This window comes from Nocardioides sp., from assembly GCA_037045645.1.
Taxonomy (GTDB): domain Bacteria; phylum Actinomycetota; class Actinomycetes; order Propionibacteriales; family Nocardioidaceae; genus Nocardioides.
In genome coordinates this window covers 282,757-339,510 of record JBAOIH010000004.1, presented here as the reverse complement: position 1 = coordinate 339,510, position 56,754 = coordinate 282,757, and the positions used below count along the sequence as shown (strand labels likewise).

The following is a 56,754-nucleotide window of genomic DNA, read 5'->3' as shown; positions in this document are numbered from 1 at the left end:
TGAAGAGCAGGACCCACCGATCTTCGACCTGCTGCACGGAAATGACCTCGGCCTGCTCGAAGGGGCCAGCTCCCGACGTCAACGGCGGCGCCACCTGCCATCGGCCCTCGTCGTCTTGCACCAGATGCCCGACCGCGCCGCGCCCAGGGCCGGTGCCGGCATGGCGCGCCGTGACATACAGGTGCCAGGTGCCCTTGGCGTCCTGCACCGCGAACGGGTCGCGGAAGTGCTCCTCGGGCGTCGTCGCGTGGTCGTGCCATCGCCAGGCCCGGTGCGCCGCAGAGTCCTTCTCATACCAACGCGGATCTGCCTCGAGCGGCCAACCCTCTTCGCGTGCCCACACGGACAGATCCGAGGAGACGGCCGCACCGATCCGCTGGACCGCGCCCCCGTCGGCATGCGTACGCCCGGTGTAGAACATCCGCCACGCACCAGGTCGGCCAGCAACCGAGCCGGTCCAGATCGTGCGGTCGTCGAAGCCCGTCTCCGGCGGCGACAACGCGAGCCCCACCTCTGTCCACGTCGTCAGGTCGGGCGACACCGCGTGCCCGACACTCGCGTGATCGTGGCGCAGATCGGGGTCACCCAAGGAGCGCGGCGCCTGCAGGAAGAACAGGTGGAACATCGAGCCGTCGTCGGCGATCCAGAAGTCCCAGACCCAACGATCGTCGAGGTCGAACATCCGCGCAGCCTCTCAGGTCGCGATCGAATCACCGAAGGCGACCGTCGCCGCCACCTTCCGGATCTCCCCCGGCGCCAGGTCGGTCTCGGCGAGCAGCAAGCGCACCGCCTCGGCTCCCATGGCCGCATACGGTACGGCCACCGAGGTCAACGACGGCCGCAGCCATTGGGCGAGGTCGGAGGCGTCGAACGAGACAACGTCGCAGTCGTGCGGCGGCGCGAGCCCGAAATCCCACAGCGTCTGGTACGTGCCCATCGCGATCCGATCGTTGAGGCACAGATAGCCCGTTGCGCGCCCGCCGGCGCCCAGCCAGCGTGCGACCGCACCGCGGGCGTCGGCGACCGTCCAGTCACAGTCGATGATCTCCGGCACCTCTCGGCCCTCGGCGACCAGCACCTCACAGGCCCCACGCGTACGGTCGAGGCCGGCGGTCGCGATCGGGTTCGGGTCACGGCCCACGATCACGATCGGTCCGGTGCGAGGACTCGCGGCGAGGAGCCTTGCCGCCACCCGCCCGGCCTCGACCTCGTCGGGCACCACGCACGGCAACCTGCCCTCGCGGTCGACACTGTTGAGCAGGATCGCGCGCTGCTGACGCAGCAGGGTCGGCACCTGCACGATCGCGGTGACGAGACGGGCGAAGACGATCCCGTCGACCTCACGGTCGACCATCTCTTGCAACAACGCGGTCTCGGCCGCCGAATAGCCCTCACTCTCCCCGATGACCATGAGGTGCTCAAGTTCTCGAGCGGCAGTCCCAGCTCCCGAGAGCATTCGGCTGGCGAAAGAGCCGCTGGCGATGTGGTCCGACACCAGGCCGATCGTCCGCGTCTCTCGCGTACGCAGGGATCGCGCGGACCTGTTGGGGCGGTAGGCCAGGGCCTGGGCAACACTCTCGACCCGCTCCTGAGTCGGTGGCCGGATCCGCATCTCGGCTGCTCGGCCGTTGAGAATGTAGGACGCGGTCGTGACGGAGACGCCAGCCTCACGAGCGACATCGGCCAAGGTGGTGCGTCGTTTCGGCGGTGACATCTGACTCCTTTCGCCCCCTGGTAACGCCCGGCTTTTGTTTCGATCCGGTCACAGTCTCTTGACAGTGACCCGGGTCACTGACATCTTCATGCTGATTCGATTCAGCAGGTGTTGTCAACAGCCCTTTAGGTCGAATCATCTGCTCACTCAACGAAGGAGATCACTGGGATGCGAAACCCCAGCATGCGCCGTACGTTCGCAGGTGCTGCGATCCTCGCCCTCACGACCATGGGCCTCGCGGCCTGCGGTGGCGACGGCGGTAGCGGAGCCGACGACAAGACGGTCACCATCCTGTCCAGTGTCGACCAGCCCGTTCAGGACGGACTCGAGGAGACGCTCACCGCGAAGCTGAAGGCCGACGGCTACACCGTCGACTGGCAGAAGGTCGACGCGATCGACCAGCTCATCATGACCCGCATTCAGGGCAATCAGCTTCCTGACATCGCGCTGATCCCGCAGCCCGGTGTCGTACGCAACGTCGTCAACCGTGCCGGCGGCAAGGCCGTCGACCTCTCCACGCTGGTCGACAAGGCCACGCTGGAGAAGACCATGGTTCCTGGCACCCTCGACGCGGGCACCATCGACGGCAAGCTCTACGGCCTGCTGGTGTCGATGAACGTCAAGGGCCTGGTGTTCTATCCCAAGAAGGCCTTCGAGAAGGCCGGTTATGAGGTCCCCGAGACCATCGGCGACCTCGAGGCGCTCACCGAGCAGATCAAGAGTGACGGCGGCACCCCGTGGTGTGCAGGCATCGAGTCCGAGGCCGCGACCGGCTGGCCCGCGACCGACTGGTTCGAGATCCTGGTGGCCAAGTACGGCGGCGTCGACACCTACAACTCGTGGGTGGCAGGCGAGACCAAGTTCGACTCCGAGGTCGTGCGTCAGGCCGCTGGCGAGTTCGAGAAGCTTGCTGTTCACCGACGGGAACGTGCCCGGTGGTCGCAAGGCCATCGCCACCACGAGCTTCCAGACCGCTGGTACGCCGATGTTCGACGCCAAGCCGGGCTGCTGGATGTACAACCAGGGCTCGTTCATCACCGGCTTCTTCCCCAAGGCCGTGCAGAGCAACCTGGACGAAGAGGTCGGCGTCTTCGGCTTCCCGCCTGCTTCCGCCGGTGGCGAGAACCCCTCGCTCGGCGGTGGCGACCTGCTGATGGCCTTCAACGACAGCGCCGCCACCAAGGCTGCTGTGACGGCGCTCAGCGAGCCTGACGCCGGCGAGAAGGCCGCAGGCATGAGCAGCTTCATCTCCCCGCACAAGACGTTCAACATGGACGCCTACCCCAACGAGTTCACCAAGCAGGTTGCCGGGGTGGCCTACGACTCCACCGCCTTCTTGTTCGATGGCTCGGACCAGATGCCCGGTGAGGTTGGTGCCGGTGCCTTCTGGAAGGACATCACCGCGTGGGTGGCCGGTCAGCAGGACCTCGACACCTCCTTGAAGAACATCGACGCGGCCTGGCCCGCCTCCTGACCCAAGCGTCGATCGGGCAACGTCACCGGGGGGCGGGAGCGCTCCGCTCCCGCCCCCCGTGTTGCTCGACTTCTGACCATGACCACCACACAAAGAAAGGCGGTGTGAACATCCCATGGTGGCCAAACTGTTGACCGCAATCATCACGGTCGTGATCGGCATAGGCGCAGCCCTGGCGCTCTACTGGCTCCTCAACAAGCTCGCCGAACTCCTCCCGGACCACATCGAGGCCCGGATCAAGCCCTACTTCTACATCCTCCCCGCATACCTCGCGATCTCGGTCTTCCTGCTCTATCCCGCAGTCCTCACGATCATCAACAGTTTCCGAGACGCGGCCTCGACGAGTTTCGTGGGCTTGCAGAACTACTCGGACCTGTTCTCCACACCCGCGTTCCGCGACACGCTGTTCACCACCTTGCTGTGGATGCTGGTGGTCCCAGCCGTCACCGTGGCTCTAGGCTTGGCGGTCGCCGTGCTGGCAGACCGGCTCCCCGCCAAGTGGGAGAACCTGAGCAAAACGATCATCTTCATGCCGATGGCGATCTCGATGGTGGGCGCCTCCATCGTGTGGCGACTGATCTACATGGCGCCGCAACCGGGCGCCCCGCGAGTCGGCATGCTGAACGCGATGGGTGGGCTTGTAGGCCTCGACCCGGTGGCGTGGCTGGCCGAGAACAGCTTCAAGCTGAACAGCTTCCTGCTGATGATCATCCTGCTCTGGGCGCAGGTGGGCTTCTCGATGGTGCTGCTGTCCGCCGCCGTCAAAGGCGTACCAGAAGACACCCTCGAGGCGGCTCGCATCGACGGCGCTTCCGAGCGACAGGCCTTCTTCCGCGTCGTCGTACCGCAGATCAAGGGCACGATCATCACCGTCTTCGTGACCGTGCTGATCAGCGTCATGAAGATCTTCGACATCGTGTTCGCGACGACCAACGGCCAGTTCGGCACCAACGTCATCGGAAACGAGTTCTACAACCAGATCACGACCTACGCCAACTACGGCCGCGCGTCGGCGATCGTGGTGTTGCTGATGATCGCAACCATCCCGGTGATGTGGTACCAGGTGCGCAACTTCAAGCGTGAGGAGGCTGGGCTGTGAGTGTTCAGACACCGGTCGCTGCGACCCCGACCGCAGCCAAGCGCAAGAAGCGCGCCACCCACTTCGACCCCAACCCGGCCAAGGCCGGCTGGGCGACCAAGTTGGTCCTGGCTGTCATCTGCTTCCTCTGGATTGTGCCCACCCTCGGCACGGTGATCACCTCCTTCCGTCCGTTCGAGGACGCCCAGCGCACCGGCTGGTGGACGGTCTTCACCAACCCCGACGCGTGGGGCCGAATGACCCTGGACAACTACGACAACGCCATCCAGGGCGCCAACATGGGGCAGGCGTTCATCAACACCTTCGCCATCACCCTTCCCGCCACGTTCATCCCGATCCTGGTGGCGGCATTCGCGGCGTACGCGTTCACGTTCATGGAGTTCTGGGGACGCGACTTCCTGTTCCTGCTCGTGGTGAGCCTGTTGGTGATCCCGAACTTCGTGGCGTTGGGTCCGATCCTGAAGCTCTACAGCCAACTTGGGATGTACGGCACCTTTCCGGCCGTGTGGCTGGCCCACGTCGGCTTCGGCATGTCGCTGGCCATCTACATCCTGCGCAACTACATGGCCACGCTGCCCAAGACGGTCATCGAGTCGGCCAAGATCGACGGCGCCAGTCACTTCCAGACCTTCTTCCGACTGGTATTGCCGATGTCGGTGCCCGCGCTCGCGTCCTTCGCGATCTTCCAGTTCCTGTGGGTCTGGAACGACCTGCTGGTCGCGCTGATGTTCATCGGCCCCGGTGACAACGAGCCGGTGACGGTGGCGATGACCAAGCTCACCGGCCAGATGGGCAGCGGTCAGGAACTCGTCACCGCCGGTGGCGTGTTCTCGATGATCGTGCCGATCTTGGTGTTCTTGGCCTTGCAGCGGTTCTTCGTCCGCGGCATGACGGCCGGAGCCGTCAAGGGCTAGGTGCTGCCTTTCCAGAGGCGTCGGCCCGGCTCGTCCGTGCCGGCGCCTCTTCCATTTCGACCCGACTCTCTGAAAGTCTGCGACATGTTGTTTCCTGCCCACGCCGACACCGCCACGACAAGCCTGGTCTGGTCCGAGCACGACGACCGTCTGGCCACGATCCACTGGGTTGGCGCGGCGCAGAGCGGGACCTCGGGAGCCTGCCCCACTCCCCTGGCCATCAACGGACCGGGACTTCCGCTCCTGGGCGAACACGCGCACGAGAGGTTCGTACGCCCGCACCTGAGGGGGCATCGACTGACCACGGCCGGACCCGGCCGCAGTTGGACGCCGTGGTTCCGGCCTACTAGCACCGAGTCGAGCGAGGTCTCTCTCACGTTCACCGGCCGCGACGAGGCTGCCGGGCTCGAGGTGACGGTGACGTACGAGTCTCTGGCCGGCGGCGCCCTGCGCGGGCGCGCGAGTGTCACCAACTTGAGCGCTGATCCCTACGTCGTCGAGGGTCTCGAGGTCGTGATCCCGGTCGAGGATCGCTGCACCGAACTGCTCGACTTCACCGGCCGCCACGAGGGCGAACGTTCCCCTCAGCGCCACCACATCACCGACGGCCTTTGGCTGCGCGAGGGGCGCGGCGGGCGCCCCGGGCTCGACGCCGCGACACTGGTCGCCGTCGGCACGCCCGGATTCGGGACCACCCACGGCACCGTTTTGGCCTGCCACGTCGCGTGGAGCGGCAACAGCGTGCTGCGGGTGGAGCGAGGCGCGGCCACCGGGACGACCCTGGGCGGCGGTGAACACTTGTTGCCCGGCGAGATGTGTCTGGCCCAAGGCGAGTCGTACGCCTCCCCGTGGGTGATGTTCGCCGCTGCCACCGACGGTCTCGACCAGATCGCGGCGCAGTGGCACGCCTGGCAACGCTCGTTGCCGGTGCATCCCGGCGTACAACCGGTCATCCTCAACGTGTGGGAGGCGGTCTACTTCGACCACGACCTGGAGCGGCTCAAGGCGATCGCCGAGCGTGCTGCGCGAGTCGGTGTCGAGCGATTCGTACTCGACGACGGGTGGTTTCGCCACCGGCGCGACGATCACGCGGGGTTGGGCGACTGGTATGTCGACGAGGACGTCTGGCCCGACGGCTTGGAGCCGATCATCCAGCACGCCAAACGGCTGGGCATGGAGTTCGGATTGTGGTTCGAACCCGAGATGATCAACGTCGATTCCGACCTCTATCGCGAGCACCCGGACTGGCTGCTGTCCAGTGGTGACCGGCTGCCGCTGGAGCACCGCCAGCAGCAGGTATTGGACCTGACGCGCCCCGAGGTCGTCGACTATCTTTTCGAGCGGGTCTCAGCCGTGCTGGGGCGTTACGACATCTCCTACGTCAAGTGGGACCACAACCGCGACCTGCTCGACGCCGGGCGCGGCGCTGCGGACGGCGCTCCTGCGCCACACCTGCAGACCCTCGCCTACTACGACCTGTTGGACCGGCTGCGTGCTGCCCATCCGGCGGTCGCGTGGGAGTCCTGTGCCTCGGGTGGGGGTCGTATCGACCTCGGCGTCGCGGAGCGGGTGGAGCGCTTCTGGACCAGTGACCTCACCGACGCACTGGCCCGTCAGCAGATCCAGCGCTGGACCACTCAACTGATCGCGCCCGAACTGGCCGGTGCGCACGTCTCGGCGCCGGTTCAGCACGGCACGTGGCGCACATTCTCGCTGGACTTTCGGGCCGCGACCGCGATGTTCGGTGCCTTCGGCATCGAATGGGATCTGACCCAGGCCAGTGACGAGGACCTGGACACGCTGGCCTCGTGGATCACCCGGTTCAAGCGGTTGCGCCCCCTGCTGCACTCAGGCCGCATGGTGCGACCGGAGTCCGCCGACCCGACCGTGCTGTTGCACGGCGTGGTGGCCACGGATGCAGCGCAGGCGCTGATCGCGCACGTCCAACTCGACGAACCCAACTCCAACCGCGGGGTCTGGGTGCGAGTGCCGGGCCTGACTCCCGACGCGGCCTACGACCTGGCTTGGGAAGGCCCGGTCTGCCCGTACGAGGCCAGCAAGTCGGTCAAGCCGTTCGAGGTCGGGCCGACCGGCGCAGTGCCGATGACGGGTGCGGATCTTGCCGGACGCGGCTTCTGGATGCCACGGATCAGGCCGCAGAGCATCCACCTGGTGCACCTGACCAGGCGGTGACGAGTCAGAAGGTGCCGAGGAACTTCCGGGGCGTACCTCGCGGAGGCTGCCGGATGGACTTGACCGAACCCAGCAACGCCAAGCCCTTGATCCGGACCAGCGGACTGTTGGCGTCGAACTGAGCAGGGAGGTGTTCCTTGCCCTGTTTGAACTCCCCCAGGATCGGCGTGCCGTCGAGTTCGACGCGCGTGTGGGCGTCCACGATCACCTTGACGTCGGACATGATCGCGGTGACGGTGATCGTCACCTCGTCACTCTCCAGAGTCGCTTCGCGCAGGTCGAGCGTGACATCACCCATGAACGCGAACGCAGTGCTGAACTCCGGCACCAGCCAGGCCCCCTCGCGCTTGACCTCGCTCAGCACCGCTGTGGTGGCGCTGTGCGTGGCGCCGGGCACGGGCAGGTGGTCACCGCGGGCATGCGCGGCCGGCACCTGGGGGGTTGCCGCCTGTGACGGCAGGTCCGCAGTGATGGGGATGAGATCGGCGTACGTCTTGGCGGCGTACGCCTTCTCGAGCCGCTCGTCCAATTCGTCCAGGTCCAAGCGTCCGGCGCCCGCCGCCTCGCGCAGCAGCTCGGCCACCTTGTGCCGGTCGTCGTCGGACACCCGGAACTTGGAGGGGTCGGGGCGCTGCATGTCTCCCATGGGCGGCAAGGCTATCGGGGAAGTCCCGCAACCGGGGTGTCGAATGCCGCGCCCGGGGAAGGAGTGACCACGCTCGGACCCCTGGAGGACACCATGCGGACACTGACACTCGCCACAGCTCTCGTGCTTGCCACGGCCACGCTGTCGGCGTGCGATTCCGAGGACGTGGACACGCTTGAGCCACGCAAGACAATCACACGCACCATCCCTGAGGGCCCGGCCGACAAGGACACCGCGGAGGTGGACGTGACGACCGCTGCCCTGGCCCCGTGCGACCTCCTCCCCCGTCTGGACGGCATGCCCAGCGTTCGTCGGCTGGGCGCGCCGCATTCGTGCCGCCTGGAGGCGGACAACGACGTCCGGGTCACGACATTCGAAGCGTTCGGCCCCGACGCCCGGTGGAGCAGGGAGCGCTTCGACCTCAACGGAGTCGTGGCCTATCGGGAGAGCCCCCTGCTCGGTCTCTGCTCGGTCTGGCTTCCCGTCAGCCAGACGCACGCAATCGAGTTCTGGGGTCGCCCCGAAGGCGACAAGCCCGACCCCGGAGATGGTGCGCTGACGCTGGAGGAGGCCGAGAAGTACGCGGCCCAGGTGGATTGCTCGACGGTGGAGGCATACGCCGCTGCCGCCGCGACCGAACTGCTCGACGACACCGAGTCGCTGATGCGGCCGGAGGGGCGAGCGCGGTTGACCGCCTGCGGGATCCTGGAGTCCGCTTTCGGACCTGCGGACGACGACCGGTCGTACGAACGGCCGGACGGCGGTCAGCAAAGTTGCGCGCTGGCGTCGGGAACCGCTGACGAGCCCGCCGTCACGTTGGAGATCAGCGCGGGCCCGCCCCTACGACGCTGGGTGGACGAGGGCGGCTGGGACGGCAGATACGTCGACGTCGCGGGCACCCAGACCCGACTCACCACGTGGGACGACGAGGACGAATGTCTCACGCATTTCGACTACGGCGCGTACGACGGCCCCGCTGCTGGCGGTGGTCGTCTCATCGCGCGCGTCATCTCTCCTTGCGAATCGTGGCGCGAGAACACCCGCAAGGTGATCGAGGCCATCCCAGCCGCTCCCCTCGCCGCGGCGTCCAAGGCCGAACTGGTTTATGCCTGGGACGACCAAGACGTGCCGGGTGTGGGCGCTTGCGTGGACGTCGATCCCGATGCCGGCCTGGAGTGTGCCCCGGCTCGCGAGGTCGACGTGCCCGACGATCCGGCCGACCTGATCGCGCAGGGCGAGGTGGAGCCGGACGTGCTGTGTGCCGCCTCGGCCTCGCTTGTCGAGCAGCACTTCGGCGCCGGATTCGCCGCTACCACCGTCGATCTCAACCCGGGGCTCTCGAGTCCGGAGTCGAGTGGACGCACTCTCGATTGCCTGTGGGTGCGGCCCGATCACGCTGTGACGGTCAGGCTGCACGCGTCGACCCAGCCGATGCGCGGTGCGGCAGAGACCGAGATCGCCGGTCATCCGGCACTGGTGAATCCCAGCAGAGACCGCCATGTGCATACGGCCGAGATCGCTCTCGGCAACGCGGGCGACCCGGGCGCCCTGACGATCCGGGTCGAGGTGCAGCCACCGCGTGGCTGGGGCAGTTACTCCACGGCGCCTCGTGATCGCGCCCCCATCAAGGCCGCGCCGGAGTTCGTCGAGGCGCTGACCAAGGCGTTGCTCGGCGTACGCACGTCCCCCTCCTGAGCCGGGCTCACACTGAGTAGCCTGAGCCTGTGAGCAGCCCCGAGTTCCGCTATTCAGATCTCCTTCCCACCCACGGCTCCAACGGTGCCGACGAGACGCCGTGGCGACTCATCACGACCGAGGGCGTGTCGACGTTCGAAGCCGACGGGCAGACTTTCCTGCGCGTCTCACCCGAGGCGATCCAAGCGCTCACGGCCGAGGCGATGCACGACATCTCGCACTATCTGCGGCCTGGTCACCTGGCGCAACTGCGCAAGATCATCGACGACCCCGAGGCGTCCGGCAACGACCGTTTCGTGGCGCTGGACCTGCTCAAGAACGTCAACATCTCGGCGGGTGGCGTGCTCCCGATGTGTCAGGACACCGGCACCGCGATCGTGATGGGCAAGAAGTCCGAGCGGGTGCTCACCGGCACCGACGACGGTGAGGCGATCTCGCGCGGGGTGTACGACGCGTACACCAAGCTCAACCTGCGCTATTCGCAGATGGCGCCGCTGACGACGTACGAGGAGAAGAACACCGGCACCAACCTGCCGGCGCAGATCGAGATCTATTCGACGCCCGCAAGCGACCAGCCCGAGTACAAGTTCCTCTTCATGGCCAAGGGCGGCGGGTCGGCCAACAAGTCGTTCCTCTTCCAGGAGACCAAGGCGGTGCTCAACCCGACGCGGATCCTGGAGTTCCTGGACGAGAAGATCCGCTCGTTGGGCACGGCTGCCTGCCCGCCGTACCACCTCGCGATCGTGATCGGCGGGACATCTGCGGAGTTCGCGCTGAAAACCGCGAAGTACGCGTCCGCGCACTACCTCGACGATCTGCCGACGACCGGTTCCATGCACGCGCACGGCTTCCGTGACGTCGAGTTGGAGGAGAAGGTCTTCGAGTTGACGCAGTCGTTCGGCATCGGGGCGCAGTTCGGGGGCAAGTACTTCTGCCACGACGTGCGGGTCGTACGCCTGCCGCGCCACGGCGCCTCCTGCCCCGTCGCGATCGCGGTCTCGTGCTCGGCAGACCGGCAGGCGCTGGGCAAGATCACCGCAGAAGGCGTCTTCCTGGAGCAGTTGGAGACCGACCCGGCGCACTACATGCCCACCGACGGGATCTCGGACGAGATCTCGGGCGGCTCGGTGGTCGACATCGACCTGTCTTTGCCGATGCCGGAGATCCTGGCGGAGTTGTCCAAACATCCGGTCAAGACCCGGTTGTCACTCACCGGGCCGTTGGTGGTCGCCCGCGACATCGCGCACGCCAAGATCAAGGAGCGCCTCGACGCGGGCGAGGAGATGCCCGCCTACCTGCGCGATCACCCGGTCTATTACGCCGGACCGGCCAAGACGCCGGACGGGATGGCGTCGGGGTCGTTCGGTCCCACGACCGCGGGCCGGATGGACTCGTACGTCTCCCAGTTCCAGGCCGCGGGCGGCTCGATGGTGATGCTGGCCAAGGGCAACCGCTCCAAGGTCGTGACCGAGTCGTGCGACGAGCACGGCGGCTTCTATCTCGGCTCGATCGGCGGTCCGGCCGCGCGCTTGGCGCAAGACTGCATCAAGTCGGTGTCGGTGCTGGAATATGAAGAACTCGGCATGGAGGCGATCTGGAAGATCGAGGTCGAGGACTTCCCGGCGTTCATCGTGGTCGATGACAAGGGCAACGACTTCTTCACCGACCCCTCCGGCGCGGTCACCGTGCCGATCACCGGGATCCGGGTGCGGTCGGCGGAGTAACTGGGCGCTGCTCTCCAGCCAGATAGAGCCAGTACGTCACCTCGCGTCCTTGCAGGCTGACCGGGAGCGCGCGCTGCTCCACGTGGTCGAACACCGCACGCATCGTGGCCGCCAACTCCGGCGCCTCGGCGGCCGACCAGATCGCAACCAGACCGCCCGGGTTGAGGATCGCCCGGCACCGGCGCAGGAATTCCGGCTCGTAGAGGGAGCCGTTGGCGTCGTGCACCAGGTAGCCCGGACCGTTGTCGACGTCGAGGAGGAGCAGGTCGTACGACGAACGCGCTTCGACCACCGCCATCGCCAGGTCGGCGTTGACCATCTTGACCCGACGGTCAGCCAGCAGTGCCTGGCCGTGTGGGACGGTGCCGTCGCGCAACCACCCGATCAGTGCTTCCTCGATCTCGACGACCGTGACGTGCTCGACTCGCGGATCGGCGAGCACCGCTTCGAGTGTGAAGCCCAGCCCGAGCCCCCCGATCACCACATCGCGGGGGTCGGCGATCGCGGCCAGAGCCTCGGCAGCCAGGGCCACCTCGGTGGAGGTCTCGGCCGTATCCATCACGAAGATCCCGTTGGCGCGTAGTTCCAGCACGGCGGGGCCGTTGCGCACCCTGCGTTGCCGCAGGACCACCTCGCCGCGCGGGGACTCGGCTCGTGCGATCTCGGTGAAATCCACGTCCGTCAGGCTAGCGATCCCCCTCTGAGCCCAGCGCAACCGACCACCACCCCGCACCCGACAGGTAGCGTCGAAGTCGTGGACACCCGGACCGAACACGACTCCCTCGGCGAGATCGAGGTCCCCGCGGACGCCTTGTGGGCGGCCCAGACCCAGCGCGCGATCGAGAACTTCCCGATCAGCGGCACGCGGATGGAGCCGAGTCTGATCAGGGCGCTCGCGCTGCTCAAGGGCAGCGCCGCGCGTACGAACGCCGCCCTCGGCGTCCTCGACCACGACGTGGCGCAGCGGATCGCGGACGCCGCCGCAGCCGTCGCCGACGGGAAGCACACCGACGCGTTCCCACTCGACGTCTTCCAGACCGGCTCGGGCACCTCGACCAACATGAACGTCAACGAGGTGCTGGCCCGGCTCGCAGGTGCAGGCACCCACGCCAACGACCACGTCAATGCCTCGCAGTCGTCCAACGACACCTTCCCGACCGCGATCCACGTGGCGGCAGCGCTCGCCGTGGTGGATGATCTGCTGCCCGCGCTGGAGGTGCTGGAGCAGTCGCTGTCGACGAAGGCGGTCGAGTTCGCCGACCTGGTGAAGAGTGGGCGTACGCACCTGATGGACGCGACTCCGGTGACGCTGGGCCAGGAGTTCGGTGGCTACGCGGCGACCATCGCGTACGCCGGAGAGCGACTGACCAGCGTGCTGCCACGCGTACGAGAGGTGCCGCTGGGCGGCACCGCGGTCGGGACCGGCATCAACACCCCGGAGGGCTTCGCCGCCCAGGTCATCGCGGATCTGTCACAGCGCACGGGTCAGGAGTTCACCGAGGCGCGCGACCATTTCGAGGCGCAGTCGGGGCGCGACTCGCTGGTGGAACTGTCGGGAGTGTTGCGTACGGTGGCCGTCGGGCTGACCAAGATCTGCAACGACCTGAGATGGATGTCGTCCGGCCCGACGACCGGCCTGGCCGAGATCCACTTGCCCGACCTGCAACCGGGGTCGAGCATCATGCCCGGCAAGGTCAACCCGGTGCTGCCCGAGGCGACGCTGATGGTGTGCGCGCAGGTCGTGGGCAACGACGCCACGGTCGCCTGGGCGGGCGCGTCTGGCAACTTCGAACTCAACGTGATGATGCCGGTGATCGCCCGCAATCTGCTGGAGTCGATCCGGATCCTGTCGACCTCGATCACGCTGCTCGCCGAACGCTGCGTGGACGGGATCGAGGCCGACGCGGAGCGGATGGCAACGTACGCCGCCTCGTCGGCCAGCATCGTCACGCCGCTGAACCGGGTGATCGGCTATGAGGCCGCCGCCAAGATCGCCAAGCATGCACTTGCCCGGGGCAGCACCATCCGCGAGGCGGTGCTCGACCTGGGCTTCGTCGACCGCGGGGAACTCACCGAGGCCCAACTCGACGAGGCGCTCGACCTGATCGCGATGACAGGTCGGGCCTAGAGTTCTTCGAACGTCGCCGGGTCGCCCCCGAAGAGTCGCCCGTCATCGCGGTGCAGCGCCGAGATCGCGGCGACCTCGCCGTCGGAAAGCGCGAAGTCGAAGACGTCGAGGTTCGCGGTCTGACGCGAGGGCGTGGCTGACTTGGGCAGCGGGATCGCCCCGAGTTGGAGCTGCCAGCGCAGCACCACCTGAGCGGGTGCGACACCGTGGGCGGTCGCGGCGTCTGCGATCGCGGGTTCGTCGTACGCCGGACGCCGGTTGCCCAACGGACTCCACGCCTCGGTGATGATCCCGAGACGATCATGTACGGCCTGCTGTGCGGTCTGGACGAAGCGCGGATGCTGCTCGACCTGGTTGACGACCGGGGTCACGCCGGTCTCGGCAATGATCCGTTCGAGGTGCTCGGGCAGGAAGTTGGAGACACCGATCGAGCGCACGAGACCCGCCTCGCGGGCCTCGATCAGGCCCTCCCAGGCAGCGACGTAGCGATCTCGCGACGGCAACGGCCAGTGCACCAGCACCAGGTCGAGTCGCTCCAGACCGAGCCGCTCCAGCGACTCCTCGACCGACTCGCGCGCCCGGTCGTGATCGCGTCCGCGCACCTTGGTCGTGATCGCGAGGTCCTGGCGATCAGCGCCGGACCGCGCCAGCGCGCGGCCCACCTCGGCCTCGTTCTCGTACGAGACCGCGGTGTCGATCAATCGGTAGCCGGCCACGATCGCCGAGCAGACTGCCGCCACGCCCTCCTCGCCGCGCAGGCCGTAGGTCCCGAGCCCGATCGCGGGCAGGGTGTGGTCGTCGGACAGAGCGCGAGTGGGGATCACCCGATCACGCTAGCGTGCTCACCCGGGGCGCGCGGTTGCAAAACTGGTCGAGGCAGAGGCCAGCCGGTCGAGAGCGAACACCAGCAGATAGGTGCCGCCCTCGTCGGGGAAGTCCGGACCGAAGTAGACGCCATCGGGGATCGTGATGCGATCGCCCTTGGCCACCGCGCCCTGGTAGGAGTAGAGCAACGTCTGGCTGGCACCGCCCGTGGCAACCGAACTCGTCCAGCCCGGCATCTCCGCTTGGACGTAGAGGTCCGGATCCCACAACGCGCCCGGATAGGGCGTGAAGCTCACGGTCAAGGTCAAGGGGGCGCCGACCTTCGGATCGCCGTCCACCAGGACGTACGCGCCGCCGGCGAACTCGAAGTCGAAGTACCGCGAGCCACCATCGTCGTGGACGACGGCTCCCGACGACTGAGGATCGAACGTCAGCGTGCCTGCGCTGGAGGCATACGTGGGCGCGGTGGTGATCACACTGATTGCGGGCACCGACCACGCGGCTGTCTTCATCAGGGTACGCCGGCACGCAATTCGGGGGGATTGCATTGGGGGGACTCCGGTCATCTTGGGGGGGTTCAGACCTGAGAGTCACGGTAGCGCCAATCGGGCACTCCGGGGGAAATTTCTGGGTGGAACGTATGCGGTGGAGCTCAGTACCAGTTCTGGCTGCGCTTGAAGGACCATGCGTTGCACGGGGTGCCGTACGCGCGCTGGATGTAGTCCAGCCCCCAGCGGATCTGGACCTCGGCGTCGGTGTAGTACCCGGCCGGCATGTCGTGCAGGCCGGTCAGGGCCTGCGGGATGCCGTAGGCCGACGAGGTCGGGTTGTCGGCGTCCACGCGCCAGTTGGATTCGGAGACGTAGAGCGCGTCGAGGCAGGCGAACTGCGAGTCCGCGAAGCCGTACTCGCCCAGCAGTGCGCGCCCGATCGTACGAGGGTCGGCGCCGTCGAGGTTCTCGCTCTGCGCGACGCCGCCGCCGGCGCCGGTGCCCAACACGCGAACCTTGGTCGCGTCCTTGTTCGTACGCCGGTCCGAGCGGGTCACCGCAGGCTGTTGGCGCTGCTGGAGGTCCGCAGCCGTTATGTCTGCCTGCGTACCTGACCGGCCGAGTGAGACGGGCGCGTCTGCCGCGATCACCGGTGCGTTGGTCGAGAGGACCCCGCCCGTCACAGCAACGCCGGTTGCCGCAGCGGCGAGGCCGCCCACGGTCACGGTGCGGCGTACGACTCCGTGGTTGCTCTTGGCGCGGTGTTTCGCGGGTGCAGCATGGCGACCGACGGGGGCGGTGGGCTTGGCGGTCGCATACTTGACGCGGAACGAGACCGGCTTGGCGTGCTTCGACACAGGTGTGAACTCACGGGGGTCGACGTCAGGACAGGTCTGTCACGATGAACCAAAGTAGGGTCCGTTATCAAATCGAGATCAAGGATTCCTGCGACTGGTCTAGACCGCCTCGAATCAGAGCGTGACGTTCTCCAGCATGTCGGTGACCAGTGCCGCGATCGGCGAACGCTCGGACCGGGTCAAGGTGACGTGACCGAACAGCGGATGGCCCTTGAGCTTCTCCACGACCGCGACGACACCGTCGTGGCGACCCACCCGCAGGTTGTCGCGCTGCGCGACGTCGTGCGTGAGGACGACCTTGGAGTTGGCGCCGATGCGGCTGAGCACGGTCAGCAGCACGTTGCGCTCCAACGATTGCGCCTCGTCCACAATCACGAAGGAGTCGTGCAACGAGCGGCCCCGGATATGGGTCAGCGGCAAGACCTCGAGCATCCCGCGGTCGAGCACCTCGTCGATCACGTCTCGGCTGGTGATCGAACCCAGGGTGTCGAACACCGCCTGCGCCCACGGATTCATCTTCTCCGACTCCGAGCCCGGCAGGTAGCCGAGTTCCTGGCCACCCACCGCGAAGAGGGGCCGAAAGACCACGACCTTCTTGTGCTGACGCCGTTCCATCGTCGCCTCCAGGCCGGCGCACAGCGCGAGCGCGGACTTGCCGGTGCCGGCTCGCCCACCTAACGACACGATGCCCACCTCGGGGTCGAGGAGCAGTTCCAAGGCGATGCGCTGCTCGGCCGACCGTCCGTGAATGCCGAAGGCCTCACGGTCGCCGCGCACCAGGTGCACCTGCTTGTCGGGACCGACCCGCCCCAGGCCCGTACCCCGGTCACTGAACAACACCAGCCCCGTGTGACACGGCAGGTCGCGTGCTGCGTCGAGGTCGACGGTGCCATCGGCGTACAGCTCGTCGAGCGCCTCGGCGGCCACCTCGAGTTCGGCCATGCCGTTGTAGCCGGTGTCGGAGTCCGAGATCGCCTCGGCGCGGTATTCCTCCGCCTCCAGGCCGACCGCGCTGGCCTTGATCCGCAACGGCAGGTCCTTGGACACCAAGGTCACCCGGTGGCCTTCGTTGGCCAGGTTGCGAGCCACCGCCAGGATGCGCGTGTCGTTGTCGCCGAGGCGAAAACCGGACGGGAGCGACTCGGGGTCGGTGTGGTTGAGCTCCACCCGCAAGGTGCCACCCTCGTCGCCGATCGGCACCGCCGTGTCGAGCCGCCCGTGCTTGACGCGCAGATCATCGAGGTGACGCAAGGCCGTACGCGCGAAGAAGCCCAACTCGGGGTGGTGGCGCTTGCCCTCCAACTCGGTGATCACCACGACCGGCAGCACCACCTGGTGCTCGGCGAACCGCTTCAGTGCGCCAGGATCGGCGAGCAGGACGCTGGTGTCGATGACGTAAGTGCGGGACTCTTCGGCTGCGGACTGCTCAGGCATTGCTTCCCCTTGACAGCCGGCGCGCGCACTCCTCGCCCCGGCCCTTAGAACTCGTGGTTGGACCGAGAAGAGTCCCGAAGGCCGGAGTGGCGGCCTCCCACGCGCGCCAACCCTCGGCGTGCTGTCAGGTCGTGAACTTCCACGAACGGGCCTCCCGATGGCGGCGAGCTTCCCCACTCGCCGATGTCTGCGAACGTACGTCTCGTGCAGAGACGATTCGGGGCGACACGCCCGACCACGAGGTGAACGTTGGGTTGCGGGCTCGGTCGGCCTGTCCCGAACTGCGGCCGACACTGCGGGGCTCGGTCAGCCTGTCCCGAACTGCGGCCGACACTTCGGGGCTCGGCTCCAGCACACCTCGCAACGCTCGGCGTACCTCCGCCTCACTCCTCGGTCAGCCGCCGTATCTCCGCTCGCGCTCCGCGTACGCCCGGATCGCGCGCAAGAAGTCCACGCGCCGGAAGTCCGGCCACAACGCCTCGCAGAAATAGAACTCCGACTGCGCCGACTGCCACAACAAGAAGCCGCCGAGGCGCTGCTCGCCGGACGTTCGGATCACCAGATCGGGATCCGGCTGACCCTTCGTATACAGATGCTGGGCGATGTGGTCGACGTCGATGAGCTCGGCCGAGCTCTTCCAGCGAGGTCCCCTGGCCTGCGTGCTCGTGGAGCAGGGAGCGTACGGCGTCCGCGATCTCGCGACGGCCGCCATAGCCGACCGCGACGTTGACGATCAGCCCGTCGCTTTCGCGGGTGTCGTCCGCGGCCTTCTTCAGAATCTCCGCCGTGGACGACGGCAGCAGGTCGAGCGAACCGACGGGATGTACGCGCCACCGGCCCGATTCGGCGAGCGCTTCGACGGCACCTTCGATGATTCCCAGCAGGCCCTGCAATTGCTCGACCGGACGGTTGCTGAGGTTGTCGTTGGAGAGCAGCCACAACGTGACGACCTCGACACCCACCTCCTCGCACCACTCCAGCAACGGGAAGATGTTGTCCGCGCCGGCCTGATAGCCGCCCGCCGTGTCGAGGCCGACCGATTTCGCCCAACGTCGGTTGCCGTCGAGCATCACGCCGATGTGCTTGGGGATGCGATCCGAAGGCAGCGCCTTGACCATCCGCGCCTCGTACGCGGGATAGAGCAACCGCCGGACGGCGTCCTTGGTGTTCCTCAACCCGGGCACGTCGCCGATGTTAGGCCACATCGAGCTATGTGAGGCTCGACTCTCTCGTAGATTCGACTGTTGCAGCGCCAGATCGCCGGATAAGTTCGGCGGCATGAAGGACGTCGTACGCGCTCACCTCGACGATGTGGTGGAGAACGTCTCCGATCGCGTGGAGACGGTGCTCGCCGAAGTCAAGCCGCGCCTGCGTGGTTGGCTGCACCTGGTCAATGCGCCGCTCACGCTCGCGGCCGGGATCGTGCTGATCGTGCTCTCCCCCAATGCCCCGACCCGGGTGGGCTCGGCCATCTACGCCGCGTCGGCTCTCATGCTCTTCACCGTGTCGGCTGTGTATCACCGCGGCCACTGGGGGCCGCGCACGCACGCGTTCTTGATGCGCTTCGATCACGCCAACATCTTCTTGCTGATCGCGGGGTCGTACACCCCCTTCACACTGCTGCTGCTCGATGGCCGTGACCAGACGATCATGCTCACCGTGGTCTGGGTCGGTGCGGCTTTGGGTGGGCTGTTCCGGATCTTCTGGGTGAAGGCGCCACGCTGGCTCTACACCGCGCTCTACATCGGGTTGGGTTGGGCCGCGGTGTTCTACCTCCCGGCGTACATCCGTGGCGGTGCCGAACTCGGGATCGGCATCGGAACGGCGGTGCTGATCCTCGCCCTCGCCGGCGGTGTGTTCTACACCTTGGGCGGCGTGGTGTACGGACTACAGCGACCCGACCCGTGGCCGCGTTGGTTCGGCTTCCACGAGGTGTTCCACACGTTCACGATCCTGGCGTTCGTCAGCCACTACGTCGGGGTGTCACTGGCGACGTACTCCCTGCGCTAATCGCGCTTCTTGCTGCCGCGCCCGTGCAGCATCGTGATCAACTGCGCCAACTGCTTTTCTGCCTTCTCCGTCCGCGTGAACGACGTCAGCGCGAGCGGCGGCTTGAAGCGTTGGCGCGTGATCGCGTGCGGATAGGTGAACTCACGCAGACCGTCCGCGCCGTGGATCCGCCCGAAGCCCGAGTCACCGACTCCGCCGAACGGCAGACTCGGCACGGCGGCGAAGGTGATCACGCCGTTGATCGCCGTCATACCCGCGCGCAGGCGTTGCGCGATCGACTCACCGTGCTTGCGGGAGAAGACCGTCGAACCGAGGCCATAGCGAGTCCCGTTGGTCTTGGCGATCGCCTCGTCCATATCGCGCACCCGCGTGATGGTCATCGTCGGACCGAAGGTCTCCTCCTGGATCGCCGCGGAGTCCTCGGGCACGTCCACGAGTACGACCGGCTCGACCCAGCGCTCCTTGACCGACTCCGCTCCGCCGACCAGCGCGCGGCCACCACGATCGAGCGCGTCTTGGATGTGACGGCGTACGACGTCGAGTTGCGACGGCATCGTCATCGGACCGATCTGCGCGGTCGGTGAGTCCAGCGCGGTGATCTCGCGCGCCTGCCTGGTGATCTCGGCGACGAACTCGTCATAGACGCGTTCGTGCACATAGATCCGCTCGACGCCCGTGCAGGTCTGGCCGGCGTTGGCGCAGGCCCCCCAGAGCGCGGCGTCCACGGCGGCTGCGATGTCGGCGTCCTCGTCGACGATTACGGCATCCTTGCCCCCGGCCTCGATCACGACCGGCGTCAGGGTCTCGGCGCAGGCCGCCATGACCCGCTTGCCGGTCGCGGTCGAGCCGGTGAAGGCCACCTTGTCGACGTCCGCGCGACACAGGGCGGCACCGGTGTCGCCCAGACCCGTCACGACCTGGAGCACCGGACGCCCGATCGCCTCCTGGGCGGTGCGGGCCAGCCATTCGCCCACTCCTGGCGTGTATTCGCTGGGTTTGAAGACGACCGTGTTGCCTGCCGCGAGGGCGTACGCGATCGACCCCATCGGGGTGAAGACCGGATAGTTCCACGGGCCGATCACGCCGACGACGCCGTACGGGCGGTATTGCAGTGTCGCGATCTGGTTGGCCATCAGCAGTCCGCTCGGGACCTTGCGGCGACCGAGCACCTTCTTGGCGTTGCCCGCGGCCCAGGCCAGATGGTCGATCGCCAGCGAGGCCTCCAGGATCGCGTCACCGTGCGGCTTGCCTGTCTCGGCGTGCATCAGGTCCGCGAGTTCTTGCAGGCGCCGGGCCATCGTCGCGCGCCAGGCACCGAGGTGGGTGGCGCGCTCTTCGTACGACAGTCGCCCCCACCACTCCGCGGTCTCGCGTGCGGTGGCGACGGCAACTCGTACGTCCTCCTCGGCGTGCACGGGATGCGTGGCGACCACGTCGCCGGTGCGGGGGTTGAGGGATTCGAAGGTGCTCACTGGGGCTCCATTCACCATGATCGGTTGCTGCGCGTTGAACCTATGCCTGCTTGCCGATTCTCGTCATCGGGTCGTCTCGGCCAGCAGCGCCGCGAGTTCTTCGGCAGTGGTGACGGGTCGCTGGCAGACGTGGCGACGACAGACGTACGCCGTGGGGTGCCCGCCGAGCGCTTCTCTCCCGGCGAGCAGCGGGATCTCGGCTGTCGCGTCGTCGACGACGACCACTACGGCGGTCGGGTGCTCCCGGGCGATGCGTGCCAGTTTGTCGCGCGCGGGTCCTTCAGGCCCCACGATCGCGACCTCGGGCGGGCCGTGCTGCAGTGCGACGGCAGCCGCGAGACTCCACCCGGCGAAGCGTGGCGCCTGCGTCACCAGGACATGCAGGCTGGCCAGCGCTTGCTCGGCCGCGGTGCGGTAGCGGTCGTCGCCGGTGATCGCGGCAGCTTTGATCAGCGCGTGGATGATGCTGGAGGTCCCGCTCGGGCTGGCGTTGTCACTGGGGTCTTTGGGACGTGCCACCAAGACCTCGGCGTCGTCAGCGGTATCGAAGAAGCCGCCGTCGTCGGCCCGGAAGTGCGCGAGCACGGTGTCGAGCAGATCAGTCGCGGCGGTGAGCCAGACAGGGTCGGACGTGTGCTGCACGAGGTCGAGGAAGGCGGTAGCGACGCAGCCGTAGTCCTCCAGTACGCCCGCCGGTGCCCCGACCTCGCCGTCGCGTGACACTCGCTTGAGGTGCCTGCCCTGGATGTGCAGGTCCTTGATGAGTTGTGCGGCTTGCAGTGCCCACTCCGCGTACGCCTGCTCGTTGCTGCGCTGACTCAGCGCGAGGAGTCCGGAGATCGCGAGCCCGTTCCAGGCAGCCACGACCTTGTCGTCGCGCGCGGGGCGTACGCGTTCGGCTCGTTTGTGCAGCAAACGGTGTCGGACGCTGATCCATCTCTGTGTCTCGGCATCGTCGATGGGGTCCCGCATTTGTTGGAGTGTCGACGATCCGTGCTCGAACGTGCCTCGCGCTGTGACGGTCAGGAACTCGGCCGCCCAGATTCCGTCGTCGGGACCGAGCGCCTCGATCAGTTGCTGCGGCGTCCAGGCATAGAACTTGCCCTCAACACCCTCGGAGTCGGCGTCGAGCGCCGAGGCGAATCCACCCTCGTCCGTACGCATCTCGTCATGCAGCCAGCCGGCGATGTCTTCGGCGACAGCCGTGTCTCCGTGCTGGGCATAGACCCCGAGCAGGAGCGCGTTGTCGTACAGCATCTTCTCGAAGTGCGGCACCACCCACGCGTTGTCGACGCTGTATCTGGCGAAGCCCCCAGCGAGTTGGTCGTGGATCCCACCGCGCGCCATCGCGTCGAGGGTCTTGTCCAGCATCGATGTGGCGCTCTCACCGGTGGTTGAGGTGCGAGCGACCTGCCCGGTGTTTGAGGTGCGAGCGACCTGCCCGGTGGTTGAGGAGCCGCGCAGCGGCGTCTCGAAACCACCACCCATCCGTCCCAAGAACTCCAACACCATGCTCGGCGGGAACTTCGGCGCTCCCCCGAACCCGCCTCGCCGGGCGTCGAAGTCTTTGCTCAGCGTGTTGACGGCGTTGTCTAAATCGGCTTTCGTCAACGTGCCCGGCGGGAGTTGCCGCTGCTGGTTGAGGTGCTCGCGCAAAGCGTCGGCCGTACGCCTGATGTCGTCACCCCGGTTGACCCAGGCATCGCTGATCGCGGCGAGGACCTGTCGGAAGCTGGGCTGTCCGTGGCGTGGCTCGTCGGGGAAATAGGTCCCGGCGAAGAACGGGTTGCCCTCGTGGTCGAGTACGCACGTCATCGGCCAGCCGCCATGCCCGGTCATCGCAGTCGTCGCCTGCATGTAGATCGCGTCGACGTCGGGACGTTCCTCGCGATCGACCTTGATGTTCACGTAGCCCTCGTTCATCTGCTGTGCCGTGGCCTCGTCTTCAAACGACTCGTGGGCCATCACGTGGCACCAGTGGCAGGCGGCATACCCGACGCTCAGCAGGATCGGCACGTTCCTGTTCTTCGCCTCCGTGAACGCGTCCTGGCCCCATTCCCACCAGTGCACCGGGTTGTCCGCGTGCTGCTGGAGGTACGGCGACGTGGCTGCGGCGAGACGGTTGGCCATGTGGTCGACCGTACGCGGCTGCGCCGACATCGGTGGTGGAGCAGGCTCGTCCCCGGTGGTTGAGAAGGCCCGCAGGGCCGTCATTGCCCCACCGGTGGTTGAGGAGGCCCGCAGGGCCGTCACGCCCCACCGGTGGTTGAGAAGGCCCGCAGGGCCGTCACGCCCCACCGGTGGTTGAGGAGGCCCGCAAGGGCCGTCTCGAAACCACGCTCTCTACATCGCGGCTTTATCGGTGCGCTCTCCTACATCTCGCTCGAGGAGGACATCAGATGCCAAGACAGCGTTCGGCACCCACTGCTCCGTGGTCGAGAAAGCGGCACGACCGCTCTCCGTACCGGCCGTACGTGACACCTGTCTGTTGTCAGCGGACCGCCGTGGTTCGCGGCAACCAGGAGGAATCATGAACAAGCAGGAGATGCCGTTTCACGCTCGCCACGAGGACGAACTGCACTGCTCACGCTCGATGAGGTGGCCGAGACGCTGCTGACCTCGCCGAACACCGTGCGCTGGTGGCGGCAGGAGGGAACCGGTCCGGAGTTCTTCAAGATCGGCCGACGGCTCGACACGACCGTCGGCGACCTGCGAGCCTGGATCCGCAGCCGGCGGACCGCGTCGAATCCCGTCGTCGGGACCCGCCGGTGATCGCCGTGGACTACCCGCGCCACGTGTTCCTGAGCGCGCGCGAGGTGATGGCGCGGTATGACTGGGGGAAGACCCGCGGCTACCAGCACCTCAAGGAATGCGAGTTGGTGCCGCCGCCGGTCATGACACACCCGGATCGGTGGCGGCTGGACCAGCTGCTGGAGTGGGAGGAGAAGCGCATGGAGTTGGTCGAGGCGGCGATGGAGTCACCCGTTACGCCCCAACGCGAGCCTCTCGCGATCACCGACCTGCTCCCGCAGCCCAAGCGACGGCGCGCGGGCTGAGAACGGCAGGTCGAGTCGGCACCGCAGCTCAAGGCTGCCTGACAAGTCGCTTCGCAAGGTCGACGAGGAACTCCGCTCGCCGGACGAGTGGCTTCGCCTTGGCAAGAGAGATGAGCGCGGTGCCGTACTCAACCTCGCCCTTCATGGAGATCAACTCCCGAAACGCCCTCTCCGCTGACGCGGCATCGCTGTTGGCTCCGAGGGCCTGACGCAACTCCTTCGCTGCCTTGGCATGGTCCTTCGCCTTGCCGGACTTGCCAGTCAGCACTGTCACGATCGCGTCCTTGGCGCTGATGCCGGCGTGGATCGCATCTCCAGCAGCGGGAGTCGCGCGCTCCAGATCGAGGTTGTCCTGAGCCGAGTCGAGGTACTGCTGCGCCTTGTGGAGATAGCTCCGAGCGTGGTTCCTGCTCTCCCCACTCGTCATGACGCCACCCGGATCCGACGTGGCATCTTGCCGACCAGTGCGACTCCATCCCGAAGGATCTCGGCGATGACCGGCTCCCGTTCCTCGGGTGCCAGGTCGAAGTGCTCCCGCGTGAGATGGAGGACGTCGCAGTCATTTCCGAGACCCTCCTGCACCTTCTGTTGCAGGTCAGCCCTCCCGGCCCATTCAGCGGGGGCGATCACGACGAGGTCGATGTCACTGTCCGCGCGCGCATCCCCGCGAGCGACGGATCCGAAGACGATCACCGCGTCCACCCCGCTCGCCGCCTCCCGCACGACTCGAGTCAACATCTCGATCGGGCTGGCCAGTGCGCGAAGAGGAGCGATGGCCGCATGGCCCTCGTTGATGCGGTGCACGCCAGCACGTCCGATGGTCTCAGTCGTGATGAGTCCGAGGCGGTCGAGATCTCGAAGCGCCTGCTGCACTGCACCAAGGCTGTGCCGATCCTCGATCAACGCGTGCACGCGCCGCCCAGTCAGCGGTGCGCCGGTGCGCAGCAGTACGGCGAGCACCGCACCTCGCGCGCCGGGCATCAGCCCACCAAAGGGTTCGCCGAAGTTCATTTGAACAGAATACTGTTCAAATGAGTCTCAGGCTAGTCATACCGGAGGATGTCGACTTGTTCTGCCATGCGGTCAATGCCGCCGTACGCGTCGATGATGACCTGGTCGCGGATCACCACCGAGCCAGGCTCCTTGCGAACAAGGTTGGTCACCTGGCTTCCCGGGAACCGCGACCTTACGCTTCGAACGGAACTCAGCCATTTTCGAGAACCGAGAGTCTGGCTAGCCTCAGATCGTGTCCACGAAGGCCGAGCGTCGAGCGGCCCGCGCCGAGGTCGCCGCCTACCACCAGGAGCACCTCGGTCGGCTTGTCGAGCATCTGGCACATTCCATCGACGGCATGATGTCTTCCGTCCGCGATTTCTCGAAAATAGCAATCTTCCGCGATCCGTGGAACTTGGTTATTATCGAGAAATGTCCGGAGTTCAGCGCACACTCACTTTGCCCCTCGAAGGGTACGGCGACGAGCCCAAGAGCGAGGCGGACGTCGTACTGACGGCGGCTGCGCGCATCCAAGCTGCACTCCCAGCGGGCTGGACGATCAAGACAAAGACCGGAGTCGGCGGACTGGATGGTGCCACCGACGCCTCCCTCCGCCCAGACGCTCGGCTTTCTCTCGTGCGGGAAGGCAAAACCGTGGCGACGTACGCCGTCGAGGCCAAGCGTGCGCTGGCTTCGAGCAACCTGCTCCCCGCCATCAATCAACTCCTCGCCCTGCAGGGCGACAACCCGGCCAGGATGCGGCCGATGCTGATCGCTCGCTACCTCAGCACCCAGCAGCAGCGGGTGCTGCAAGAACGGGACATCGCCTACGCCGACGCCACCGGAAACCTGTACCTGATGTCGGAAGACCCGCTGGTCCTACTGTCCAATCGAGGCGCGAGCGCCGATCCGTGGCGGGGTCCCGGACGCCCGACGACCAGCCTGAAGGGCCTCCCTGCCGCCCGGCTCGTCCGTACACTGGCTGACTTCGTCCCGCCGTACTCCGTCTCTGAACTCGCCGACTTGGCCGGCGCATCGCTCGGCGCCGCCTACCGCCTCAGCGACTACCTCATCGGTGAAGGGCTACTCACTCGCACCGAACGTGAGCCGATCACGGATGTCGACTGGCCCGAGCTACTTCGCCGGTGGAGCCAGGACGCTCGATATCTCGACACCAGCACGACGCGTGGCTTCCTCGAACCGCGCGGGCTCGACACCCTCGTCGAGAAGCTCGGCAAACAGCCGCCATCACAGCGCTACGCGGTGAGTGGCTCCTTGGCCACTCAGCCCTATGCCTCATACGCCGAGGCTCGGTTGGGACTCATCTACGCAGACGACCCACTGAAACTCGCAGCAGACCTTGGGCTGCGCCCCGTGGATGCTGGCGCCAACGTCATCCTCACGGCGCCGCGTTCGCCCGTTGTCTTCGAGCGCACATCGAAGTGGAGAGACATCACCATCGTTGCTCCCAGCCAGGCAGTCGCCGACCTACTCGGCGGCCCCGGCCGAAACCCTGCTGAAGGCGAATACCTGTTGGACTGGATGAAGGAGAACCCAGATGCCTGGCGCAGACAACGTGATCGTTGAGGCACGTACCGCTTTGCTCGACGCGATCGCAGCTCTCGAAGCGCACAAGGCATCGGTGATCCTCATCGGTGCCCAAGCGATCTACCTACGCACAGGCAAAGCCACGTTCGCCCTGGCCGAGGCAACCAAGGACTCCGACCTCGCCATCGACACCCGCGAACTTGGTGAGGATCCCCTTCTCGAGGAGGCGATGACCAGCGCAGGCTTCATTCTCAACCCGGTCAGTCAGCAACCCGGCGCCTGGATGTCACCCAACGGGATCCCCGTCGATCTGATGGTCCCAGAGCACCTTGCTGGCTCCGGCAGCCGACGCGGCGTCCGCATCCCGCCCCACTCCAAGCACGCGGCACGCCGGGCGGCCGGCCTGGAGGCCGCGCTCATCGACCAGTCGCCGATGACCGTCGGCTCGCTGAACGGCGACGGCCGGAGCGCCGTCATCAACGTCGCAGGCTCTGCGGCACTGCTCGTGGCGAAGCTCCACGAGTTGGGCGAACGGGTCGACACTCCCGACCGTCTCAACGACAAGGACGCGCACGACATCTACCGACTGCTGGTGGCTACCGAGACTCCCGATCTCGCCAAGACCATGCAGCGCCTCCATGCCGACGAAGTCGCGCAAGGGGCCACAACACAGGCGCTGGGCTACCTGGAGCAACTCTTCGCAACCGCAGACGCCCTCGGTGCCATGATGGCCGGTCGCGCCGAGGAAGGAGTCGGCCAGCCAGACACGGTTTCGGCTTCGGTCAGCCTCCTCGCGCAGGACCTACTCTCAGCCTTGACGTGATCGGCCACGGGGCCCCGGCTCCAAACCAAGAGGATTGACACCGTGAGCGATCTGCAAGCCGAGCTGGAGAGTCTGCGGGCCGAGAACAACCGCCTGCGCAAGCTCCTCAAGCTGACTGACGCGGAGGCGACTCCAGTTCGTGGCACCCAGGCAGCGTGGTTCGACAAAGCACCGGGTCCGGTGGACGCGCGTTCCCCCTCGCGAGCCAAGGTCGATTTCTACGCCGCGTTGTTCTGCGCAAGACGTGACGTCCACGCCGTGCGTTGGGAGAACGCCCGCATGAACAAGTCGGAGTGGATGCCTGCCGTCGAGGGCGGCTGGCGCAAGGGCCGCGCAGCCTCGGAGGTGCGGCACCTCCCGCTCACGCCCGAGGTCCTGGCCGCGCATCTGACTGGCGACGTCCACATCGGGCTCTATCCGATGCTCGCCGGCGACCAGACCTGTTGGCTCGCGGCCGACTTCGACGGGCAGGCCGCCATGCTCGACGCGCTCGCCTATCTGAAGGCGGCACGGGCCGTTGGCGCGCCCGCAGCCTTGGAGGTCTCGCGCTCTGGTGTCGGCGCGCACGTGTGGATCTTCTTCACTGATCCTGTGCCAGCGGTTGCCGCCCGTCAGCTCGGGACCGCTCTTGTCCGCGAGGCGATCGCCATCCGTGGCCGGATGGACCTTCGCTGCTATGACAGGCTCTTCCCCTCCCAGGACGTGCTGCCTGGCCAGGGCCTCGGGAACCTGATCGCGGCCCCGCTCCACGGCAAGTCACGAAGGCTCGGCACCACGGTCTTTCTCGACCTGGCCACGCTGGAGCCGTTCGAAGACCAATGGGAGTACCTCTCCACCTTGGAACGCCTTACCCCGAGGCAGGTCACAAAGCTCGCCTCGGCGCTCCGGGAGCCGAAGGTCGGGGCGCGTGTCGACCGTGCCCAGCCCGCCCGGTCGACCAAGACCCAGCCGAATCCGGCACCGATCGTTCATCTGAGCCTTGACGGCACGGTAGGGATTCCCGGCTCGGAGCTGAGCCCCTCGCTGTACGCGACCTTGAAGCACGCCGCCTCGACGTACAACCCGGAGTTCTACGACCGCCATCGCCGCCGGCAGTCGACGTGGAACGTCCCGCGCATCATCACCTCCTACGATGAGACGCTCGACGACCACCTCGTCCTCCCGCGCGGGCTGCGCGACACCGCGACGCGGCTCATCGAGGGGGCCGGCAGCAAGGTCGAGGTCGACGATCAGCGGGTCGCCGGAGATCCTTTGCACCTCTCGCCGACCTTCGACCTCAGGCCGCAGCAGCAGGAAGCAGTGGAGGCCGTACTGCCGCATGAGTTGGGACTCTTGGTCGCTCCGCCCGGCTCTGGGAAGACCGTCATGGCGTGCGCAGTCATAGCCCAGCGAACCGTTTCGACGCTGGTGCTGGTCGACCGCAAGACGCTCGCCGATCAATGGCGCCGCGAGATCACCGCCCTCCTCGGGATCAAGCCGGGGCAGCTCGGCGGTGGCCGATCCAGGCTAACCGGCATTGTTGACATCGCCACTTTGCAGACGCTCGCCCGCCGAACCGACCTCGCCGAGAAGCTCGGCTCCTACGGCCAGGTCATCGTCGACGAGTGTCACCACGTCCCGGCTGCCGCGTTCGATGCCGCTGTCCGCGCCATCCCCGCGCGCTACTGGGTCGGGCTCACCGCCACGCCTTATCGGCGCGACGGCCTCGATGACCTGATCGGCTTTCAACTCGGCCCGGTCCGCCACACCTTCACACACGCCGACCCCGACACGCTCGAAGGTGCCAACGCCGAGAGGCCACGCCCCGTACTCATCGTCCACCCAACAGCCTTCCAGTTGTCGGAACCGGTCGACTTCGCCATTCCGGGCGCGATCGCGAGCGTCCACGCGGCCCTCGCAGAGGACGGGGTGCGCAACGAGCAGATCCTCGCCGATGTGGTCGACGCCCTGGGGCGCGGACGACACTGTCTGGTCCTGGCCCAACGCACGGGCCACGTCGACCACCTCGCAGCAGCGCTCACCGCGCAGGGGCTGGACCCAGTGGTTCTCAAGGGTGGGATGGGCGCCAAGCAACGCGCAGCGGCGACCGAGCGCCTAGTCCCCTCCGATGACGGCCCACCATTACTCGTCGTTGCCACCGGCCACTTCGTCGGGGAGGGATTCGATTGTCCAGCACTGGACACCCTCTTCCTGGCCGGGCCGATCTCGTTCAAGGGACGCCTCGTGCAGTACGCCGGACGGGTCCTTCGAGCTCATCCAGGCAAGCGCACTGCAGAGGTGCACGACTACCATGACGTCGAGGTTCCAGTCCTCACGGCAGCACTCAACAAGCGCGCACCCGGTTACATCAGCCTCGGCTTCCCCGACCCTCGCGGCACCAAGTCACCCTCCGCCAAACGGGCTTGAGTGATACACGAGAGGATGCACGAGCCCCCGAAATCGGCGTCCAACGGCGAAACTCCCTGAACCGGCCCGGACCGCCTTACCCCTTCTGACCTGCGGTTTCGTCGAAATTTCGTCGACGACCGCTCAGGCTGAACGTCGTGGCACCAGCGGCAGGCGGCGTACCCGACGCTCAGCAGCACGGGACGTTTCTTTTGCGCGCTTCGTCGAAGGCCTCGCTTCCCCACTCCGCCAGTCGACAGGGTTGTCCGCGTGCTGCTGGAGGTATGGCGACGTGGCTGCGACGAGACGGTTGGCCATGTGCCCGACCGTACGCGGCTGCGCCGACTTCGGTGGTGGAGCAGGCTCGTCCCCGGTGGTTGAGGGGGCCCGCAAGGCCGTCTCGAAAACCACATCCCCACCGCCTGTCGACGGCGCTCCAAAGCTGGTCGTTCTCGGCGCTTGAAAAGTGAGCGGTGTTGCCGAGTCTAGGGCTCGGTCTGGTCGGTGGTGGCGCGGATGCTGGGCAGGCTGTCGATGCCCCTGCCGCGCAGTCGGTAGCTGGCGCCCTTGAGCGTCAGCACATCTGCGTGGTGGACGATGCGGTCGATCATCGCCGCGGCGACGGCCTGGTCGCCGAACACGCCGCCCCAGCCGCTGAACGGAAGGTTGGATGTGAGGATCAGGGAGGCGTGTTCGTAGCGGCTGGACACGAGTTGGAAGAACAGGTTCGCGGCGTCCTGTTCGAAGGGCAGGTAGCCGACCTCGTCGACGATGATCAGCCCGTAGCGGCGCAGCCGGGTGAGCTCTTGGGGCAGCCTGCCGGCCCGGTGGGCGTCGGTGAGTCGGGTGACCCACTCTGTCGCGGTTGCGAACAGGACGCGGTGGCCGTGTCGTGCGGCGGCAACGCCCAGGGCGGTGGCCAGATGGGTCTTCCCGGTCCCGGGCGGGCCGAGCAGGACGACGTTGCGTCCCTCGGTCAGGAACCCGCCCGATGCCAGCGCGCCGACCTGGGGGCGGACGGTTGGTTGGGCGTCGAAGTCGAAGTCTTCCAGCGTCTTCACGGCACCGAACCCGGCGGCGCGGATCCGGAGCTGTGCACCTGAGGCGTTGCGGGCGCTGACTTCTCGTTCCAAGACCGCAGCCAGATAGTCCTCGTGGGTCCAGCCGGCGTCGCGGGCCTGGTCGGCCAGCCGGACGGCGGCCTCGGTGATCCGGGGCGCTTTGAGGGCCGCAGCGAGGTAGGTGATCTGCTTGACGGCCTCGGTACTGGCTGCCTTGGCGGCGTTCTTCGTGGTGGCCATCAGATGATCTCCTCCCAACCACCGGTGCCGCCGCTGATCCCGAAGGCGCGGTCGTAGTCGGACAGGTCCCGCACCAGGTCATCGCCAGCGGCCGCGCGGGCGCTGGGCTGTTGGAACTGTTTGCGCAGCCAGCCGGCGACCTCGACATGTGCCGGGTCGGTGACCGTGGTTCCTCTGGCCCAGGCGCGGGCATGCTCGGCCACGATCCGGCCCTCGGCGCGGACCCGGACGCAGTCGAGGTCGGCGGCCACGTCGACCATCCGGCCGATCACCTGCGGGTCGACGGAGTAGTCGTTGGTGTCGAGGCGGACGTAGTAGTCGCGGCCCAGCCGGATCTTGTTGCGCCACCCCAGGTGCAGCGGAATCGGCGGCAGCGGCAACATCGCCGCCCGGTCGGCGTCAATCAAATCGCTCGGCGCGGCCTTGATCGTGCGGACCGTCCGGGCGTTCGCCTGGCCCAGCCAGTCGGTGAACTGGGTGTTGAAGTCGGCCGGTGAGGTGAACGTGCGACCTGGCATAAAGGAGGTCTCGAACCAGCCGTTGCGGCGTTCCACCACGCCCTTGGACTCAGGGTCTCGCGGCGGCAGCAACACGAGCTTGGTGGCCAGGGTGCCCATGAACGCGGCGACACCCTCGGCGCGACGTGGGCCGCGCCCGATGCCGGGCTCGTTGTCCCAGATCAGCCGCCGCGGGACCCGGCCCAGTTGCTGGATCAGCTCCCACGAGCCCAGCAGCAGGTCCTCGGTCTTCCGCGTCGGGATCATCCGTGCGGTCACGAACCGCGAATGTGCCGCAGTGATCACCAGCACCGGCAACAGCTTCGTGGTGCCGTCCTCGAGCGGGATCTTCCTGGGCGGGAACCACAGATCGCACTGCGCCGCGTCACCCGCAGTCCAAGTGATCCGATCCGCGGGGTCGACGGGGCGGTGCTCGGGACGCAGCCGCCGCACGTTCTCGCTGAACCACCGGATCGAGCCCGTCCAGCCCACCCGCTCGGCCAGCACCGTGGCCGGCATGTCCGGAACCTCGACCAACAGCGCCCGCACGTGCGGCTCGTACTCCGTGAACGACGTCGGCCCCGGCGTCCGCACGTACCGCGGCGGCGCGTCCGAATTCACCGCCTTGATGACCGTGGTCCGCGAGATCCCCAGCCGCTCAGCGATCCGCGCCTTCGGCACCCCATCCGCAGCCAGCCTTCTGATCAGCGCCCAGTCCTCCAAAGTGATCACACTCCAATCGTTGAGTGCTCACTTTTCACCGCCGAAACTGTTCAGTTTTCGAGCGCCGCCGACACCGCCCCGCCGCTTTGTCGGTGCGCTCGCCTATGTTTCGATCGAGGAGGAGAACAGGTGCCACAACAACGTTCGGCGACGTGCGGCAAAGACCGATACGCGACGAATTCCCATGCGATTCGGGTGGCGATTGGCGCGTCCAAGCGCTCTGGTCGGCCCCTTCGCGTCTACCGATGCGAACGCTGCCGAGGCTGGCACCTGACCAAGAGGATCACGTGGACGGACGACCAGCCATCGAAAGATGTCCCCGCCGCCTCGCTGCTCAACGACTTCGACCATCGCCTCGGTTGCACCTGCAGCCGATGCGCATGGCTCGGCGCAGAGCACCTGAACCTGTGAAGCGCTCCGCGTCCGCCGCATAGATCACCACCGCCGATCGAGACTGGTTCGGACAAGCCCGCAGGTCGCCTGGGACCTCGCGCACGACCTCTGCCTAGACAGTGACTACGGCTGGGCCGATCTGGCCGACGCCTACCGGAAGATCGACCCACTCGCGGTCCTGCCGATCCACGAGCGACTCGTCCGACACGAGCTCACCGAGACCGGCGCCGAGCACCATCGCCGAGCCGCCAAGCGACTGGCGGCGATGCGCAAACTCGCGCCCACACCCGACTCAGCTGCGCGGGTCGACGCCCTGATCTCAAGCCTCCGCGAGGAGCACAAGCGGCGGCCACGGCTCCAGCAGGAGTTCACCTGCGCCGGGCTCCCGTGACGTACGCCAGTCCGGGTCAGACCCGCGCATAAGGGAGGTGGCAGAGCGCACCAAGGCCCTCCGGGGGCCCGCGGTTCGTCGGTTTGACTCACCCGCCCGGGTATTCCGGTGGTTCAGTCACCAGCAGAATCCGTGCATTCCGATCTCTAGCCTGATGTCTCGCGCCGCACGGACGAATCGGGTGCCATCCACGTGATCCCCCATCCCGAAACCGACCAGCTGGCCGTCGACGTCATGACTCGGCCAGACCTGTTGCGGATCGTGCGGTGCGGTGGCGGCGTGGAGCTTCTCGCACAGCGGTTGGGCTCCCGAAGTACCACACCGTGTCGTCGGGCATCGCCACGACCGCCAAGACTCTCGCCTCGCACTTCGACGGCGCTGCAGCGAGTTGGTACCTCCGCAGCCATGCTGAGCACCGACACCAGTCCGCCGGCCGGGCCTCCAGCATGTTCACCAGCTCCCCATCGGGCATCTGGAGATCAAAGGTCTCCAGGAAGCCGTACGCATCGATGCCCGCCTCGTTGAGCGCGTCGGCAGCGTCGGGGACGAAGAGCTGCCAGAGCGAATCCCAGTTGTCGGTGCAGATCCACTCAACCGTGACCAGTCGCGCGCGCTCATCGATCGTTGCTTCGAAGCTGTGCAGCAACTCTGCGGCCCGAAGCGCCTCCACCACCAACTCGCACGTGTTGGAGGCGATCTGCACAGGCGCGTACTTGCCTTCCCATGGAGTCACTACCGCGTACGGCAGCGCGTCACGGTTGGCCATGGTGCTCACCAGCAGAGTCCAGCAGTGACCACCGACAAGACAGCGACCGATCCTCAGGCAGCAAGCCGGCGCTGCTGGCGGGCGACGACCTCGGCGAGCACCGCGATCACTCGCTCGGGTTCGAACATCACCTCGTGCCAGGTGAAGCGCACCACGATCCACCCGGCGCGCACCATGTCGGTGTAGCGCCGGATGTCGCGCGCGAAGCCGTCCTCGCTGCCGTGGAATTCCCACGACTCTGCCTCGATGACCAGGCTCAGCAAGACATCCACCAGGTCGGCTCGACCGATGTGGTCGACCCAGAGTTGCGGCTGCACCAAGAGTCCGGGGACCTGCATGCACAGGGCGCGTAGCGCGGATTCGAAGGGGTTTGCCGCCCGGCCGTCTGCGGCGCGGGCGACGGCGACCGCCGCCGCTCGTCCGGTGCGCGGACCTCCCTCGGCTTCGGTGATCAACTGCTGATGGCTGATCCGCCCCTCGCGTAGCGCGGAGTCGGCGACACTGAGCGCCTCGCTGAAGGGCAGCGTGCGCGCGCAGTCGGTCACGGTTCGCAGCCGACTCGTGCGGTGCCCATCCACGTCGTCTGGGCCGAGGTCGCCCCACCGCACGTCGATGCCTGCGCGACGCTCCGGCGTCAAGCTGCGGTTCCGCGGCACTACGACCATCGGTTTGCGGGGCGCGAACTGGACCTTCCACTCGTAACCAAGAGCGGCGGTCAAGTGACTGGACACGCCTCCGACCCGCGCGAAGGCCGCTTGCGCGTCGACTGCGTCCGGCAACCCATAGATTCCGCGGCGCAACCTGACGATCTCTCCGGCCAACACCGACTCACGCACCTGCCGGGCGGTGAGGAAGCGTCGAAGTTCCTCACGCGTGGCCACCCCGCCGGCGCGCATCACAGCCTCCACTGCGGTGACTGGCTCCGGCTCCACGTGCCCACCATGCGTGACTGCCGCGAATCGCACGCGGCGTTTCCACAGGGGGCGCCGCTCAGGCGGTGGAGGGGCGGTCCGAAGTGGCGTTACTAACTAAGGCAGTTGGAGGATCCGCGGACTAGGTCCCCGCGCAAACCCCGGCATGATTGGGCTGAGAATCGGCGAACTGCCTTAGTTAGTAACCGTGGCCGGGACCACGGGCGCGCCGCGGACGGGCGCGTGCGACGGCGGGGTGCCGCAAACCAAGCTCAGGCCCGCGACCGCACCAGGTCCAGGGCGATGTCCACGATCATGTCCTCCTGGCCACCGACGAGGCGCCGCTTGCCGACCTCGACGAGCAGGTCGCGGGTGTCGATTCCATACTGAGCGGATGCGGCCTCTGCGTGGCGCAGGAAGGATGAATACACGCCTGCATAGCCCAGCGTCAGCGTCTCGCGGTCCACGCGCACCGGCCGGTCCTGCAAAGGACGGACCAGGTCGTCGGCGGCATCCTGAAGTTTGAACACGTCACACCGGTGGTTCCAGCCGAGCAGGTCGGCCACCGCGATGAACGGCTCGATGGGGCAATTGCCTGCGCCCGCACCCTGCCCGGCCAGCGAGGCATCGACGCGATAGACGCCCTCCTCGACCGCGACGACCGAGTTGGCCACAGACAAAGACAGGTTCTCGTGGGCGTGGATGCCGAGTCTGGGTGCTCGGGCGACGAGCACGTCGCGGTAGGCCCGGATCCGTTCCCGCACTCCGTCCATCGTGAGTCGGCCACCCGAGTCGGTGACATAGACGCAGTGCGCGCCGTAGGACTCCATGAGCTAGCGCCTGCTGGGCCAGCTCAGCAGGCGGCGAACATGTGCGACATCATCAGGAAGGCCGACACGTCCATCCCGATCTCGCGGGCGGTCTCGATGTGCTGCTTGGCGACGTCGGCCTCGGAGCAGTGGGTGGCAACCCGCACCGAGCGCACGCCCAGGGAGTACGCCTGGCGCAGCGCCTCCACGGTGCCGATGCCCGGCACCAACAATGACGTCAGCTTGGCATTCTTGATGACACCGGCCGCCGCCTCGATCCACTCCCAGTCGGTATGCGAGCCGGGCCCGTAGTTGATCGAACCCCCCTGCAGCCCGTCGCCGTGGGTCACCTCGATCGCGTCAACACCGGCGTCGTCCAACGCGGCCACAATGAGAGCCACGTCAGCCGGATCGATCCGGTGCCGGATCGCGTGCATTCCGTCGCGCAAAGTGACGTCTTGGATATAGAGCTCGGTCATGTCAGGCACCCTTCAGGCTGAGCCGCGACCTGCTCGCCCACGCGCAGCGCGGCGGAGGTCATGATGTCGAGATTGCCCGCGTACGCAGGCAGGTAGTGGGCGGCTCCCTCGACCTCGAGGAAGACCGACACCTTGTGCGAGACCTTCACCTCGCCGACGCCTTTGCCAAGCAGCGTGTGCACCGGGTCGGACGAGTCGACCGGCGTGAACTGCACCTCCTGCTTCAGGCGATACCCGGGGACGTATTCTGCGACCGACGCCACCATCTCCTCCACCGATTCGCGAATCTTGGGCTGCAAAGCCCCGGAAGGGTCGTCGATCAGGCAGAAGACCGTGTCGCGCATGATCAGCGGCGGCTCGGCCGGGTTGAGGATGATGATCGCCTTGCCCTTCCAGGCGCCGCCGACCTCCTCGATCGCCAGCGCCGTGGTCTCGGTGAACTCGTCGATGTTGGCACGCGTGCCAGGCCCGGCCGACTTCGACGCGACGGAGGCGACGATCTCGGCGTACGGCACGGTGGTCACCCGCGAGACGGCGTAGACGATCGGGATCGTGGCCTGGCCGCCGCACGTGACCATGTTGAGGTTCTCGGCGTCGAGCGTGGGTCGTCGAGGTTGACGGGCGGTACGACGTACGGCCCGATCGCCGCGGGGGTCAGGTCGACGAGGCGCTTGCCGAATGGCGCAAGCGCTGGCCGCGTTGGCGCGATGCGCGCCGGCCGAGGTGGCGTCGAAGACGATCTCGATGTCGTCGAAGCCGTCCATCGCGATCAGCCCGTCGACACCTTCGGCGGTGGTCGGGAACGCCGAAACGTCCGGCTCGCGCGAGCCCATCGGAGTCGGGATCGATGCCGACCATCGCGGCCATCTCCAGCGTCTTGGCAGATGCGCATGATCTTGATCATCAGGTCGGTGCCGATGTTGCCCGAGCCGATCACGGCGACCTTGGTCTTGCTGCATCAGATGTTCTCCTACTGAAAATGTGGCGGTGACCGAGCCGAGGTGGCTGATCTCCGCGCGTACGACCGCGCCGGCAGGCACGGGGTGGACTGGACCGAGAGCGCCGGACAACACGACCTGGCCGGCGCGGAGCGGCTCGCCGTATTCCAGAGCGGCGCTGGCCAGCCAGGCGAGGGCGTTGAGCGGGTCGCCGAGGCAGGCGGCGCCGGTGCCGGTGGAGACCTCTTCGCCGTCGCAGGTCATCGACATCGTGACGTCGATCGGCGAGAACTCGTCGAGGGTCAGCCGGGTAGCCCCGAGGACGTAGAGCCCGGACTGAGGCGTTATCAGCAACGGTGTCGCCGAGTTTGATGTCCCAGTCGGCGACCCTGGAGTCGACGATCTCGATGGCCGCGCGCGCGTGGTCGACGGCCGACGCGCACCGACTCGGCCGTGAACGGACCGTCGGCGAGGTCGGCAGAGAGTACGAACGCGATCTCGGCCTCAGCACGCGGCTGGAGCAGCCGCGACATCGGCACGGTGTCGGATTCGGCGTACTCCATGTCGGCCAGCAGCACCCCGAAGTCCGGGGTGTCAACGCCGAGCCACTGCTGTACGGCCGGCGAGGTGAGACCGATCTTGCGGCCGACGACGACTCCACCGGCGACGATCCGGTCGGCGATGATCAGTGACTGCACGGCGTACGCGGCGGCAACGTCATCGGAGCCGATCAGGTCACGCACCGGGGCGCAGGGCGTACGCGTCGACTCAGCCTCCTGAAGGCGGCGGGCTGCCTGCTCGATGGGCGTCTGCTCACTCATGCCCTCAGCCTGGACGCCCGACCAGCGCCAAGCCAGCAGAGAGTTCCGCTCACCGGAACACCGATCGGGACTCAGCCCCCGCTTTGTCCGCTAAGCCCCCGGATCGTTGGGGGTTGAGCGGACCACGGTCCGCTCGACCGCCCGGGGGCTAGGGGTGGGCTAGGGGCGCATCGCCGCGCGCCGGGCGAGCGTCGCGCCGATCGCCTGGGCGGCGGCTCGCACCGCGCTCGCGTGCTGCTCGGGGCGAAACCGGGTCACCGCCCCGGCAACCGACACCGCAGCAACGGGTAGGTCTGACGAATCGAGCACCGGAGCGGCGACGCAGGTGATCCCCAGCGCCGCTTCCTCGAATTTCGAACGCCACTCCCGATGTGACCACGCCCTCCAAGTGTGAGGCGAGCCGACCCGGCGCGACGAGGGTTCGCGCGGTCAGTCGCGTGAGTGGCGCGGCCAGGATCGAGGCACGCTCGTCTGCAGGGAGGTGAGCGAGCAGAGCTTTGCCGATCGCGGTGGCATGCAGCGGCATCCGGCCGCCGATCCGGGTCGGCGATTTCCGCGGATCGGTGCCCGCCCACACGGGCGACATACACGACATCGGCACCCTCAGCCACACCCAGATGCACGATCTCGTGGGTGCGCTCGTAGAGGTCTTCGAGGAACGGCATCGCGACCTCGATCAGGGTCCGCTCCACCGAGGCGAGCATGCCGAGTTGGAAGAGTTGTCCCGACAAGTGATAGCCGTCGTCGCGGCGATCGATCAGCCGCTCGTCCACCAAAGACGCCAAGGTGCGATGCAGCGTCGCCTTCGGCAGGCCCGTACGCCGCTGCAACTCGGCGAAACCTACGCCGTCATCCTCCGCGGTGAACGCCCGGAGCACGGCGAGCGCCTTGCCCAGGACGGTCGACGCGGGCGTGGGCGTCACGACCCAGAGTTCGACTCAGAATCAGACCCAGAATCCGCCTCGGCAGCTCGCTGGTCGAAGACGCCCGCCTCGGCATTGGCGTTGGTCTTCTTGATCTGGCGGGTGAACGACCACAGCAACAGCGCGGTGCCCACGATCAGCAGTACGAAGATCAGCGCGCCCCACGGCCCGGCGACCACGTCGTCGTCGTCGGGCGCGGTCTCGGCAAGCCGCAGCAACAAGGTGATCACCAGATCATTCTCCCCCACCGGCCCCGCTCACCGGCAGCGGGATCCCTGCGAAGAGGTCGTTCTCGGGAAGTTCCGAGGCGACCTCGCTGTGGACCAACTCGTAGTCCTCGGTGGGCCAGGCCTTCTCCTGCAACTCGCGCGGGATGGCGAACCAGAAGCTGTCCGGGTCGATCTGGGTCGCGTGCGCCAGCAGTGCCTGGTCGCGTACGCCGAAGTATTTCTCGCAGCGCACCCGCGTCGTGATCCGCATGTCCCAGGCGGGGTCGCGTTCCCAGTTGGCCAGCCGTTCGGCGTACGGCGACTCCAACTCGTGCTCCAGCATCGCCTGGTGCAACGCGTTGGTCTTCTCCCAACTCCAGCCGTGGTGGTAGTAGAGCTTCAACGGCTGCCACGGCTCCCCCGCGTCCGGATAACGCGTGGGGTCGCCGGCTGCGTGGAAAGCCTCGACCGAGACCTCGTGGCACTTGATGTGGTCGGGGTGCGGGTAGCCGCCGCGCTCGTCGTACGTCGTCACGACGTGCGGCTTGAGAGCCCGAATCAGGCGTACGAGCGGCTCGGCCGCCTCCTCCAGCGGCACCAGTCCGAAGCAACCCTCCGGCAGCGGTGGCTTGGGGTCACCGTCAGGCCAGCCGGAGTCGACGAATCCCAACCACTCCTGCTGCACACCGAGAATGTCGCGCGCGCACTCCATCTCGCGCCGGCGTACCTCGGCGATCCGGTCACGGATCCCCTTGCGGTCCATCTTGGGGTTGAGGATCGAGCCGCGCTCACCACCCGTACACGTCACGACCGTGACCTCGACACCGTCGTCGACATAACGCGCGGTCGAGGCCGCACCCTTGCTCGACTCGTCATCGGGATGGGCGTGTACGTGCATCAGGCGCAACCCGGCGAGCGGCTCGCCCGGGAACGGAGGGGTGGGGTGCTGCGACATGGGCTGGAGTCTAGGTGTGAGGATCGGGGGGTGACCTCATCAGCGCAGCGTCCCGCCGACCGATACGGCACCCCGTCGCCTGGACGCCGCAAGGCGGGGATCGTGCTGATCGGCCTGATCGTGGGTTCCGCGCTGGCGTGGGTGGCCTGGGCGGCGTGGTTCCACTCCCGTCCGGTCGTCACCTCGGACCTGTTGTCGTTCGAGGTGCTCAGCGACCACGAGGCGACCGCGACGGTGAAGGTGGGGATGCGCGGTGAGGCCGACGAGGACGGCGTCCGTTGCAAGGTGCAGGCCGTGGCGGCCGATCACTCCTCGGTCGGCGACTTGTCGTTCGTGCCGCAGGAGGGCACCAACACCGTGACGGTCCGCACCGAACGCCGCGCCACAGCGGTGACCTTGGAGGGCTGCACCGGGGACGGACAGAACCGTCCGCGCTGAGCAACGACCTGCGAAATCAGCACCCACTCGCTAGACTTGCCTCTAACGCAACACCCGCGGCCGTTGACGCATGCCTCAACGCATGGCCCTGCGACCGGCCGAAACACCCGCCGCACAACGGATGTGGCATACGCAATTACCAAGCATCATCGAACGTTGGAGGACACCCTCATGACTCAGAGCGACCTGGACAAGGTGTGGTTGACCCAGGAGGCGTACGACCGGCTGAAGTCCGAACTCGACGACCTCAAGGGCCCCCAGCGCCAGGCGATCGTCGAGCGCATCTCCTCCGCGCGCGACGAGGGTGACCTCAAGGAGAATGGTGGCTACCACGCCGCCAAGGAGGAGCAGGGCAAACTCGAGATGCGCATCGCGCAGGTCGAGGACCTACTGCGTCGCGCCGAGATCGGTGACACCCCGCCAGACGACGGCGTGGTCGAGCAGGGCATGAAGGTCACCGTGCGTTTCCCGGCCTTCGACGAGACCGAGATCTTCCTCTTCGGCAGCAAGGAACTCGAGAGCGGCGACGATCTCACCGTCTACTCCCCGCAGTCGGCGATGGGCAAGGCCATCGACGGCAAGAAGAAGGGTGACCTGGTCTCCTACAAGGCCCCCACGGGCAAGGAGATCCAGGTAGAGATCCTCGACGCGGTCCCCTATTCCAGCTGATTCTTTTCAGAGTCAGTCACATTCGGCGTTCGTGCCGGACATCTCCTGAGTGAATGCTTACCTCAGGAGGAACCATGAACGAGCAGCCTGATCCGCTTGCAGTGCTCCGGCGGGAGTCGTACGACAGCCAAGCCGTGCGCGCCGCGCAGGACAACCTCACCCGCGACATCGTCCGGCAGGCCCCGGCTCGCCGGACACGGCGTCGACGGATTGCGCTCGGGGTCATCGCCCTTGGCGTGGCAGTCCCCGGCGTCGCCGCCGCAGCCGAACTCGCCGGTGTGCATACGGGTTGGTTCGGCGACCCCGTGAAGAACACCGAGGACGTGGACACGTCCGAAGTGCTGAACATCTGCTCGCCTGACTATCCCGCGACGATTCCGGGCCCACCAGCCGAAGAGCGCCCTGCCGGCTGGGACTTCGTGGTCGCAGATCACCGAGAAGTTGGTCGATCAGGCCCGCCGCAACCCCGACTGTCGCCCAGACGGCACCGGCGCGATGATGCAAGAAACCGGCATCGACTCGATGTATGCCTCCACGCCAAGTGCCTGTGGGTCGGCGATGCCCGTGCTGCGGCAGCCAAGGGTGACGACTCGCGACGTGAGCGCGCCGGTCGCGAGTTGAAGACTCTGGCCAACAGCGAGCTCAACCACAAGATCGACGGCGGCGGAGTGGTGGCACTCGACAACGCCGTCGCCGACGCGGTGCTCGCGGGCGACATGGCCGATGCCGATCTCAACAGCTTCTACGGCGCCAACTGCGAGCAACAGCCGTGAGCGCCCCGACCGACAGGTTCGAGGCGCTGGTCGCGCTCCACGGCACCGTTGTCCTCGGGTACCTCGCCAGGCGTACGGACCCTCGGGAGGACGCTGCGGATCTGCATGCACAGGTGCGGAGTCGTACGCCAGCACAACCTCGCGGCCCGGCTGCGCGACGAGGTGCGCCAGATTGAGCCCGAAGCAACGATCAGGCCGACGCGATCCTGGCCGGCTTGAGCGCCGAGGATCGAGAACTCGTGACGCTCGTGCATTGGGAGGGCTTGACGATCGCCCAGGCAGCGCAGGTGCTCAAAGTGTCAGCCGCAGCAGCACGCAAGCGGATGGAGAGGATCCGGGAGCGGGCCCAGTCGGCCCAGTCGGCCCAGTCGGCCCCGTCGGCCCCGGCTCAGTCCGCAACCAGATAGCCCGCGTCGCGCAGCCCAGCAACGACCGCTTCGGCGTGCTGCTGGCTGCGCGTCTCGAGTTGTACGACGACCTCCACCTCGTGCATCGACAGCGACGGCGACACCCGCTCGTGTTGCAGGTCGATCACGTTGGCGCCCAACGAGGAGGTCTCGGTAAGCAACCCGGCCAGCCCACCCGGGAGGTCGCTGATCACGATCGACAGCGAGAGGAATCGACCCGCCGACGCAAGACCGTGCTGGATCACCTTGCCGAGCAGCAACGGGTCGATGTTGCCGCCGGACAACACCGCGACGGCGGGCGTCTCGAATGCGGTCGGGTCATCCATCACTGCGGCGACCGCGGCGGCGCCGGCGGGTTCGATGATCAGTTTGGCGCGCTCGGCGACGGTCAACACCGCGCGAGAGAGAGAATCCTCGGAGACGGTCAGGATCTCGTCGACGTGCTCCTGGATCGCCTTGAACGTGATGTCGCCCGGACGTCCGACCGCGATCCCGTCGGCCATCGTGGTCATCTTCTCCAACTGCACCGGGTGTCCTGCTTGGAGTGACACCGGGAAGGCCGCCGCGCCTGCCGCCTGCACGCCGACGATCCGTACGTCCGGCCGGGCCGCCTTGACGGCGATGGCCACACCCGCGAGCAGACCGCCGCCACCCAAAGGCACGACGACCGTGCGTACATCAGGCTGCTGCTCCAGGATCTCCAAACCAGCGGTCCCCTGCCCCGCCACGATGTCGACGTGGTCGAAGGGCGAGATGAAGACCGCGCCGCTCTCCTCGGCGTACTTCTTCGCCTCGACGATCGCCTGGTCGAGGTATTCGCCGTGGAAGCGCACCTCCGCGCCGTACCCGATGGTCGCGTTGATCTTGGGGATCGGGGCACCGGTCGGCATATAGACGACGGCCTTGATCCCGAGTTCCTGCGCAGACAAAGCCACACCCTGGGCGTGGTTGCCCGCACTGGCCGCGACAACTCCCGCGGTGCGCTCCTCGTCGGTCAGCCGGGAGAGCCGGACGTACGCCCCTCGCGGCTTGAAGGAGCCGGTGCGTTGCAGGTTCTCGCACTTGAGGCGGACCATTCCCCCGGCGCGGGCGGAGAGCCACCGCGCGCCGGCCATGGGCGTACGCAGGGCGAACCCGTCGAGGACCCGCGCGGCTTCCTCGATGTCGGCCAAAGTCACTTCAGCCAGGTTCACCTCGGGGATCTGGGTCACTCGTGCTCCTCAGGCTCGGGCCGAGGACGGTTCGCGGTCTCCGGGGGGACGTCACCCACCTCTCCGTCGTCCTCCCCCGGATGGAGGTCGTCAGCGGGGCCGTGGCGCGCGAGTTCGCCCTCGAGCAGTGTCCTCGGATCGTCGCCCACATCGGTCGACTCGGCAAGGTGTTGTACGACCGCATTGCCGGCCGCGATCAGAGGCACAGCGAGCAGAGCGCCCGCGATCCCCGCGACCAGGACGCCGCAGCCGATGCCGACGATGACGGCCAGAGGGTGCACCGAGACCCAACGCCCCATCAAGAAGGGCTGGAGGATGTGCCCCTCGATCTGCTGGACCAAGATCACGCCGCCGAGCATCAGCAAAGCCGTGATCGGTCCCTGGTCCACCAACGCGACCAGGACCGCGACCGTGCCCGCCACCGTGGCACCCACCATCGGGATGAAGGCACCGAGGAAGACGAGCACGCCGATCGCCAGCACGAACGGCACGCCGAGGATCGCCGCGACGATCGCGATGCCGACGGCGTCGACGAGCGCCACGATGACCGTCGCGCGGACGAACTGGGTCAGCGATACCCAGGCGACCCGACCCGACGAGTCCACCTTCTCGCGGGCGGCGCGGGGGGCCAGACGTACGCACCAGGCCCAGATCCGCTGGCCCTCGGCCAGGAAGAAGTAGGTCGAGAACAGCACGACGAAGAAGCCCGCGAAGATGTGCCCGACTGTGGTGCCGACCTCGGCGACCTGGGTCAGGGCGCTGCCCTCCTTCGTACGCTCGGTGATCGCCTTCTGGGCCTGGTCGAGGTAGTCGTTGATCTGGCTGTCGCTGGCGTGAAGGGGTCCGTCGCGCAGCCAGTTCTTGATCTTGCCGATGCCTTGGACGACCGAGTCCGCGAGGTCCTGGGCGCCCTGGGCGACCTGCTGTCCCGCGAAAGTCAGCAGCAGCACGACGGCGCCGAGTCCGACCAGGACCACGAGCAGCGCGGAGAGCCCTTGCGGCAGCCCGACGTCTTTGAGCTTGCGTACGACCGGGAACGCCAAGGCACTGATCAGCATCGCGATCGCCACGGGTAGGGCGATCACGGAGACCTTCGAGAGCCCCTTCATCAAGACCAGCCCGGCGGCCACGATCACGAGGAAACGCCACGACCAGGCGGCGGCGAGGTCCACGCCCCAGGGCACCTGGGCTCGGCTGAAGTCCGTACGCCCGGCGCCGATCGCGATCGGTTGCTCGCGCCGACGCAGCTCGCGCAGTTCCCGCAGTTGTTCGCGTTGCTCAGCGAGGCGCTGCGCCAAGGTCAGATGGCGTTCGGGTTCGCCGCTCTCCGGAGTCACGCCGACAGGCTAGACCCCAGCGCGCATCGGGCGGCTCACCCCGAAGTCAATCCAGCGCGCGCTCGAGGTCGGCGATCAGGTCCTCGACGTTCTCGATGCCCACCGAGAGGCGGATCAGGTCGGCCGGGACCTCCAGGTCGGTCCCCGCGACACTGGCATGCGTCATCCGGCCCGGGTGCTCGATCAGCGACTCGACGCCGCCAAGGGACTCGCCCAACGTGAAGACCTCGGCTCGGGCGCAGACATCCAGCGCGGCCTGCTCGCCGGCCTTCACTCGGAACGACACGACGCCGCCGAATCGCCGCATCTGCCGCGCGGCGGCCTCGTGTCCAGGGTGCGTGGCGAGGCCGGGATAGATCACGTCGCCCACGGCAGGGTGACTGGTCAGGAAGTCGGCGATCCGCTCGGCGTTGTCGCAATGGCGATCCATCCGTACGCCCAGCGTCTTCAGCCCGCGATGAGTGAGGAAGGCATCGAACGGGCCGGCGACTGCGCCCATGGAGTTCTGATGGAAGGCGATCTTCTCGGCCAGGTCGAGATCTCGTACGACCAGGGCGCCCCCGATGACGTCGGAGTGACCGCCGATGTATTTCGTCGTCGAATGCACCACGACGTCGGCACCGAGCGTCAGCGGCTGTTGGAGATAGGGAGTCGCGAAGGTGTTGTCGACGACCAGCAGGGCTCCGCCGTCGTGGGCAGCGTTGGCCAGTGCCTCGATGTCACCGAGGTTGAGCAGCGGGTTGGTGGGGGTCTCGACCCACACCAGGGTGGTGACACCCGGCTTGATCGCCGCCCGCACTGCGTCGACGTCACTCACCGGCGCCGGATCGTGCTCGATCCCCCACGCCTTGGCGACCTTGTCGAAGAGCCGGAACGTTCCGCCGTACGCATCGTCGGGCAGCACCACGTGGTCCCCCGGACGGCACAATGCGCGGATCAGGGTGTCCTCGGCCGCCAGTCCACTCGCGAACGCGAAGCCGCGCTCGCCCTCCTCGACCGCCGCCAGTGCGCCCTCGAGCGCCGTCCGCGTCGGGTTGGCGGAGCGGCTGTATTCATAGCCGCCCCGCAAGCCTCCGACACCGTCCTGTTTGTAGGTCGACGTCGCGAAGATCGGCGGGATCACCGCACCCGTGGTGGGGTCCGGCTCATACCCGGCGTGGATCGCGCGGGTGTCGAAGCCGGACTTGTGGCGGTGCTCTGCGTGGGATGACTGCGTCACCCCGCGACTCTACGCAACCGGGCGCGAGGCAAACTTGACGGCATGTTCTTCACGCGCAAAGCCGAGATGGTCGCCGCTGATGATGCGCTGCCCGGGCGCAGCACAGCCCTGATGACTCCGGGCGTACGACACCGCGTGCTGGACGCGCCGGTGCTCGCAGATGACGTGCCGGAGGGCCTGTCGGTGGCAGTCTTCGGGCTCGGCTGTTTCTGGGGCGCTGAGGAGATCTTCTGGCAACTGCCCGGCGTCTGGTCGACGTCGGTGGGCTATGCGGGCGGCTTCACGCCGAACCCGACGTACGAAGAGGTCTGCTCAGGCCGCACGGGGCACACCGAGGCGATCCGGGTCGTGTTCGACCCGGCTGTCGTGTCGTACGCGGACCTGGTCAAGCGCTTCTTCGAGGTGCACGACCCGACTCAGGGCATGCGTCAGGGCAACGACGTCGGCACGCAATACCGCTCGGCGATCTATTGGACGACGCCAGAGCAGGAGCGGACCGCGAGCGAGCTCACGTCTCTCTATGGCGCGGAACTCCAGCGGCGCGGCCTCGGCGAAATCACCACGGAGCTGAAGTCTGCCGACGACGTGGACTACTTCTATGCCGAGGACTACCACCAGCAATACCTCGCGGCGAACCCGAACGGCTACCGCTGCCACGCCAACACGGGTGTCCCCTTCCCGGCCTAGTGGTTTCGAGACGCGGCCTGCGGCCGCTCCTCAACCACCGATGAGGCGCCCCCTCGAAACGACGCCAACACGGGTGTCTCCTTCCCCGCCTAGTGGTTTCGAGACGCGGCCTGCGGCCGCTCCTCAACCACCGATGAGGCGCCCCCTCGAAACGACGCCAACACGGGTGTCTCCTTCCCCGCCTAGTGGTTTCGAGACGCGGCCTGCGGCCGCTCCTCAACCACCGATGAGGCGCCCCCTCGAAACCACGCCACCCCCGGTGTCGTTGAGGAGGTCGCGCTGAGGCCGCCACCCCCGGTGGTTGAGGAGGTCGCGAAGCGGCCGTCTCGAAACCATCACACCGCGAGAAACAACCCCACCCCCACCTCATCGCCCAGCCCGAAACCTTCGGCACGACGCACCGCGTCCTTCACCGGCAGGAAGTACGTCCCCTCGCGCGGAAACATCGACGTCGTGAACTCGGTGTCCCCGATCGTGGCGGTCACCGGGATCACGCCCCAATAGGCGATCGCAGCCTTGACCTCATCCACGATGCCCGCCTCGTTCTCGGGCAGTGGGATGAAGAAGTACGGCGCCGGTCCACGCCATTCGACGACCGTGCCGGTGAACTCCAACTTCATCTGCACATCGTAATTCTTTTGTGTATATTTCCAGTTCAAAGGTATTCCTTCGAACATCTATACGATAGAATCGCCACATGAATTCGTACGCTGATCTCGACGCTGTGGCCGTGTTGGCTGCCGCGCAGGATGGCGTACGTCGTCGGCGTGAGGCCGGGCGGGATGAGTTGTTGATCGCGTTGCAGTGGGCGGTGCTGCATGGTGAGTCGATCCGTGAGCGGGACCCGTTGACGACGCCTGGTGGTGAGGGCACGCCGGGGGTGCGGGAGTACGCGCTGCCGGGAGCTTGCGATCGCCACGCAGGTGCACACCATGACGGTGCGGCACCAGGTCGCCGACGCCCTGGATCTGGTTCACCGGCTGCCGTTGACCTGGCGTCGGGTGCTGGATCTGGAGTGCGAACCGTGGATCGCCAGGCGGGTCGCTGCCCTGTCGCGGGCGGTGCCGCGGTCCACGATCGCGATCGTGGACCGCGCCGTGGCCGCCGCAATCGCCGGACACACCCCATCCACGGTGTTCGAGATCGCCGCCGCGAAGGTCCTGGAAGCCGACCCTGACGCGGCGGCGATGGCGCGTGAGCACGCCGCCCGCGAACGGTACGTCCGGTTGTCGCGGGCCGACGAGCAGGGCTTTCGGCATGTGATCGCGAAAGTCACCGCCGGGGACGCTGCCTGGGTCGATGCGATGGTCGCACGTGTCGCCGACATCCTGGCCCTCACGCTTGGTGGGGAGCACAACCACGACGAACTGCGTTCCATGGCGTTCGGGTGGCTGGCCCGACCCGCCGAACTCCTCGAGCTGCTGCTGACCCACACCGAGGAAGCTGTCGACGACGAACCCCTCGACGATGCCGCGAGGCCTGCGTGGGCCACGGATCGGCTCGACCAGATCATCGGCCGACTGTCCGCGATGTCGATCACCCAGCTGAAGGCGCTCCGTGGCGCGGGCGCGACCGTGTTCGTTCACCTCGACGCGTCCGCCCTGCTCGACCAGCACGGCGTCGCCCGAGTCGAGGCGATCGGCCCGGTCCTCGTACGTGCCCTCGCGGACCTGGTCGGGCACGCCGACATCCGACTCCAGCCCGTGCTCGACCTCCACGCCGGCACCCGGGTCGACCGGTACGAGCACCCCGACCAGGTCAAGGACCACACCTGGCTCCTCACCGGTGGCGACACGTTCCCGTACACCAACAGGTCCGCCACCAGAAGCGGCGTCGACTTCGACCACATCAGCCCCTACCGAGAGGGCGGCCCACCCGGGCAGACCAGCACCACCAACGCACAACCGCTCAGACGGACACATCACCGGTGGAAAACCTTCGGCGGCTACCGCGCCCGCCCCGCCGGAGCCGGCCGCATCCTGTGGCAGACCCCCCACGGCCTGTGCGCCCTGGTCGACCACCAAGGCACCCACCTGCTCACCCCACACCAAACCCGGATCATGCTCACCGCACCCGACGGCATCGACCTCTACGTCACCGGCCCGGCAGCCACCCTCGCCGACGACTACCGGCACTGAGACGCTCACCGCACTCGATTGAACTCGGGAAGCATCTTCACCACGATACGAGCCATGGATACAGACATCATCGTCGTAGGTGCTGGCCTGGCCGGCCTGGTTGCTGCCGCAGAGGCGGCCGACGCCGGCCGCAGTGTCGTGCTGGTCGACCAGGAGGGCGAGCAGAACCTCGGCGCACAGGCATTCTGGAGTCTTGGCGGGCTGTTCATGATCGACAGCCCCGAGCAGCGCCGGATGGGGATCAAGGACTCCCCCGAGTTGGCGCGTCAGGACTGGTTCGGCAGCGCGCAGTTCGATCGCGAGGAAGACCGCTGGCCGCGCGCGTGGGCCGAGGCGTACCTCGATTTCGCGGCCGGCGAGAAGCGCGCCTGGCTGCGCGAGATGGGCCATCGGGTCTTCCCCGTCGTCGGCTGGGCCGAACGCGGCGACGGCCGGGCGGATGGTCATGGCAACTCCGTGCCGAGGTTCCACATCACCTGGGGAACCGGGCCAGGGGTCGTCGAGCCGTTCGAGCGCAGGGTGCGTGCTCACGTCGAGACCGGACGCATCCGCTTCGCCTTCCGCCACCAGGTCGACGACCTGATCGTCGAGAACGACGCCGCCGTCGGGGTGCGCGGCACCCTCCTCGAACCTACGAACGTGCAGCGCGGCAAGCCCAGCAGTCGTACGGCCGTCGGCGACTTCGAACTGCGCGCCCAGGCGGTCGTGATCAGCTCCGGAGGAATCGGCGGCAACCACGAACTCGTACGCAAAGCCTGGCCCGAGCGACTTGGCACCCCGCCAAGGCAGATGGTGTCGGGCGTACCCGCCCACGTGGACGGGCGCATGCTCGCCATCACCCAGGATGCGGGGGCGAACGTGATCAATCCCGACCGGATGTGGCACTACGTCGAGGGCATCCGCAACTGGGACCCGATCTGGGACAACCACGGCATCCGCATCCTGCCGGGTCCATCGTCGCTGTGGCTCGACGCGGCCGGCAACCGACTGCCGGCGCCGTACTTCCCCGGTTTCGACACCCTCGGCACTCTGCGGCACCTGCGCGAAACCGGGTACGACTACTCGTGGTTCGTGCTGACCCAGAAGATCATCGAGAAGGAGTTCGCGCTGTCGGGCTCCGAACAGAACCCCGACCTCACCGGCAAGGACGTGAAGCTGATGCTGTCGCGGGTCAAGCCGGGTGCTCCCGGTCCCGTCGAGGCGTTCAAGCAGCACGGCGAGGACTTCGTCGTCGCTGATTCGCTAGCGGATCTGGTGGCCGGCATGAACCGGGTCGCCGACGATGACGTACCTGATCTCGACGCCGAGTCGCTGCGCGTACTCATCGAGGCGCGGGACCGCGAGATCGACAACGACTTCACCAAGGACGCCCAGATCACCGCGATTCGAGGAGCCCGCGCCTACCGCGGCGACAAACTGGTGCGGGTGGCGAGCCCACACAAACTCCTCGACCCCAAGGCGGGCCCGCTGATCGCGGTTCGGCTCAACGTGCTCTCCCGCAAGACCCTCGGCGGACTCGAAACCGACCTGTCCGGACGCTGCCTGCGCCCCGACGGCTCGGTGTTCTCGGGCCTGTATGCGGCCGGCGAGGTCAACGGGTTCGGCGGAGGCGGCATGATGGGCTACAACGCCCTGGAGGGCACCTTCCTCGGAGGCTGCCTCTTCTCCGGCCGTACGGCTGGCAGAAGCGCCGCGAAGGAGACCGCGTGAAGTTCCGGCTGGGACGACCCGACCTCACCCGGTACGCCGACCTGTTCGCGGTTCCCGCGGCTCGCGCCGACAGTTTGAGCGTCACTTTCCTCGGTGTTTCCACGCTGCTCTTCGACGACGGCGAGTCCGCCGTCATGTTCGACGGCTTCTTCTCGCGCCCGTCGCTGCTCCGCGCCGCGCTGGCAAAGCTCACACCCGATGCGGCCCGCATCGACGCAGCCCTCTCACGGATCGGCTTCGGGCCCGGTGCACGCTCGTTGGACGCGGTGGTGCCGGTGCATTCGCACTACGACCATGCCCAGGACTGTGCCGAGGTCGTCCGGCGAGCCGGCGGCGTCCTCTTCGGGGGAGAATCCACCGCCAACATCGGCCGGGGCGCGCGGTTGGGATCCGACCAGATCCACGTGGTGACGCCGGGAGTGCCGGTCACGCAGGGGAACTTCACCCTCACGCACGTGATCTCCGACCACTGCCCGCCCGACCGCTACCCCGGCGTGATCACCGCGCCGCTCACGCCGCCCGCGCGCGTCAATGCGTACAAGTGCGGCGAGGCCTGGTCGGTCCTCGTCGAGCACACCAGCGGTCGCACCGCGTTGGTCCAGGGCAGCGCCGGTTTCGTCCCGCACGCACTCGACGGATTCGAAGCCGACCTCGTCTACCTGGGCATCGGACAACTCGGCATCCACCCCGACACGTTCATCCGCGACTACTGGAAGCACACGGTGAACGCTGTGGGAGCGCGAGGCGTGGTCCTCACCCACTGGGACGACTTCTTCCGACCGCTGGACCAGCCGCTGCGCGCCCTGCCCTATGCCGGGGACGATCTCGACAAGACGCTCTCGGTGCTCTCCCCGCTCGCCGCCGCGGAGCACGCGGCTATGGCCATGCCCAAGGTCTGGCGCCGCGAAGATCCCTGGGCACTCCTGGCCTGACCGCGCCCCTGACACACTGGACACATGAGCGACCTGCCTCGCAAGGCCGTCGCGCGCACCGCGCGGCTGGCGACGCTGCCCCTGGGGTACGCCGGGCGTACGGCCCTGGGGATCGGCAAACGACTCGGCGGTGCGCCGGCCGAGCAGGTGCTCTCCGAGGTGCAGCAGAAGACCGCCGAGCAACTCTTCAAGACGCTGGGCGAACTCAAGGGCGGCGCGATGAAGTTCGGGCAGGCGCTCAGCGTGTTGGAGGCCGCGCTGCCCGAGGACATCGCGGCGCCCTATCGCGAGCACCTCACCGCATTGCAGGACTCCGCGCCGGCGATGCCGACGGCGACCGTACGCCAAGAACTCGAGCGTGAACTCGGCGCACACTGGAAGTCGGAGCTGGTCTGGCTCGACGGCGGACCGACCGCGGCGGCGAGCATCGGCCAGGTCCACAAGGGACGTTGGCACGACGGGCGCGATGTCGCGGTCAAGGTGCAGTATCCCGGTGCCGGAGATGCACTGCTCGGCGACCTGCGCCAACTTGCGCGACTCGCCAAGGGCGTCGCGCCGGTCTTCCCCGGAATCGACATCAAGCCGTTGGTCGAGGAGATCCAGGCCCGCGCAAAGGACGAACTCGACTACGAACTGGAGGCCGAAGCACAAAGTGCGTACGCCGGCGCCTTCGCCGACGACCCGGACATCGAGATCCCCGACGTGATCGCGTGGGGGCGTACGGTCCTGGTCACCGAATGGTTGGAGAGCCCGCACTCCCTGGCCCAGGTGATCAAGGACGGCACCCAGGCCGAGCGCGACCGTTATGGCGAACTGTTCGCGCGATTCTTGTTCTCCGGAGCCGCGCGCACCGGCATGCTGCACGCCGACCCACATCCGGGGAACTTCCGCGTGCTGCCTGAGGGCCAACGCCTTGGTGTCCTCGACTTCGGTGCCGTGGCGCGCCTCCCGGAAGGAAGGCTCCCCGACGCGATGGGTCGGCTGATCCGGATCGGCATCGACGGCGACCACGACAAACTCGTGTCGGGATTGCGCGAAGAGGGGTTCATCAAGGACAACATCCGCGTGGACCCGCAACAGGTGCTCGACTACCTGTCGCCATTTTGCGAGCCGGCGCGCACGCAGACATTCCGGTTCAGTAGGGAGTGGATGCGCGGCCAGTTCGAGCGGATCAACAACCCGAAGGATCCGTCCTTCACGGTCGCGACCAAGCTCAACCTGCCGACGTCGTACCTGCTGATCCACCGCACGTGGTTGGGCGGGCTCGGGTTGCTCTCGCAGCTGGAGTGCGAGGCACCGTTCCGCTCGATCCTCGAAGAGCACCTGCCCGGGTTCCAGCTGTAACGCGTTGTTACGGTTTGGACGTGCCCACACCCACCTGGTCTCGCCTGCCGTTCGCTGCCTGGACCCTGCGCCGCTGCGTGATCGGCGTCGTGGTCGCGGTGCTGCTGATCATGCTCTCGATCCCTTCCACGGTGACGAGCTATCTGGGCGAACCCTTGCTCTCCATTTTGGGCGTCAGCTATGACGACGACCTCTATGGACCTTGCATGGGCGTGCTGGAGAAGTCGATCTCCCTGCTGTTTGCCCTGGGAGTGTTGGTGTGGGTGCTGCGACCGATCAGCAGTCGGGTCCTGGGCATTGCCCTCCAGCCATGGCAGCGGGTCCTGGGCATCGGCGTCGCGGGCGCGGTGCTGCTCAACGTCATCGTCGAGGTCTGGACCCGCGCGACCGGCAATTCCGGGGTCGACGCCGGCCAATTGCGCCAGCTCGGCTTCGGTTCGGCGTCTCTCAACGATCTCCTCTTGGTGATCGCGATCGCGATCGTCGGCCCGGTGTTTGAAGAGTTCCTCTTCCGGGGGCTGCTCTATCGCTCGCTGCGTGAGTCCCTGCGCCGATTCGGCCCGCCGCTGGCCGTGGGCGTCGCCGGACTGGTGAGCGCCCTCTTCTTTGCCGGAATCCACGGCGATCCGACGCAGGTGGCGCTCTTCCCGATGTACATCGTCTACGGTCTGGTCTCCGTCGCGGTGTACGAACTCACCGGAAGTCTGGTGGCGCCAGTCGTCATGCACGCAGCCAGCAACGCCTGGGCCCTCGCAGCGCCAGGGCTCAACGGCCCCGTCAGCACCCCCGCGATGATTCTGGTCGTGCTAGCCCCGGTGATCGCCGTGCTGCTCACGCTGCTCAGCGCTCGAATGCTCGATCTCGTGGGCGGGGACCGCTAGCTGCTGGATCCGGGCACGATCGCGATGCGGCCGGTGTAATCCGTACGCGCCAACATCACCGGACGGTCGAAGGCCGCCAGCCATTCGTCGACAGCTTTGCGGGCGCCTTCCCAGTGGCCGTAGTCGTCGATGATCAGCACGCCGTAGGGCGCCAGCCTCGGGATCAGGTGATCGAGCTCGTGCTTGGTGGATTCGTAGAAGTCGGTGTCCAAACGCAACAACGCGATCTGCTCGGGGGCTTGCTCGGGGATGGTGTCTTCGACCATGCCGCGTACGAAGTGCACCCGCTCCGCCGGGTAGCCGACCGACCCCACGTTGCGCTGGACGTCTTCGAAGGGCGCGTACGCCCACAGCGGGCTGCCCTCACGCTCCTGCTCCGCCATGCCCTTGGCGGCGTCCTCGCCGGTGATCGTGACATCGACCTCGGTCGGCTCCGACATGCCTTCGTAGGTGTCGAACAGGTAGGCCTCACGACTTTCGTCGCCCACCTCCTGCAGGGTGCGCAGCATCGCCATCGAACTGCCGCCGCGCCACACGCCGCACTCGACGATCGCGCCCGGGATGTTGTGTTTGACGACATAGCGGACCGCCTCGCAGGTCGCGAAAAGCCGCTCCGGGGAGGTCATGGTGAAGTCCTTGACCGTCGCGATCGTCGCGCGCGTCGCGTCGTCGATATCGGGGAGTTCTGCTTGAGGTCCGGCCAATCTGGCGCGGGCGGCGGAGACGAGGTTCTTGAGGCGATCCGTAGCCATGGCGTAAAAACTAGCCCACCCAGAAGCCCCGCCCACCCCACATCCCCTGGAAGGTGTCGCGGTAGTTGCCGCCCTGGGAACGTCCGCTGAGGTACGACCCGACGACCGCCGCCCCGAGGTCGTCGAGTTCGGGGCTGACCATCCGCCCGTCGACCCGCTTGGCCATGGATTCGATGAACCGTGCCAACCCCGGGTCGTCTCCTAGCCGGAAGAACGTCGTCTGCGCGCCCAGTCGGCGGGCGTTGTCGAGCTCGCGCACGGCGTACGCGATCGTCAGGGGGTGCGGTGGGTAGGAGAACATCACCTCGCCGTCGGGCTCCAGGTGCGAGGTGGGTTCGCCGTCAGTGACGATCAACAACACCGGCTGGGCGTTGGGGTGCTTGCGGAAGAACCGGTTGGCCAGCAACAGCCCATGATGCAGGTTGGTGCCCTTGTCCCAGAACGGTTCCTGGGCGGTGAGCTCCTCGATGTCGAGGGTGCGCGCCGCCCTGCCGAACGAGATGAGTTGCAAGGCGTCGCCGCGAAAGCGGGAGCGGATCAGGGTGTGCAGGGCCAGCGCCGTACGTTTCATCGGCACCCAGCGACCGTCCATCGCCATCGAGAAACTGGTGTCGACCAAGAGCGCGACAGCCGCCTGGGTACGCGCCTCGGTCTCGATCACCTCGATGTCGTCGACGGTGAGTCGCGCGGTGGTTGAGGAGCCGCGCAGCGGCGTCTCGAAGCCACGCGTACGCCGCACCGCGTTGGCGATGGTGCGCGGCACGTCCCACGGCTCGGTGTCGCCGAACTCCCAACGGCGGCTGGACCCGGTCGGCTCCCCCGCCTGACCGGTACGGCGGGCGTCCCGGTTGCCCTGGCGTCCGCTGAGCCGCTGGGCTACGTCGCGCAGCAACGCCTTGCCGAGTTGCCGCATCGCCTTGGGCGAGAGGCGCAGGTCGCCGTCCGACCCACGCTTGAGATAGCCGCTCTCACGCAGCGCCTGCTCCAGCCGTTGCAGGGTCTTGGCATCGACGGCGGCCTGGTCGCCGAGCTGGCGTTGCAGCGCGTCGAGGTCGACGTCGTCGAGCCGCGCACCGCCGTACGACTGCGACAGTTGCTCGCTGAGCGCGTCGAGTTCGGCCAGGTCCTGCAACGCGCCGGTGCCGTCGCCCAGGCCGAGCCCCTCCTCGCCTTGGAACCGCTCACCGCCATCCCAGTCCTCACCGGGACGCAGCTCGCGCAGGTTCTCGTCCATCCGGGCCAGTTGGGCCATCAACTCAGGGCTGCCGAACGCCTGGGCCGAGAGTTGCATCAACTGCTCGCGCTGCTCGGGCGTCATCGAGTTGAGCATCCGCTGGGCGGCGGCGGACCGCTTGGCGAGCGCGTCCATCAACTCGTCGAGATTCTTGGGGTTCTCCGGGAAGTGCTGGCCGTGCTTGGCCATGAACTCGTCGAAGTCCTGCTGCGTGGCCTCGCCGCTGCGCTGCTTGTCCAGCAGGTCGTTGAGGTCGCTGACCATCTCGGTGATCGCAGCCCGGTCTTCGTCGGTGGCCCCCTGGAGCGCCCGCTTCATCCCCTCGAAGCGCTGGTCGAGCAACTCACGTCCCAGCAGGTCCTTGATCTGCTCGAAGGTCTCGCGCGCTTCGGCGCTCGTCCAGTCGTACGACCCCAGCTCGCTCACCGCGGCGGCGGTGCTGGCGGGGAGGTTGTCGAGCTGCAACTGACGAAAGGCCCGGTCGCCCTCGTCCATCATCGGATCGCGCGCGAGTTGTTTGCGTTCCTCGAGGACAGCCTGGTCGAGCAGTTCGCGCACCTCTCGCAGCGTGCCGTCGAGGTTGTGTCGTTGCAGGATCTCGTTGCGCTTGCGCGCGACCTGGCGGGCCAGGTCGTCGAGTCCGCGCTGGTCTTGACTGCCGCGTCGCAGGTATTCGCGCATCGCCCGCTCGGGGCTGTAGCCGGCCATCACGTCCTCACCGATGGCGTCGAGCGCCTCGGCGAGATCGACGGGTGGCGCGAGCGGGTCGCCCCCGTCGTACTTCTGATAGCGACTAGCCATAGATCGTCTCGGCCCCGTCGGAGTCCTTGCCGATCTTGCGCGCCAGATAGAGGCCCTCCAGCGCAAGTTCGATCGCGGCGGCGCGTTCGCCGTCGTTGGTGGCACCGAGCCGGCCGGTGACCTGGTCGAACAGGTCGGACTCTCCCAACACCGGCAGCCCACCGAGGAAGTCGCGCGCCGCCACCTGGGCGCCGGTCGAGATCACCTGGCCGGATTCGAGAGCGTCGACGAGCAGGTGGAAGTCGATGCCGCCGAGATGGGCGCGTACGGCTTCCGCTGTCGCGGTGCGCAGCAGGTGGGTAAGGATCTCGGCCTCGCGGCCCTCCTCACCGGTCTCGAACTCGATCTTGCCGCCGAGCACGTCGACCGCGGTCTCCAGATCGACCACGCGAGCGACGGCCACGTCCTCACCCTGCCGCGTCGCGCGGTGCAGCGCGGCGGCAGCGATCGTCTCCGCGCCCGCGATCGCGAATCGGGCACTCACGCCGGAGCGCTGGTCGACCGACTGGCTGTCACGCAGGTTGCGGGTGAAGCGGGCCAGGATCTCGATCAGCACGTCCGGGACGTCGGCGACCAGATCCGCCTCCTGTCGGATCACCGCGATCTCGTCCTCGATAGTGGTCG

At 67.2% G+C, this 56,754-nt stretch carries 57 protein-coding genes and 3 pseudogenes (2 of these 60 cut by a window edge); 23 read left to right on the top strand and 37 right to left on the bottom strand.

Going from position 1 to position 56,754, the window contains the following annotated elements:
- Together V9G04_14950 and V9G04_14945 are read right to left on the bottom strand one after the other, a co-directional pair.
- On the bottom strand, positions 1-682 hold the 5' portion of the coding sequence (locus tag V9G04_14950) for a hypothetical protein (GenBank protein MEI2714548.1). The gene continues 287 nt to the left of window position 1, outside the view; only the first 682 of its 969 coding nucleotides appear in the window; the start codon lies at positions 680-682; its stop codon lies off the left edge, out of view.
- 12 nt (positions 683-694) lie between these two features.
- Positions 695-1,714, bottom strand: coding sequence for a LacI family DNA-binding transcriptional regulator (locus tag V9G04_14945; protein ID MEI2714547.1), 1,020 nt, complete (start codon positions 1,712-1,714; stop codon positions 695-697).
- A 168-nt stretch (positions 1,715-1,882) separates the two neighbouring features.
- Between V9G04_14945 and V9G04_14940 the strand changes: the two genes are divergently transcribed.
- From V9G04_14940 to V9G04_14920, 5 genes are all read left to right on the top strand, one after another.
- Positions 1,883-2,926: an ABC transporter substrate-binding protein gene (locus tag V9G04_14940; protein MEI2714546.1), complete on the top strand. Its 1,044-nt coding sequence runs from the start codon at positions 1,883-1,885 to the stop codon at positions 2,924-2,926.
- A 22-nt stretch (positions 2,927-2,948) separates the two neighbouring features.
- Positions 2,949-3,188, top strand: coding sequence for a hypothetical protein (locus V9G04_14935; GenBank protein ID MEI2714545.1), 240 nt, complete (start codon positions 2,949-2,951; stop codon positions 3,186-3,188).
- Positions 3,189-3,303: 115 nt separating this feature from the next.
- Positions 3,304-4,287 carry a sugar ABC transporter permease gene (locus V9G04_14930; GenBank protein MEI2714544.1) on the top strand — a complete coding sequence of 328 codons (984 nt, stop codon included), beginning with the start codon at positions 3,304-3,306 and terminating at the stop codon, positions 4,285-4,287.
- Entirely contained in the window at positions 4,284-5,201 is a 918-nt protein-coding gene (locus tag V9G04_14925; protein ID MEI2714543.1) for a carbohydrate ABC transporter permease, read from the top strand. The genes V9G04_14930 and V9G04_14925 overlap by 4 nt, the downstream gene beginning before the upstream one ends.
- An 84-nt stretch (positions 5,202-5,285) precedes the next feature.
- Positions 5,286-7,394, top strand: a complete 2,109-nt coding sequence (locus V9G04_14920; protein MEI2714542.1) for an alpha-galactosidase — start codon at positions 5,286-5,288, stop codon at positions 7,392-7,394.
- A gap of 4 nt (positions 7,395-7,398) precedes the next feature.
- Here the strand turns inward: V9G04_14920 and V9G04_14915 are convergent, their stop codons facing one another.
- The gene (locus V9G04_14915; GenBank protein MEI2714541.1) at positions 7,399-8,040 is read right to left on the bottom strand and encodes a DUF1707 domain-containing protein; all 642 of its coding nucleotides are present in this window, start codon (positions 8,038-8,040) and stop codon (positions 7,399-7,401) included.
- A 93-nt stretch (positions 8,041-8,133) separates the two neighbouring features.
- On the opposite strand from V9G04_14915, the gene V9G04_14910 reads away from it, so the two are divergent.
- Positions 8,134-9,735 (top strand): hypothetical protein, encoded by a 1,602-nt coding sequence (locus V9G04_14910; protein ID MEI2714540.1) that lies wholly within the window; start codon positions 8,134-8,136, stop codon positions 9,733-9,735.
- 29 nt (positions 9,736-9,764) lie between these two features.
- Positions 9,765-11,459, top strand: coding sequence for a fumarate hydratase (locus V9G04_14905; GenBank protein MEI2714539.1), 1,695 nt, complete (start codon positions 9,765-9,767; stop codon positions 11,457-11,459).
- Here V9G04_14905 and V9G04_14900 read toward each other — a convergent pair.
- Positions 11,428-12,135 (bottom strand): hypothetical protein, encoded by a 708-nt coding sequence (locus V9G04_14900; GenBank protein ID MEI2714538.1) that lies wholly within the window; start codon positions 12,133-12,135, stop codon positions 11,428-11,430. The genes V9G04_14905 and V9G04_14900 overlap by 32 nt on opposite strands.
- Before the next feature lie 78 nt (positions 12,136-12,213).
- Here V9G04_14900 and V9G04_14895 point away from each other — a divergent pair, with 78 nt between their 5' ends.
- The gene (locus V9G04_14895) at positions 12,214-13,587 is read left to right on the top strand and encodes a class II fumarate hydratase (protein ID MEI2714537.1); all 1,374 of its coding nucleotides are present in this window, start codon (positions 12,214-12,216) and stop codon (positions 13,585-13,587) included.
- On the opposite strand, the gene V9G04_14890 is transcribed toward V9G04_14895, so the two are convergent.
- From V9G04_14890 to V9G04_14865, 6 genes and pseudogenes are all read right to left on the bottom strand, one after another.
- Positions 13,584-14,411, bottom strand: a complete 828-nt coding sequence (locus tag V9G04_14890; protein ID MEI2714536.1) for an aldo/keto reductase — start codon at positions 14,409-14,411, stop codon at positions 13,584-13,586. The two genes, V9G04_14895 and V9G04_14890, sit on opposite strands and share 4 nt — an antisense overlap.
- Before the next feature lie 18 nt (positions 14,412-14,429).
- The gene (locus V9G04_14885) at positions 14,430-14,924 is read right to left on the bottom strand and encodes a hypothetical protein (protein ID MEI2714535.1); all 495 of its coding nucleotides are present in this window, start codon (positions 14,922-14,924) and stop codon (positions 14,430-14,432) included.
- A 140-nt stretch (positions 14,925-15,064) separates the two neighbouring features.
- Positions 15,065-15,760, bottom strand: a complete 696-nt coding sequence (locus tag V9G04_14880; protein ID MEI2714534.1) for a hypothetical protein — start codon at positions 15,758-15,760, stop codon at positions 15,065-15,067.
- 114 nt (positions 15,761-15,874) lie between these two features.
- On the bottom strand, positions 15,875-17,194 hold the full coding sequence (locus V9G04_14875) for a PhoH family protein (protein ID MEI2714533.1): 1,320 nt from the start codon (positions 17,192-17,194) through the stop codon (positions 15,875-15,877).
- Between the two features lie 394 nt (positions 17,195-17,588).
- Positions 17,589-17,906: an undecaprenyl diphosphate synthase family protein gene (locus tag V9G04_14870; GenBank protein MEI2714532.1), complete on the bottom strand. Its 318-nt coding sequence runs from the start codon at positions 17,904-17,906 to the stop codon at positions 17,589-17,591.
- Between the two features lies 1 nt (position 17,907).
- Positions 17,908-18,264: pseudogene (locus tag V9G04_14865) on the bottom strand (undecaprenyl diphosphate synthase family protein).
- 208 nt (positions 18,265-18,472) lie between these two features.
- On the opposite strand from V9G04_14865, the gene V9G04_14860 reads away from it, so the two are divergent.
- On the top strand, positions 18,473-19,204 hold the full coding sequence (locus V9G04_14860; GenBank protein MEI2714531.1) for a hemolysin III family protein: 732 nt from the start codon (positions 18,473-18,475) through the stop codon (positions 19,202-19,204).
- On the opposite strand, the gene V9G04_14855 is transcribed toward V9G04_14860, so the two are convergent.
- Both V9G04_14855 and V9G04_14850 read right to left on the bottom strand, forming a co-directional pair.
- A complete protein-coding gene (locus V9G04_14855; GenBank protein ID MEI2714530.1) occupies positions 19,201-20,694 on the bottom strand; it encodes an aldehyde dehydrogenase family protein in 1,494 nt (497 codons plus the stop codon). The two genes, V9G04_14860 and V9G04_14855, sit on opposite strands and share 4 nt — an antisense overlap.
- Before the next feature lie 45 nt (positions 20,695-20,739).
- Positions 20,740-22,806 carry a thioredoxin domain-containing protein gene (locus V9G04_14850; protein ID MEI2714529.1) on the bottom strand — a complete coding sequence of 689 codons (2,067 nt, stop codon included), beginning with the start codon at positions 22,804-22,806 and terminating at the stop codon, positions 20,740-20,742.
- Between the two features lie 468 nt (positions 22,807-23,274).
- On the opposite strand from V9G04_14850, the gene V9G04_14845 reads away from it, so the two are divergent.
- Positions 23,275-23,448, top strand: a complete 174-nt coding sequence (locus V9G04_14845; protein MEI2714528.1) for a hypothetical protein — start codon at positions 23,275-23,277, stop codon at positions 23,446-23,448.
- Positions 23,445-23,732 (top strand): hypothetical protein, encoded by a 288-nt coding sequence (locus V9G04_14840; GenBank protein MEI2714527.1) that lies wholly within the window; start codon positions 23,445-23,447, stop codon positions 23,730-23,732. The genes V9G04_14845 and V9G04_14840 overlap by 4 nt, the downstream gene beginning before the upstream one ends.
- A 28-nt stretch (positions 23,733-23,760) precedes the next feature.
- On the opposite strand, the gene V9G04_14835 is transcribed toward V9G04_14840, so the two are convergent.
- The 3 genes from V9G04_14835 to V9G04_14825 form a co-directional block, all read right to left on the bottom strand.
- Positions 23,761-24,159, bottom strand: a complete 399-nt coding sequence (locus tag V9G04_14835) for a hypothetical protein (protein ID MEI2714526.1) — start codon at positions 24,157-24,159, stop codon at positions 23,761-23,763.
- A complete protein-coding gene (locus tag V9G04_14830; protein MEI2714525.1) occupies positions 24,156-24,743 on the bottom strand; it encodes a nucleotidyltransferase domain-containing protein in 588 nt (195 codons plus the stop codon). Before V9G04_14830 ends, V9G04_14835 begins: the two co-directional genes overlap by 4 nt.
- A 193-nt stretch (positions 24,744-24,936) precedes the next feature.
- Positions 24,937-25,062, bottom strand: coding sequence for a hypothetical protein (locus tag V9G04_14825; protein MEI2714524.1), 126 nt, complete (start codon positions 25,060-25,062; stop codon positions 24,937-24,939).
- A 95-nt stretch (positions 25,063-25,157) separates the two neighbouring features.
- Here V9G04_14825 and V9G04_14820 point away from each other — a divergent pair, with 95 nt between their 5' ends.
- The 3 genes from V9G04_14820 to V9G04_14810 are packed head-to-tail and all read left to right on the top strand — an operon-like array spanning position 25,158 to position 29,502.
- On the top strand, positions 25,158-26,312 hold the full coding sequence (locus tag V9G04_14820) for a hypothetical protein (protein MEI2714523.1): 1,155 nt from the start codon (positions 25,158-25,160) through the stop codon (positions 26,310-26,312).
- Positions 26,284-27,096, top strand: a complete 813-nt coding sequence (locus tag V9G04_14815; GenBank protein ID MEI2714522.1) for a GSU2403 family nucleotidyltransferase fold protein — start codon at positions 26,284-26,286, stop codon at positions 27,094-27,096. The genes V9G04_14820 and V9G04_14815 overlap by 29 nt, the downstream gene beginning before the upstream one ends.
- Before the next feature lie 42 nt (positions 27,097-27,138).
- Positions 27,139-29,502 carry a DEAD/DEAH box helicase family protein gene (locus V9G04_14810; protein ID MEI2714521.1) on the top strand — a complete coding sequence of 788 codons (2,364 nt, stop codon included), beginning with the start codon at positions 27,139-27,141 and terminating at the stop codon, positions 29,500-29,502.
- Here the strand turns inward: V9G04_14810 and V9G04_14805 are convergent.
- The 14 genes and pseudogenes from V9G04_14805 to mca all read right to left on the bottom strand — a co-directional run bounded on the left by V9G04_14805 (position 29,439) and on the right by mca (position 39,597).
- Positions 29,439-29,894 (bottom strand): DUF255 domain-containing protein, encoded by a 456-nt coding sequence (locus tag V9G04_14805; protein ID MEI2714520.1) that lies wholly within the window; start codon positions 29,892-29,894, stop codon positions 29,439-29,441. The two genes, V9G04_14810 and V9G04_14805, sit on opposite strands and share 64 nt — an antisense overlap.
- A 72-nt stretch (positions 29,895-29,966) precedes the next feature.
- Positions 29,967-30,782, bottom strand: a complete 816-nt coding sequence (gene istB, locus V9G04_14800) for an IS21-like element helper ATPase IstB (GenBank protein MEI2714519.1) — start codon at positions 30,780-30,782, stop codon at positions 29,967-29,969.
- Positions 30,782-32,011 carry an IS21 family transposase gene (gene istA / locus V9G04_14795; protein MEI2714518.1) on the bottom strand — a complete coding sequence of 410 codons (1,230 nt, stop codon included), beginning with the start codon at positions 32,009-32,011 and terminating at the stop codon, positions 30,782-30,784. Before istA ends, istB begins: the two co-directional genes overlap by 1 nt.
- A 1,007-nt stretch (positions 32,012-33,018) precedes the next feature.
- A complete protein-coding gene (locus V9G04_14790; GenBank protein ID MEI2714517.1) occupies positions 33,019-33,561 on the bottom strand; it encodes a hypothetical protein in 543 nt (180 codons plus the stop codon).
- Between the two features lie 44 nt (positions 33,562-33,605).
- Complete coding sequence (locus tag V9G04_14785) at positions 33,606-34,484, bottom strand: type IV toxin-antitoxin system AbiEi family antitoxin domain-containing protein (protein MEI2714516.1); 879 nt, start codon at positions 34,482-34,484, stop codon at positions 33,606-33,608.
- A 251-nt stretch (positions 34,485-34,735) separates the two neighbouring features.
- Positions 34,736-35,293, bottom strand: a complete 558-nt coding sequence (gene dmpG / locus V9G04_14780) for a 4-hydroxy-2-oxovalerate aldolase (GenBank protein MEI2714515.1) — start codon at positions 35,291-35,293, stop codon at positions 34,736-34,738.
- Between the two features lie 23 nt (positions 35,294-35,316).
- On the bottom strand, positions 35,317-35,751 hold the full coding sequence (locus V9G04_14775; protein MEI2714514.1) for a hypothetical protein: 435 nt from the start codon (positions 35,749-35,751) through the stop codon (positions 35,317-35,319).
- Positions 35,748-37,043, bottom strand: a complete 1,296-nt coding sequence (locus V9G04_14770) for an acetaldehyde dehydrogenase (acetylating) (protein MEI2714513.1) — start codon at positions 37,041-37,043, stop codon at positions 35,748-35,750. Before V9G04_14770 ends, V9G04_14775 begins: the two co-directional genes overlap by 4 nt.
- A complete protein-coding gene (locus V9G04_14765; GenBank protein MEI2714512.1) occupies positions 37,037-37,510 on the bottom strand; it encodes a hypothetical protein in 474 nt (157 codons plus the stop codon). The genes V9G04_14770 and V9G04_14765 overlap by 7 nt, the downstream gene beginning before the upstream one ends.
- Before the next feature lie 159 nt (positions 37,511-37,669).
- Positions 37,670-37,819: a hypothetical protein gene (locus V9G04_14760; GenBank protein MEI2714511.1), complete on the bottom strand. Its 150-nt coding sequence runs from the start codon at positions 37,817-37,819 to the stop codon at positions 37,670-37,672.
- A gap of 115 nt (positions 37,820-37,934) precedes the next feature.
- Positions 37,935-38,036, bottom strand: a pseudogene (locus V9G04_14755) (IclR family transcriptional regulator C-terminal domain-containing protein).
- Positions 38,037-38,307: 271 nt separating this feature from the next.
- Positions 38,308-38,388 (bottom strand): annotated as a pseudogene (locus V9G04_14750) (helix-turn-helix domain-containing protein).
- Positions 38,389-38,429: 41 nt separating this feature from the next.
- On the bottom strand, positions 38,430-38,663 hold the full coding sequence (locus V9G04_14745) for a hypothetical protein (GenBank protein ID MEI2714510.1): 234 nt from the start codon (positions 38,661-38,663) through the stop codon (positions 38,430-38,432).
- A 4-nt stretch (positions 38,664-38,667) separates the two neighbouring features.
- A complete protein-coding gene (gene mca, locus V9G04_14740) occupies positions 38,668-39,597 on the bottom strand; it encodes a mycothiol conjugate amidase Mca (protein ID MEI2714509.1) in 930 nt (309 codons plus the stop codon).
- Positions 39,598-39,627: 30 nt separating this feature from the next.
- Between mca and V9G04_14735 the strand changes: the two genes are divergently transcribed.
- From V9G04_14735 to V9G04_14725, 3 genes are all read left to right on the top strand, one after another.
- A complete protein-coding gene (locus tag V9G04_14735) occupies positions 39,628-40,035 on the top strand; it encodes a DUF4307 domain-containing protein (GenBank protein MEI2714508.1) in 408 nt (135 codons plus the stop codon).
- Positions 40,036-40,206: 171 nt separating this feature from the next.
- Positions 40,207-40,704, top strand: a complete 498-nt coding sequence (gene greA, locus V9G04_14730) for a transcription elongation factor GreA (GenBank protein MEI2714507.1) — start codon at positions 40,207-40,209, stop codon at positions 40,702-40,704.
- A gap of 74 nt (positions 40,705-40,778) precedes the next feature.
- Positions 40,779-41,477, top strand: a complete 699-nt coding sequence (locus tag V9G04_14725) for a hypothetical protein (GenBank protein MEI2714506.1) — start codon at positions 40,779-40,781, stop codon at positions 41,475-41,477.
- On the opposite strand, the gene V9G04_14720 is transcribed toward V9G04_14725, so the two are convergent.
- The 4 genes from V9G04_14720 to V9G04_14705 all read right to left on the bottom strand — a co-directional run bounded on the left by V9G04_14720 (position 41,447) and on the right by V9G04_14705 (position 45,651).
- The gene (locus V9G04_14720) at positions 41,447-41,731 is read right to left on the bottom strand and encodes a hypothetical protein (GenBank protein MEI2714505.1); all 285 of its coding nucleotides are present in this window, start codon (positions 41,729-41,731) and stop codon (positions 41,447-41,449) included. The two genes, V9G04_14725 and V9G04_14720, sit on opposite strands and share 31 nt — an antisense overlap.
- 134 nt (positions 41,732-41,865) lie before the next feature.
- The gene (ilvA, locus tag V9G04_14715) at positions 41,866-43,095 is read right to left on the bottom strand and encodes a threonine ammonia-lyase (protein MEI2714504.1); all 1,230 of its coding nucleotides are present in this window, start codon (positions 43,093-43,095) and stop codon (positions 41,866-41,868) included.
- The gene (locus tag V9G04_14710; protein ID MEI2714503.1) at positions 43,092-44,432 is read right to left on the bottom strand and encodes an AI-2E family transporter; all 1,341 of its coding nucleotides are present in this window, start codon (positions 44,430-44,432) and stop codon (positions 43,092-43,094) included. Before V9G04_14710 ends, ilvA begins: the two co-directional genes overlap by 4 nt.
- Positions 44,433-44,478: 46 nt before the next feature.
- Positions 44,479-45,651, bottom strand: coding sequence for a cystathionine gamma-synthase (locus V9G04_14705; GenBank protein ID MEI2714502.1), 1,173 nt, complete (start codon positions 45,649-45,651; stop codon positions 44,479-44,481).
- A gap of 42 nt (positions 45,652-45,693) precedes the next feature.
- Here V9G04_14705 and msrA point away from each other — a divergent pair, with 42 nt between their 5' ends.
- On the top strand, positions 45,694-46,338 hold the full coding sequence (msrA, locus tag V9G04_14700; protein ID MEI2714501.1) for a peptide-methionine (S)-S-oxide reductase MsrA: 645 nt from the start codon (positions 45,694-45,696) through the stop codon (positions 46,336-46,338).
- Between the two features lie 335 nt (positions 46,339-46,673).
- On the opposite strand, the gene V9G04_14695 is transcribed toward msrA, so the two are convergent.
- Positions 46,674-46,958 (bottom strand): DUF1905 domain-containing protein, encoded by a 285-nt coding sequence (locus tag V9G04_14695; protein MEI2714500.1) that lies wholly within the window; start codon positions 46,956-46,958, stop codon positions 46,674-46,676.
- Positions 46,959-47,270: 312 nt separating this feature from the next.
- Between V9G04_14695 and V9G04_14690 the strand changes: the two genes are divergently transcribed.
- Genes V9G04_14690 through V9G04_14670 form a run of 5 tightly spaced genes read left to right on the top strand, consistent with a single transcriptional unit; the run spans position 47,271 to position 53,343 of the window.
- Positions 47,271-48,476, top strand: coding sequence for a hypothetical protein (locus tag V9G04_14690; protein ID MEI2714499.1), 1,206 nt, complete (start codon positions 47,271-47,273; stop codon positions 48,474-48,476).
- Positions 48,477-48,530: 54 nt separating this feature from the next.
- Positions 48,531-50,186: an FAD-binding dehydrogenase gene (locus tag V9G04_14685; protein MEI2714498.1), complete on the top strand. Its 1,656-nt coding sequence runs from the start codon at positions 48,531-48,533 to the stop codon at positions 50,184-50,186.
- Complete coding sequence (locus V9G04_14680; GenBank protein MEI2714497.1) at positions 50,183-51,118, top strand: hypothetical protein; 936 nt, start codon at positions 50,183-50,185, stop codon at positions 51,116-51,118. The genes V9G04_14685 and V9G04_14680 overlap by 4 nt, the downstream gene beginning before the upstream one ends.
- 24 nt (positions 51,119-51,142) lie before the next feature.
- The gene (locus tag V9G04_14675; GenBank protein ID MEI2714496.1) at positions 51,143-52,462 is read left to right on the top strand and encodes an AarF/ABC1/UbiB kinase family protein; all 1,320 of its coding nucleotides are present in this window, start codon (positions 51,143-51,145) and stop codon (positions 52,460-52,462) included.
- 20 nt (positions 52,463-52,482) lie between these two features.
- Positions 52,483-53,343, top strand: coding sequence for a CPBP family intramembrane glutamic endopeptidase (locus V9G04_14670; GenBank protein MEI2714495.1), 861 nt, complete (start codon positions 52,483-52,485; stop codon positions 53,341-53,343).
- Here V9G04_14670 and V9G04_14665 read toward each other — a convergent pair.
- The 3 genes in view from V9G04_14665 to V9G04_14655 are tightly spaced (at most 10 nt apart) and all read right to left on the bottom strand, a layout consistent with a single transcriptional unit that may run on beyond the window.
- A complete protein-coding gene (locus tag V9G04_14665; GenBank protein MEI2714494.1) occupies positions 53,340-54,095 on the bottom strand; it encodes a TylF/MycF/NovP-related O-methyltransferase in 756 nt (251 codons plus the stop codon). The two genes, V9G04_14670 and V9G04_14665, sit on opposite strands and share 4 nt — an antisense overlap.
- 10 nt (positions 54,096-54,105) lie before the next feature.
- Complete coding sequence (locus V9G04_14660) at positions 54,106-56,130, bottom strand: VWA domain-containing protein (GenBank protein ID MEI2714493.1); 2,025 nt, start codon at positions 56,128-56,130, stop codon at positions 54,106-54,108.
- Positions 56,123-56,754, bottom strand: the final stretch of a protein-coding gene (locus tag V9G04_14655) for a magnesium chelatase (protein MEI2714492.1). 754 nt of this gene lie beyond the right edge of the window; 632 of the gene's 1,386 nt are visible here — the last part of the coding sequence; its start codon lies off the right edge, out of view; the stop codon is at positions 56,123-56,125. The genes V9G04_14660 and V9G04_14655 overlap by 8 nt, the downstream gene beginning before the upstream one ends.

Coding starts and splice junctions, on each gene's coding strand:
- V9G04_14945 (MEI2714547.1), bottom strand. CDS start 1,714: ATGTCACCGCCGAAACGACGCACCACCTTGGCCGATGTCGCTCGTGAG.
- V9G04_14940 (MEI2714546.1), top strand. CDS start 1,883: ATGCGAAACCCCAGCATGCGCCGTACGTTCGCAGGTGCTGCGATCCTC.
- V9G04_14935 (MEI2714545.1), top strand. CDS start 2,949: ATGAGCAGCTTCATCTCCCCGCACAAGACGTTCAACATGGACGCCTAC.
- V9G04_14930 (MEI2714544.1), top strand. CDS start 3,304: ATGGTGGCCAAACTGTTGACCGCAATCATCACGGTCGTGATCGGCATA.
- V9G04_14920 (MEI2714542.1), top strand. CDS start 5,286: ATGTTGTTTCCTGCCCACGCCGACACCGCCACGACAAGCCTGGTCTGG.
- V9G04_14915 (MEI2714541.1), bottom strand. CDS start 8,040: ATGGGAGACATGCAGCGCCCCGACCCCTCCAAGTTCCGGGTGTCCGAC.
- V9G04_14910 (MEI2714540.1), top strand. CDS start 8,134: ATGCGGACACTGACACTCGCCACAGCTCTCGTGCTTGCCACGGCCACG.
- V9G04_14885 (MEI2714535.1), bottom strand. CDS start 14,924: ATGAAGACAGCCGCGTGGTCGGTGCCCGCAATCAGTGTGATCACCACC.
- V9G04_14875 (MEI2714533.1), bottom strand. CDS start 17,194: ATGCCTGAGCAGTCCGCAGCCGAAGAGTCCCGCACTTACGTCATCGAC.
- V9G04_14870 (MEI2714532.1), bottom strand. CDS start 17,906: ATGGCGGCCGTCGCGAGATCGCGGACGCCGTACGCTCCCTGCTCCACG.
- V9G04_14860 (MEI2714531.1), top strand. CDS start 18,473: ATGAAGGACGTCGTACGCGCTCACCTCGACGATGTGGTGGAGAACGTC.
- V9G04_14855 (MEI2714530.1), bottom strand. CDS start 20,694: ATGGTGAATGGAGCCCCAGTGAGCACCTTCGAATCCCTCAACCCCCGC.
- V9G04_14850 (MEI2714529.1), bottom strand. CDS start 22,806: ATGGCCAACCGTCTCGCCGCAGCCACGTCGCCGTACCTCCAGCAGCAC.
- V9G04_14835 (MEI2714526.1), bottom strand. CDS start 24,159: ATGACGAGTGGGGAGAGCAGGAACCACGCTCGGAGCTATCTCCACAAG.
- V9G04_14830 (MEI2714525.1), bottom strand. CDS start 24,743: ATGAACTTCGGCGAACCCTTTGGTGGGCTGATGCCCGGCGCGCGAGGT.
- V9G04_14825 (MEI2714524.1), bottom strand. CDS start 25,062: ATGCTCGACAAGCCGACCGAGGTGCTCCTGGTGGTAGGCGGCGACCTC.
- V9G04_14820 (MEI2714523.1), top strand. CDS start 25,158: ATGTCCGGAGTTCAGCGCACACTCACTTTGCCCCTCGAAGGGTACGGC.
- V9G04_14815 (MEI2714522.1), top strand. CDS start 26,284: ATGCCTGGCGCAGACAACGTGATCGTTGAGGCACGTACCGCTTTGCTC.
- V9G04_14805 (MEI2714520.1), bottom strand. CDS start 29,894: ATGTGGTTTTCGAGACGGCCTTGCGGGCCCCCTCAACCACCGGGGACG.
- istB (MEI2714519.1), bottom strand. CDS start 30,782: ATGGCCACCACGAAGAACGCCGCCAAGGCAGCCAGTACCGAGGCCGTC.
- dmpG (MEI2714515.1), bottom strand. CDS start 35,293: ATGGAGTCCTACGGCGCGCACTGCGTCTATGTCACCGACTCGGGTGGC.
- V9G04_14775 (MEI2714514.1), bottom strand. CDS start 35,751: ATGACCGAGCTCTATATCCAAGACGTCACTTTGCGCGACGGAATGCAC.
- V9G04_14765 (MEI2714512.1), bottom strand. CDS start 37,510: ATGAGTGAGCAGACGCCCATCGAGCAGGCAGCCCGCCGCCTTCAGGAG.
- mca (MEI2714509.1), bottom strand. CDS start 39,597: ATGTCGCAGCACCCCACCCCTCCGTTCCCGGGCGAGCCGCTCGCCGGG.
- greA (MEI2714507.1), top strand. CDS start 40,207: ATGACTCAGAGCGACCTGGACAAGGTGTGGTTGACCCAGGAGGCGTAC.
- V9G04_14725 (MEI2714506.1), top strand. CDS start 40,779: ATGAACGAGCAGCCTGATCCGCTTGCAGTGCTCCGGCGGGAGTCGTAC.
- V9G04_14720 (MEI2714505.1), bottom strand. CDS start 41,731: ATGCACGAGCGTCACGAGTTCTCGATCCTCGGCGCTCAAGCCGGCCAG.
- msrA (MEI2714501.1), top strand. CDS start 45,694: ATGTTCTTCACGCGCAAAGCCGAGATGGTCGCCGCTGATGATGCGCTG.
- V9G04_14695 (MEI2714500.1), bottom strand. CDS start 46,958: ATGAAGTTGGAGTTCACCGGCACGGTCGTCGAATGGCGTGGACCGGCG.
- V9G04_14690 (MEI2714499.1), top strand. CDS start 47,271: ATGACGGTGCGGCACCAGGTCGCCGACGCCCTGGATCTGGTTCACCGG.
- V9G04_14685 (MEI2714498.1), top strand. CDS start 48,531: ATGGATACAGACATCATCGTCGTAGGTGCTGGCCTGGCCGGCCTGGTT.
- V9G04_14675 (MEI2714496.1), top strand. CDS start 51,143: ATGAGCGACCTGCCTCGCAAGGCCGTCGCGCGCACCGCGCGGCTGGCG.
- V9G04_14665 (MEI2714494.1), bottom strand. CDS start 54,095: ATGGCTACGGATCGCCTCAAGAACCTCGTCTCCGCCGCCCGCGCCAGA.
- V9G04_14660 (MEI2714493.1), bottom strand. CDS start 56,130: ATGGCTAGTCGCTATCAGAAGTACGACGGGGGCGACCCGCTCGCGCCA.